Annotated in this window: 50 protein-coding genes (1 of these 50 cut by a window edge); 23 read left to right on the forward strand and 27 right to left on the reverse strand. The window is 54.4% G+C overall.

Annotated elements, in window-relative coordinates:
* Positions 1-680: the 3' portion of an ABC transporter substrate-binding protein gene (locus tag F3J40_RS10440; RefSeq protein ID WP_167014328.1), read on the forward strand. The gene continues 265 nt to the left of window position 1, outside the view; only the last 680 of its 945 coding nucleotides appear in the window; the start codon falls outside the window, past its left edge; its stop codon occupies positions 678-680.
* 3 nt (positions 681-683) lie between these two features.
* Entirely contained in the window at positions 684-1574 is an 891-nt protein-coding gene (locus tag F3J40_RS10445; protein ID WP_167014330.1) for a MurR/RpiR family transcriptional regulator, read from the forward strand.
* Positions 1575-1614: 40 nt separating this feature from the next.
* Here the strand turns inward: F3J40_RS10445 and F3J40_RS10450 are convergent, their stop codons facing one another.
* The 3 genes from F3J40_RS10450 to asr all read right to left on the reverse strand — a co-directional run bounded on the left by F3J40_RS10450 (position 1615) and on the right by asr (position 3274).
* On the reverse strand, positions 1615-2427 hold the full coding sequence (locus F3J40_RS10450; RefSeq protein ID WP_017346186.1) for a trypsin-like serine peptidase: 813 nt from the start codon (positions 2425-2427) through the stop codon (positions 1615-1617).
* Between the two features lie 118 nt (positions 2428-2545).
* Positions 2546-2626: a small membrane protein YdgU gene (ydgU, locus tag F3J40_RS25395; protein ID WP_017346185.1), complete on the reverse strand. Its 81-nt coding sequence runs from the start codon at positions 2624-2626 to the stop codon at positions 2546-2548.
* A 75-nt stretch (positions 2627-2701) separates the two neighbouring features.
* Positions 2702-3274, reverse strand: coding sequence for an acid resistance repetitive basic protein Asr (gene asr, locus F3J40_RS10455; RefSeq protein ID WP_167014332.1), 573 nt, complete (start codon positions 3272-3274; stop codon positions 2702-2704).
* 447 nt (positions 3275-3721) lie between these two features.
* Between asr and F3J40_RS10460 the strand changes: the two genes are divergently transcribed.
* The gene (locus F3J40_RS10460; protein WP_167014334.1) at positions 3722-10924 is read left to right on the forward strand and encodes a hypothetical protein; all 7203 of its coding nucleotides are present in this window, start codon (positions 3722-3724) and stop codon (positions 10922-10924) included.
* A gap of 100 nt (positions 10925-11024) precedes the next feature.
* Here F3J40_RS10460 and F3J40_RS10465 read toward each other — a convergent pair whose 3' ends face one another.
* Genes F3J40_RS10465 through rstA form a run of 3 tightly spaced genes read right to left on the reverse strand, consistent with a single transcriptional unit; the run spans position 11025 to position 14563 of the window.
* Positions 11025-12512, reverse strand: a complete 1488-nt coding sequence (locus F3J40_RS10465) for a carboxypeptidase M32 (protein ID WP_167014337.1) — start codon at positions 12510-12512, stop codon at positions 11025-11027.
* A 21-nt stretch (positions 12513-12533) separates the two neighbouring features.
* Positions 12534-13835 (reverse strand): two-component system sensor histidine kinase RstB, encoded by a 1302-nt coding sequence (gene rstB / locus F3J40_RS10470; RefSeq protein WP_167014339.1) that lies wholly within the window; start codon positions 13833-13835, stop codon positions 12534-12536.
* Positions 13832-14563 (reverse strand): two-component system response regulator RstA, encoded by a 732-nt coding sequence (gene rstA / locus F3J40_RS10475; protein WP_017349445.1) that lies wholly within the window; start codon positions 14561-14563, stop codon positions 13832-13834. The genes rstB and rstA overlap by 4 nt, the downstream gene beginning before the upstream one ends.
* A 163-nt stretch (positions 14564-14726) precedes the next feature.
* On the opposite strand from rstA, the gene F3J40_RS10480 reads away from it, so the two are divergent.
* Positions 14727-15140, forward strand: coding sequence for a hypothetical protein (locus F3J40_RS10480; protein ID WP_167014341.1), 414 nt, complete (start codon positions 14727-14729; stop codon positions 15138-15140).
* A 38-nt stretch (positions 15141-15178) separates the two neighbouring features.
* On the opposite strand, the gene ydgH is transcribed toward F3J40_RS10480, so the two are convergent.
* Positions 15179-16135 (reverse strand): DUF1471 family protein YdgH, encoded by a 957-nt coding sequence (gene ydgH, locus F3J40_RS10485; RefSeq protein WP_167014343.1) that lies wholly within the window; start codon positions 16133-16135, stop codon positions 15179-15181.
* 537 nt (positions 16136-16672) lie between these two features.
* Here ydgH and pntA point away from each other — a divergent pair.
* Entirely contained in the window at positions 16673-18202 is a 1530-nt protein-coding gene (gene pntA / locus F3J40_RS10490) for a Re/Si-specific NAD(P)(+) transhydrogenase subunit alpha (RefSeq protein ID WP_167014345.1), read from the forward strand.
* Between the two features lie 3 nt (positions 18203-18205).
* Positions 18206-19591, forward strand: a complete 1386-nt coding sequence (gene pntB / locus F3J40_RS10495; protein ID WP_017349449.1) for a Re/Si-specific NAD(P)(+) transhydrogenase subunit beta — start codon at positions 18206-18208, stop codon at positions 19589-19591.
* A gap of 66 nt (positions 19592-19657) precedes the next feature.
* On the opposite strand, the gene uspE is transcribed toward pntB, so the two are convergent.
* Both uspE and fnr read right to left on the reverse strand, forming a co-directional pair.
* Positions 19658-20605: a universal stress protein UspE gene (gene uspE, locus F3J40_RS10500; RefSeq protein ID WP_167014347.1), complete on the reverse strand. Its 948-nt coding sequence runs from the start codon at positions 20603-20605 to the stop codon at positions 19658-19660.
* Positions 20606-20724: 119 nt separating this feature from the next.
* On the reverse strand, positions 20725-21477 hold the full coding sequence (gene fnr, locus F3J40_RS10505) for a fumarate/nitrate reduction transcriptional regulator Fnr (RefSeq protein ID WP_167014349.1): 753 nt from the start codon (positions 21475-21477) through the stop codon (positions 20725-20727).
* Positions 21478-21623: 146 nt separating this feature from the next.
* On the opposite strand from fnr, the gene smrA reads away from it, so the two are divergent.
* Positions 21624-22196 carry a DNA endonuclease SmrA gene (gene smrA, locus F3J40_RS10510; RefSeq protein ID WP_017349452.1) on the forward strand — a complete coding sequence of 191 codons (573 nt, stop codon included), beginning with the start codon at positions 21624-21626 and terminating at the stop codon, positions 22194-22196.
* Here smrA and F3J40_RS10515 read toward each other — a convergent pair.
* A complete protein-coding gene (locus tag F3J40_RS10515; RefSeq protein WP_017349453.1) occupies positions 22193-23113 on the reverse strand; it encodes a LysR substrate-binding domain-containing protein in 921 nt (306 codons plus the stop codon). The two genes, smrA and F3J40_RS10515, sit on opposite strands and share 4 nt — an antisense overlap.
* Positions 23114-23435: 322 nt before the next feature.
* Here F3J40_RS10515 and F3J40_RS10520 point away from each other — a divergent pair, with 322 nt between their 5' ends.
* A complete protein-coding gene (locus F3J40_RS10520; protein ID WP_167014351.1) occupies positions 23436-24770 on the forward strand; it encodes an MFS transporter in 1335 nt (444 codons plus the stop codon).
* A gap of 83 nt (positions 24771-24853) precedes the next feature.
* Here the strand turns inward: F3J40_RS10520 and F3J40_RS10525 are convergent, their stop codons facing one another.
* Positions 24854-25288, reverse strand: coding sequence for a DoxX family protein (locus F3J40_RS10525; RefSeq protein WP_167014353.1), 435 nt, complete (start codon positions 25286-25288; stop codon positions 24854-24856).
* Positions 25289-25481: 193 nt separating this feature from the next.
* Between F3J40_RS10525 and F3J40_RS10530 the strand changes: the two genes are divergently transcribed.
* The gene (locus tag F3J40_RS10530) at positions 25482-27014 is read left to right on the forward strand and encodes a carboxylesterase/lipase family protein (RefSeq protein WP_167014355.1); all 1533 of its coding nucleotides are present in this window, start codon (positions 25482-25484) and stop codon (positions 27012-27014) included.
* Here F3J40_RS10530 and F3J40_RS10535 read toward each other — a convergent pair.
* Complete coding sequence (locus tag F3J40_RS10535; protein WP_167014357.1) at positions 26949-27851, reverse strand: LysR substrate-binding domain-containing protein; 903 nt, start codon at positions 27849-27851, stop codon at positions 26949-26951. The genes F3J40_RS10530 and F3J40_RS10535 overlap by 66 nt on opposite strands.
* A 126-nt stretch (positions 27852-27977) precedes the next feature.
* On the opposite strand from F3J40_RS10535, the gene F3J40_RS10540 reads away from it, so the two are divergent.
* Both F3J40_RS10540 and F3J40_RS10545 read left to right on the forward strand, forming a co-directional pair.
* A complete protein-coding gene (locus tag F3J40_RS10540; RefSeq protein ID WP_167014359.1) occupies positions 27978-29144 on the forward strand; it encodes a methionine aminotransferase in 1167 nt (388 codons plus the stop codon).
* A 17-nt stretch (positions 29145-29161) separates the two neighbouring features.
* Positions 29162-29941 carry a transporter substrate-binding domain-containing protein gene (locus F3J40_RS10545; RefSeq protein ID WP_167014360.1) on the forward strand — a complete coding sequence of 260 codons (780 nt, stop codon included), beginning with the start codon at positions 29162-29164 and terminating at the stop codon, positions 29939-29941.
* 7 nt (positions 29942-29948) lie between these two features.
* On the opposite strand, the gene F3J40_RS10550 is transcribed toward F3J40_RS10545, so the two are convergent.
* Positions 29949-30872, reverse strand: a complete 924-nt coding sequence (locus F3J40_RS10550; RefSeq protein WP_167014362.1) for a LysR family transcriptional regulator — start codon at positions 30870-30872, stop codon at positions 29949-29951.
* Between the two features lie 147 nt (positions 30873-31019).
* Between F3J40_RS10550 and F3J40_RS10555 the strand changes: the two genes are divergently transcribed.
* Positions 31020-32438 (forward strand): M20 family metallopeptidase, encoded by a 1419-nt coding sequence (locus F3J40_RS10555; RefSeq protein WP_167014364.1) that lies wholly within the window; start codon positions 31020-31022, stop codon positions 32436-32438.
* The gene (locus F3J40_RS10560) at positions 32438-33703 is read left to right on the forward strand and encodes an MFS transporter (RefSeq protein ID WP_167014366.1); all 1266 of its coding nucleotides are present in this window, start codon (positions 32438-32440) and stop codon (positions 33701-33703) included. Before F3J40_RS10555 ends, F3J40_RS10560 begins: the two co-directional genes overlap by 1 nt.
* A gap of 37 nt (positions 33704-33740) precedes the next feature.
* Here F3J40_RS10560 and aldA read toward each other — a convergent pair whose 3' ends face one another.
* Complete coding sequence (gene aldA, locus F3J40_RS10565) at positions 33741-35177, reverse strand: aldehyde dehydrogenase (RefSeq protein ID WP_167014368.1); 1437 nt, start codon at positions 35175-35177, stop codon at positions 33741-33743.
* 415 nt (positions 35178-35592) lie between these two features.
* Between aldA and rhaT the strand changes: the two genes are divergently transcribed.
* Positions 35593-36627 (forward strand): L-rhamnose/proton symporter RhaT, encoded by a 1035-nt coding sequence (gene rhaT, locus F3J40_RS10570; protein WP_167014370.1) that lies wholly within the window; start codon positions 35593-35595, stop codon positions 36625-36627.
* 65 nt (positions 36628-36692) lie between these two features.
* On the opposite strand, the gene rhaR is transcribed toward rhaT, so the two are convergent.
* Together rhaR and rhaS are read right to left on the reverse strand one after the other, a co-directional pair.
* Complete coding sequence (gene rhaR, locus F3J40_RS10575) at positions 36693-37562, reverse strand: HTH-type transcriptional activator RhaR (RefSeq protein WP_167014371.1); 870 nt, start codon at positions 37560-37562, stop codon at positions 36693-36695.
* A gap of 11 nt (positions 37563-37573) precedes the next feature.
* Complete coding sequence (rhaS, locus tag F3J40_RS10580) at positions 37574-38386, reverse strand: HTH-type transcriptional activator RhaS (RefSeq protein WP_167014373.1); 813 nt, start codon at positions 38384-38386, stop codon at positions 37574-37576.
* A gap of 292 nt (positions 38387-38678) precedes the next feature.
* Here rhaS and rhaB point away from each other — a divergent pair, with 292 nt between their 5' ends.
* The 4 genes from rhaB to rhaM are packed head-to-tail and all read left to right on the forward strand — an operon-like array spanning position 38679 to position 42556.
* Positions 38679-40160, forward strand: a complete 1482-nt coding sequence (gene rhaB / locus F3J40_RS10585) for a rhamnulokinase (protein WP_167014375.1) — start codon at positions 38679-38681, stop codon at positions 40158-40160.
* A complete protein-coding gene (locus F3J40_RS10590; RefSeq protein WP_167014377.1) occupies positions 40144-41400 on the forward strand; it encodes an L-rhamnose isomerase in 1257 nt (418 codons plus the stop codon). The genes rhaB and F3J40_RS10590 overlap by 17 nt, the downstream gene beginning before the upstream one ends.
* 9 nt (positions 41401-41409) lie before the next feature.
* Complete coding sequence (rhaD, locus tag F3J40_RS10595; RefSeq protein WP_167014379.1) at positions 41410-42252, forward strand: rhamnulose-1-phosphate aldolase; 843 nt, start codon at positions 41410-41412, stop codon at positions 42250-42252.
* A complete protein-coding gene (rhaM, locus tag F3J40_RS10600) occupies positions 42242-42556 on the forward strand; it encodes an L-rhamnose mutarotase (RefSeq protein ID WP_167014381.1) in 315 nt (104 codons plus the stop codon). Before rhaD ends, rhaM begins: the two co-directional genes overlap by 11 nt.
* 61 nt (positions 42557-42617) lie before the next feature.
* Here rhaM and F3J40_RS10605 read toward each other — a convergent pair whose 3' ends face one another.
* The 4 genes from F3J40_RS10605 to ynfM form a co-directional block, all read right to left on the reverse strand.
* Complete coding sequence (locus F3J40_RS10605) at positions 42618-43802, reverse strand: sugar transporter (protein ID WP_167014383.1); 1185 nt, start codon at positions 43800-43802, stop codon at positions 42618-42620.
* A gap of 171 nt (positions 43803-43973) precedes the next feature.
* Complete coding sequence (gene cybB, locus F3J40_RS10610; RefSeq protein ID WP_167014385.1) at positions 43974-44516, reverse strand: cytochrome b561; 543 nt, start codon at positions 44514-44516, stop codon at positions 43974-43976.
* A 128-nt stretch (positions 44517-44644) separates the two neighbouring features.
* Positions 44645-44869: a hypothetical protein gene (locus F3J40_RS10615; RefSeq protein WP_167014387.1), complete on the reverse strand. Its 225-nt coding sequence runs from the start codon at positions 44867-44869 to the stop codon at positions 44645-44647.
* 115 nt (positions 44870-44984) lie between these two features.
* The gene (gene ynfM / locus F3J40_RS10620; protein WP_167014389.1) at positions 44985-46241 is read right to left on the reverse strand and encodes a multidrug efflux MFS transporter YnfM/SxtP(Kp); all 1257 of its coding nucleotides are present in this window, start codon (positions 46239-46241) and stop codon (positions 44985-44987) included.
* A gap of 102 nt (positions 46242-46343) precedes the next feature.
* Between ynfM and F3J40_RS10625 the strand changes: the two genes are divergently transcribed.
* The 3 genes from F3J40_RS10625 to F3J40_RS10635 all read left to right on the forward strand — a co-directional run bounded on the left by F3J40_RS10625 (position 46344) and on the right by F3J40_RS10635 (position 50120).
* Positions 46344-47231, forward strand: a complete 888-nt coding sequence (locus F3J40_RS10625) for a LysR family transcriptional regulator (RefSeq protein WP_167014391.1) — start codon at positions 46344-46346, stop codon at positions 47229-47231.
* Between the two features lie 112 nt (positions 47232-47343).
* Entirely contained in the window at positions 47344-48540 is a 1197-nt protein-coding gene (gene mlc, locus F3J40_RS10630; protein ID WP_167014392.1) for a sugar metabolism global transcriptional regulator Mlc, read from the forward strand.
* Between the two features lie 209 nt (positions 48541-48749).
* Positions 48750-50120, forward strand: a complete 1371-nt coding sequence (locus tag F3J40_RS10635; RefSeq protein ID WP_167014394.1) for a nucleobase:cation symporter-2 family protein — start codon at positions 48750-48752, stop codon at positions 50118-50120.
* A gap of 38 nt (positions 50121-50158) precedes the next feature.
* On the opposite strand, the gene osmV is transcribed toward F3J40_RS10635, so the two are convergent.
* From osmV to F3J40_RS10655, 4 genes are read right to left on the reverse strand one after another with little or no spacing between them, the layout of a single operon-like run.
* Positions 50159-51295 carry an osmoprotectant ABC transporter ATP-binding protein OsmV gene (osmV, locus tag F3J40_RS10640; protein WP_167014396.1) on the reverse strand — a complete coding sequence of 379 codons (1137 nt, stop codon included), beginning with the start codon at positions 51293-51295 and terminating at the stop codon, positions 50159-50161.
* The gene (locus F3J40_RS10645; RefSeq protein WP_167014398.1) at positions 51292-51942 is read right to left on the reverse strand and encodes an ABC transporter permease; all 651 of its coding nucleotides are present in this window, start codon (positions 51940-51942) and stop codon (positions 51292-51294) included. Before F3J40_RS10645 ends, osmV begins: the two co-directional genes overlap by 4 nt.
* A gap of 9 nt (positions 51943-51951) precedes the next feature.
* Positions 51952-52857: a glycine betaine ABC transporter substrate-binding protein gene (locus tag F3J40_RS10650; protein WP_167014400.1), complete on the reverse strand. Its 906-nt coding sequence runs from the start codon at positions 52855-52857 to the stop codon at positions 51952-51954.
* Positions 52858-52872: 15 nt separating this feature from the next.
* Positions 52873-53589 carry an ABC transporter permease gene (locus F3J40_RS10655; RefSeq protein ID WP_167014402.1) on the reverse strand — a complete coding sequence of 239 codons (717 nt, stop codon included), beginning with the start codon at positions 53587-53589 and terminating at the stop codon, positions 52873-52875.
* 313 nt (positions 53590-53902) lie between these two features.
* On the opposite strand from F3J40_RS10655, the gene F3J40_RS10660 reads away from it, so the two are divergent.
* On the forward strand, positions 53903-55372 hold the full coding sequence (locus F3J40_RS10660) for an MDR family MFS transporter (RefSeq protein ID WP_167014404.1): 1470 nt from the start codon (positions 53903-53905) through the stop codon (positions 55370-55372).
* Positions 55373-55446: 74 nt separating this feature from the next.
* Here the strand turns inward: F3J40_RS10660 and F3J40_RS10665 are convergent, their stop codons facing one another.
* A complete protein-coding gene (locus F3J40_RS10665) occupies positions 55447-55740 on the reverse strand; it encodes a DUF1161 domain-containing protein (RefSeq protein ID WP_167014406.1) in 294 nt (97 codons plus the stop codon).
* Positions 55741-55790: 50 nt separating this feature from the next.
* Positions 55791-56117: a DUF1283 family protein gene (locus tag F3J40_RS10670; RefSeq protein WP_017349484.1), complete on the reverse strand. Its 327-nt coding sequence runs from the start codon at positions 56115-56117 to the stop codon at positions 55791-55793.
* 122 nt (positions 56118-56239) lie between these two features.
* On the opposite strand from F3J40_RS10670, the gene F3J40_RS10675 reads away from it, so the two are divergent.
* On the forward strand, positions 56240-56566 hold the full coding sequence (locus tag F3J40_RS10675) for a YnfA family protein (RefSeq protein WP_026042827.1): 327 nt from the start codon (positions 56240-56242) through the stop codon (positions 56564-56566).
* 30 nt (positions 56567-56596) lie between these two features.
* Here F3J40_RS10675 and ydfG read toward each other — a convergent pair whose 3' ends face one another.
* Positions 56597-57346 (reverse strand): bifunctional NADP-dependent 3-hydroxy acid dehydrogenase/3-hydroxypropionate dehydrogenase YdfG, encoded by a 750-nt coding sequence (gene ydfG / locus F3J40_RS10680; protein ID WP_167014408.1) that lies wholly within the window; start codon positions 57344-57346, stop codon positions 56597-56599.
* Positions 57347-57671: the final 325 nt, after the last annotated feature.

Consider the following 57671-nt stretch of genomic DNA (forward strand, 5'->3'; position numbering starts at 1 on the left):
CCATTGCCTATTTAGGCACGGCCGATATTGACGTTGAGGCGATTGTCGCGGCAAAACCTGACCTGATTATTACCGAGCCCGGCCGCAGCGTACCGGTGGAACAGCTTGAAAAGATCGCTCCCACCGTCAGCATTGACCACCTGAAAGGCGGTCCTGCGCGTATTTATAGCAAGCTGGCCGCATTAACCGGAACCCAGGCGCGACTGGCGCTGCTGCAAGCCCGCTATCAGGAGCAGATCCATCAGCTACAACAAGCGGTAGATACGCGCCATATCACCGTTGCGGTGATGCAGGCGAATAATGGCAAAATCAACCTGATGCACAGTTACCATGCGCTGGGCCAGGTATTGCGTGATGCCGGGTTTCGCTTCCCGCCGCTGATTGAAAATATTCCCCCCGATGGACGAATGGACGTCGGCGCTGAACGGTTGCCCGAGCTGGATGCCGATTTTATTTTTGATACCTGGCGTGGCGATAACGGCGGGAAGCCGCAGGATGAAATCGCAGCGATGGATGCGGTGTTACCCGGCTGGTGTGATTTCCTGCATGCCTGTAAGCGTGGCCATTACATTTTGGTGACGCGCGAGGAGGCGATTTCCAATGCCTATGCGGCATTAGGACTGATGGCGGCAGTGGTGCAGTCACACCTCAGTGTCCAGCCACAGCCAACGGGAAAGTAAACCATGATTTCACGGCAGCAGCAGAAGAATCGCCCCGATATTCTGGGTGATCGTTATCGCGCGCGGGCGCATCAGCTTTCACCGAGGTTGCAGAGTGTCGCCCGTTATTTACATGAGCAGCGTGAAGCCGTGCTGGAATCCACCGCGCTCGAAATCGCCGCGGCGACCGGCACTTCCGATGCAACGGTGGTGCGCACCGTGCAGGCACTGGGCTTTGCGGGGTTGCGCGATCTCAAGCAAACGCTGGAGAAGTGGTTTGGCCCGGCATTGAGCTCGGAAGAGAAGATGAACACCACGCTAACAGGCATGAGCTGTGATGTTGATGCCTCAATCGATTTTGTGCTCGAAGGGCATAAACGCGCCTGTGAAAATCTGGCTCAGCCGCAGAATCGACTGGCGGTGGCCAAAGCAACGGCATTGTTGATTGAAGCACGACAGGTGGCGGTGTTTGGCATCAGTGCTTCGGGCATTCTGGCGGATTACAGTGCGCGCCAGTTTAGCCGGATTGGCGTGCCGGGGGTGGCGTTGAACCGCACCGGCATCGGCCTGGCCGAGCAGTTGCTCGCGCTACAACGGGGTGATGTGCTGATTATCATGGCGCAAAAGTCAGCGCATCGCGAAGGCGTGACCACTGTAAGAGAAGCGAAGCGGCTGAACATTCCGATTATTTTACTTACACACGCGTCAGATTCCTGGTTTGTCAAAGAGGCGGATGTGGTGATTAACGTCCCGCGCGGCGAGGAGAATGGCATGATGCCGTTGCATGGTTCGGTGCTGGTGTGTCTGGAAATGTTGATCCTTTCAATGGCTTCGGCGGTCGCCCAGCGTACCGTGAAGTCGATGCGGCGTATTCAGGATCTGTATAAGGGGTTGAAACCGGTCAGTAAAAAGTAGGCGATGGGCTGTTGTCGTGATAACAGCCCATAGGTCAGCACTATTTTTGTGCCAGCGCTTCCAGATTGTCATGGAATGAGGTCACCGCGATGGCGCGGTTATCGGCGCGATAACGATCTTTAGCCGCCGGGGCTGAGCTTTGCACGGCGATCAGCTGCCACCCTTTGTCGTTGTTTAACAGCAGAGGTGATCCACTGTCTCCGGGTAGGGTGTCACACTGATGTGACAATACGGCATTTTGTGCCCAGCCGGTGATCAGGCAGTCAGTGTGTGCGTAAAGGTTATCCAGATGGTCTGCCGGATAGCCCGCCTGGGTGATCAACCGTTTTGCTGCCTTGAGGTCGGCTGTTAAGTCATCACGTGTACCGGCATACAGCGGAATCGGTGTGATCGCCGAAGGTGGGTTACGTAAGATGACAATGCCGTAGTCGTAAGGTGCAGCACCTGGCGGCACAATCCAACCTTCACCATCGGCTTTTAGCCTACGGGCGAGACTTGGCTCTACCCGGGCATCGATATCATGCAGTTCATAGCGCCAGCCTTTCGGGCCAGACATGAAGCGCAGTGCGACCGGCGGGTCAAATTTGCCGGGAGGTGCCAGTAGGCAGTGCCCAGCGGTGAGCGCAATGTGTTCAGAGATCAGTGTTGCGGTGCACAGGTTACCGCTTTCCGTTTCCAACTGGCCAATGGCATCCCAGGGTGCAGCACTGACATCGGTAATCGCTTTGCGATGATCCTGACCAAAGAACAGCGCTTTAATTTCCGCGGGCGTCGGTGAATCGTCATCGTCGTCGGCGTGTACCACAGTAGAAAGACTGAACAGACCTAAAAGTAACAGAATAGCCAGACGCATAGTGCTCTCAATGGTGAGAAAGGGAAGAGGTTATTGCCATTATGCTTGAGCGATAACTATAGTCGGTGTGCGGTAAAAAAGGGAGTTTGACATGGGAAATCAGCACGCTACACAACGACTAGAGAAAAAAGCACGCTGCAATAATGCCACAAAGGATCATCACAATCAGAATAATTTCGAAGCGATAGCGACGCACCATTTAGGTCACTCCAGTAAGCAAACACCCGGCAGAACCGGGTGTTTTAACATTAACGCTAAGGACGGTAAGTCGACCTTATTTTTTAGCTGCTTTTTTGTGGTGCTTTTTAGCAGCCTGCGCTTTCTGAGCTACAGCTTTTTTCGCTTTGTGGTGCTTTTTAGCAGCCTGAGCTTTCTGAGCTACCGCTTTTTTCGCTTTGTGGTGTTTTTTAGCAGCCTGAGCTTTCTGAGCTACAGCTTTCTTCGCTTTGTGGTGCTTTTTAGCAGCCTGAGCTTTCTGAGCTACAGCTTTTTTCGCTTTGTGGTGTTTTTTAGCAGCCTGAGCCTTCTGAGCTACAGCTTTTTTCGCTTTGTGGTGCTTTTTAGCAGCCTGCGCTTTCTGAGCTACAGCAGCTTTTTTCGCTTTTTTGTGTTTCTTAGCAGCCTGAGCTTTCTGAGCTACTGCTTTTTTCTTGGCTTTAGCTTTATGGTGAGTCGCTTTAGCTTTGTGAGTTGCTTTAGCAGCTGGAGCAGCAGCGGCCGGAGCAGCAGCAGTTGGCGCAGCAGCAGGGGTAGTGGTGGTAGCTGGAGCCGCAGTGGTGTCAGCTGCGAACGCAACAGAAGACAGACCCATAGCAGCGGCGATCACCAGTGCAAATAATTTTTTCATTGCAAATTCCTCGAGCTTTTATCATCAATTAGCCCACTGCGGGGCCGGTGATAAGACTATATGTAATCGAAAGAAAGCTTTCCGTGGGTCTTTGGTATCGGCGTGTAACCGAATGTACAACGGGAATGTACGAAGGGATAAAGTGCCTGACTCCGGCGTTTCTGACGTGTGCCAGTGGCGGCTCAGCCAAAATCACATATACTTTCGTTCAGCAATCAAAATCTGATGTGAAGTGTGGGACCTAACCCCATGGTCAGCACTCCGTCCCGACACCCTATTCGGCGGTAAGTCTGCTACTCATTCTGTTTTACTGCGCTAGTCACTCCCGTTAATGGCCAGCGTCATCATAGTCAGGCACTAAAAACGCGCTATCCGTCTTATTGTAAATAACCGTCTTCGCAAGATTACTCCCCGTAATTTAACAATTGCAGTTACCCGGAGGTAGTTATGTCTTTAATGGATGTGTCTGGTGTAAGCAGATATAACTCTGATATTTCATCGGCGAGTGATAAAGATCAGGCCATTAAAACCCGTGGTGATAAAGGCTCCGCTACGTCTTCATCTGTTATTAATGCTGGTCCAGTGGATGCCGATATAGGCAGGCATATCGTTGAAGGGCTAGAAGCACAACTTCCTGAATTCATAGAGTTCTCTCTGCTGGGTAAAAACAGAAATTACCTCCAGGTAAATTCTCTCAGGCAACTGCAGGGCGATATACAACAGTCGATTGAAAGTCTGGTAGGGGATAAAGGTTCTCTGCCGGAATCGATATTAGATAACCTTTCTTCATTGAGGAATGGTAAAGATAAAAACAGTGTTTTTAATTATTTCGGCACCTTCATTGAAGAATATATTCATTTCCGCCAGAGGAATTACGACGGCAATACCAGCGGCCAGAAAATCCTGTCGGACAGAAACCGCAAGCAACAGGGCCTTGCTACCGACAAAGATAAGCACAAGCAGCAGACAGATTTGCTGGCATCGCGTCTGAGTGGCTACCTTGCACAGACGTTCACCCTGCTTAGACTGGCGCGGGAGACTGACCTGAGTCCATGGCGTGAAACAGAAAACCGGGCGCGTGAAGACCTGATAAAGCAACTGTTGCTGACGAAGTTTCATGCCTTAAACCTCAGGGGACAGATGACAGAAGACAGCCTGAGCGGAGAAAGCCTGACAGGGCGGAAACTGAATAGCCTTATCCACGCGGCAACCTGGAAAGAACGGCGTGCACGTCAACAGGGTCTGGCAACAACCGCAGGCGTTTCAGACCGGGCTGAACCTGGCGGGTCTGATGTGTTGGGTGCTTTGCTCGAGGACGAGCCAGCAGATCCGAGCGGTGGCCTGAGCGCGGCGTCAATCGCAGGTGAACTGCCGTTGCTGTTGCAGGGCATTGAGCTGACGCGTAAAGCTGCCGTAAAGCTGCAAAAAAACCGGGCAGGGGCTTCACTGTCGGGGCGGGACCTTGAATTCCTCTCCTATATCTCGGGGAGCTGTGAAAAGCTGGCTCCCCTTATCACAGAACTGCACACCACGGTTGAAAATGCGCTACCGGCAGGGGATTTACTGAAGGATTCGCCGAAAAAAAAACGCGCTGAGAAAGTACAAGGCTTCCTGACCAGCGCCGGTCAGGCCATCACCACGCATGCGCCTTTTATTTTACGACCATTCGAGAAGATGGCGTGGCGGGTGGAACGTGTTTTAACGGCGCAGCTGACGAAAAAAACGGATCCGCTCAGGGATGCCCTCGGCAGGCACACGCTCACGGCGGAAGAAAAATCGGTGGTCTTGCAGGCGGGGGGGATCGTTAAGGATCTGCTCCAGCAGGCGATGGCGAATATTAACCGTATCCACCGGGCGGCCCAGCCTTTGCTCGAGGCACGACAACATCAGACTGCGCTGGAAGACCTGCTGGCAGCGGGCGATGGGTCATTGCTTGACAGCGCACTAAGGCACAAGCAGAGCTTCTGGCAGACAACGGTTGCGAAGGAGCAAACCGAGCTGGAGTCGTTCATTGAAAAGACCGCCGTCCTGTCGCGCGGGGGAGGCCATGACAACCTGAAGCGGCTTATCCGCGAGGTGTTGAGTACTGATGCACAGAGCCAGCTTTCAGCCGATACGCTGAAGGAACTCTCTGCCGGGCTGACCGGCTATCTCGTTTATCTCGTCAGCCTGGAAAAACAGGCAGCAGCGCTCCCCGCCAGGCTGGCCGGTCCAGCAGAAGAAAATCTGTCGCTGTCAGCGATATTCACCCCGTGGTTACGAGAGCTGGAAGCCGCCCGCAGCCTGCTGAACGCGCAGATTAGCCAGCTGGCTGGTCGGGAGCCCGCCAGTTTTTCACGCAGCGGAATGCTGGCCAAGGGCATTGCGGTATGGCATCAGGAGCGGAAGGCGCAGTGGCTGCAAAATCAGCCAGCTGAGGGACAGGAAGAGCGCGGAAAGCAGTATGATGCGGCGTTTCAGACCCTGATAAAAAATTATTTGCCGCTGCTGGCGAAGCAACATGACAGGCAGGGGGATGTGCTGCTGCAACGTATCAAAACGGAGATGGTGAACGCGGAGGTCGGTACCACACTTTATCCGACCACGATGGCGGAGATGCTACATACGCAGAAAGGAATGGCCGGGGTGCTGCAAAACTCGGCCATCCGGAGTCTGGTCAGGCTCGGTATTTCAGCAATATTTGGCAGTGTGGGTGTGCTGCCTTCGCTGGCCGCACTGCCGCTGCGCATTGTTGTCCGTTCGCTGTTAACCGGCGCGCAGTTAGCGTATGTGTCCCGTAAAGGCGCGGCGGGAGTCAGACTGGGGGAAGGCAGTACGCGGCTGGAAGCGCGTCAGTACAGGCAAACTGCGGTGAGCCAGGGCGTGGCAAAAACGGCGTTTGGCCTGGTAAAACCGGTGCGTGAAGCAGCAGGCCTGGTCTCTTTGCTATATGAGATTTATCAGGGGGATGCGAAAGGTGCAGCCGGGCGTGTTGCGCGGGAACTGCCGGCTGAGCTGGCGATAAGCAGCGTGACGGGCACCATCAAAGCAGTAGTGCTGGCGCATATTGCTCGTCAAAGTGCTGAGGAGAATGAACAGACGCGAGAGGCGCTGCAACGCCTGTCAGAGGAGATATCCGCCACAGATGACGCGACTGATGCAGACCCCATCGGCACCATGGCGGATGGCGGTGAGGAGGTTGCAATAACGCTTGAGGCCATCGCGAATAACCCCGGCGGGCCTGCGGGATCGCAGCCGCTGGCGGCAACGTTGCTGAAGCGGAACCGGGCGCGGCGGGCGGCGGGAGAGCCGCCGCTGCGGCTGGATAGAGAGCAGATCCTGCTGTTTAACACGGAAAACTTTGCTTCCTTTATAAGAGATGCTGCAAGCTCTGACTTGCAAGAGCAAGAAGATGTCAGGTCTACCGTCACATCTGGCTTGACTGAAAATGAACAGCGTCTGGCTGTCCACCGTGGCGTGAGTGAAAATAGCCCTCACAAAACGGCGCGTAACGGCTGGAGACCGCTGACATCAATCGACCAATCAGATTTTGATCTTCATCCTGGTGAATGCATTGAGTACAGTTTCAACTTTATACGAAATGGTCAAAAAACAACCAAAAGAGGGCGAGTCCGAATACCGGCGGACCAGCGCACTAATCTCAAATGGCACACCTACTTCAGTCAGCAGCTAAACCACATCATATTCGATGATCCTGACCTACTTGGGGTGTTCGATGTTCAATTCAAAGATTATGGAAAAAGAGGGAACAGTAACCTGAGTTATCTTGATCGCGATTCACATTACAATGCTGTTTATGTATCCGAGGCATCGCACACCAGCGGACATCTCTTTACGTGGAATATAGCCACGGAACCCGTTGGGCAGGGTGATGTCCAGAGTGGGGTATGGGATAGAACGACAATGCCAGTGCATGCCGGAATGCAGCGAGAAGACAAAGCCGCAAGTTTTGAGGGCTGGCAACCACTGACCTCCCTAAGTATGTCTGATTATGATCTTCCTACAGCAACTAAAATCGAATACGCGTTTAGTTATGAAGTAATGGAAAATGGTCAGTCCGAGAGCATGTTTCTCGACGGTTCTATCAAGCTGCACACTGGGAAAAACAGAGACTGGCATAGAGAATTGGGGGTAGAACTGAATAAAATCATCCGGTCTTGCCCCGGTCTGAGTGGTCTTTTCGAAGTTGACACACTTAAATATTCCCTTTGGTCTGGTTATGACTGGGGACGCGTGCAATCTTCCCACTATAACAATATGTATGTAAAAGTTGGCGTAAGAGGCGCCACAAACCATCAGTTTTTATGGCGGATAGAACCGAAAGCCGGACAGCTTACTTCGCAACCAATAGAAAGCCATTCATTACAGGAAAGCTCAGATCAAGACAACTTGCTCGCAGCAACTGATACGGCGGAGGCGTGGGAAGAACCGTTAAAAACGTTTATTACGGAACTGCTGGTAACTCACCCGGAAAGAGAGTCTACGGCGACATCCCCTCTTGGTAAGTTGATACAGAGTGAAACCGAATCTTTCCGGTTATTTCTGAAAAAATACCCCCGGTTGGCCAGCTTGTTGGGGATAGAAGCAAATGAGCGCAATGAAGCACGCCTTCTGGCAGCAAGTCGTCAGTGGTACAAGATGCTCTCAGGGCCTCAGCAGGATAAGTTTGACTTCGCTGTTGCCTTTTTCTGGAAGCTGGAAACAGACGCCGGGTTCAGAGAGCAGATTGTGTCGCAGATGAAGGAGCCCGCACCCGCTCAATCATCATTTTTGCGCAGTGTCGTGCATCAATTCGAAAATGCAGTTGCCGATGTAATTAAAACTCGCACTGAGAATGAAGATGCCACTTACCACAGTAGCATGCGCTCGTACAATGAGCTGAATAAAGAGCGCTCGGATTTGAATCTTGCTATCAATTACAAAGTGACATCGTCTCAGGATATGCTGGTGGACTTAGCGACGTCGACGGATGATACGGATGACACTAAAGATGCGATTGCCAGAAGGGACCGTCTGAAGGTAGAGCGGGAAAGCGAACGCCAGAAACAACGTACCGAGAATGGTTTTTTAAGCAAATATGCCTTCCTGCGTAAGAAAGAGGAATCGCAGGCTCCGGCGGGCGATCTGGATGAAGCAGTCACTGCCCCTGTTATATCTCCGTCACTGATATCCTCCTCTGACACTGTAGATAACTGGATAGTGGAGAGTGCAAACAAACTCGCATTGAATATCAATAAAGGCGATTTAGATAAAATCGTCACTATTACCTGGCGCAATGCGTATACCAGTACCGGTGAAGAATATAAATCCGGATCTGAGCCGATGACGCTAAGAGATGTTTTATTGGGGGAATTTGCCCGGAAATCTGACACTACCCCTTTAGGCATTCATATCTTCCAGATCCAATACAGCATGGAAGCTAATCCTGATATCGCGGCATACTTAAACCGCAATCAGGGTTCCAGAGGGGACATGATTGGTTCTCTCGCAATCGCGGACGATGTGCAGGCAAAAGCAATAAGGGAATTTGATCAGTTAACTCGCAAGCCGGGCGTCGCTGCGGCGTTTAAAAAGGCGGCAATAGGCAGCGTGATGTCAACCATTGTGAGAGAGGCAGGCACGCTGGCTGGTCAGGATCCTGTTTTCGAAGAGATAATAATGCATTATCTCTCTCAGGCGGATAGCGAGGGGTCAAACCTGCAAGCTGTAACTTTTGAAGGGAAAACAGTACCGGGGCTTGTTGCCATCGGGCAGGGAGATTTCAGGGTTATTTTCTCCCTGCACACAGGAACAATGTTTTTCTACAACGCGCGTGTTTCCGACAGTAATCTGACAGCACTAATTAGGGAGCACGTAGCTGAAGTGGACCGGGGAGGTGTCACCGATGATGAGGTTCTGCCGTGGTACTCCAACTCGTTTACCACGATCCAGGGCATACAGACTCGTAGTCATCTTAATCCTACCATGGTGGGCTTCTCCCCGCAGGGCACTGCTTTCACAGCACCTGAGGGTGCCACATATACCAACGTGATGGTGGCAAATTTCAATCGTGTCAAATCAGATCTGAACGGTTTGATTTATACCAAAGAAGAATCCAGGCTGAAACAGGCTAGCGACAGGCGTGAGATCGGGCTGGGGGTGCTGAAGTTTACCTTGGGAGCAATAGCGATGATGGCCACAGCACCTGAGGATCTGATATTGCTCGCTGGGCTGACAGCTCTTGCTGACTATGAGCTGATGAAAGAGGAGCAAGAGGCTGCAACTCATGCAGATCGCAGCGCAGATCGCATGAAGGCTGAAAATGCAGCCAGGAGCATGAAATATAATATGTATTTCGATGCGATCACTGGCGGTCTGCTTCCTTTTGCTAGGGATTACGGCAGTGTGGGAGAATTTGCCGAAGCTGCCGAAAAATCTGCTGCGCCGGGAAGTTGGTCAAAACCGGTTGATTTCAGTAAATACACAGCACGTGACGCGTCTTACCTTGATTTACGCAACCAGGTCGCGGACGAAAACGGTGTGTATGCGGTTAGCCAGCCTGGTGCAGTGGGGAGACAGTATTTTATCCAGGAAGATGGCAGGTTCTACCGGGTTAAATTTGATGACCATTTGGGCCGTAAGCAGGGCACAATGCGATTAGTTGATGAGAACAGAAACGTTAACACCGGATATCATGAGCCTATTCGCCGTAACGCCGGGGGGGCGGGGTGGGAATTTCATAATGACACAGGATTACCCGGCGGCGTGGGTGGATGGGGCAGTGCACGCATTCCATTAGGTGATAATAACGGACAACCCATTCGCGGCTCATTGGGCAATCGTCTGTTCGGAGAAGATAATCCGCTGTCGGCACCGCGAACAGATCTGGCAGCGGACGGCACCTGGCCTGGGGAGCGAGGAACGATGGGCGACGGTGATGAGTCGCAGGCAATGGACTCATGGGTGTCGGCAGATCTTGATCCAGGGGCGACTTCTTCCTCGGGCTACTCTTCAGAAAGGAATAGCCCAACCAGTGGGGCATCGCCGACGAATACGCGAGCTGTCAGTCCAGGAGATAACGTTGCGGTTACGGAAGTGCCCGTATTTCCTGGTCGAGAGCCAATAATTCCTGTCGCTTCCAGAGCTGATTTATCTGATGCAGAAACTGCCGTGACGGAAAGTACCAAGGCACTTTTACCCTCAGAGCTGGGTAGTCATTACAACACCTTTCTAATGAGTCCGAGAGACAACTGTGCCGAGGCCGCCAAAGATATCGCTCCAATACTCCGGCGCGCTGGCTATAGTGACGTAGAAATACATGAGCTTGGGTTCTGGCTGGATGCCCGAACAGGTAGAGAAGCTATTCCCACTAATCACTATGTCGTGATGGCAAAAAAAGACGGCGTTGATATTGTCGTTGATCTCACCGCGGGACAGTTTGAAAAGTACGGTTTTACAGGGCCAATTATAAGTACGAAAAATAACTGGCTGTACCGGTGGCAGCAGGCATTGAAAGAAAAACCGCGAACTTTAGTAAAAATGGTCCGAGTAGAAGGGGGAGTAGGCACATCTCCCTTTGCAATCGATATAAATAACTCTTTTGATTGGCAGACAGAAGTGCCAAATGCAACATTGTTACAATCCCCTGCATGGTACAAGCCAGGGGGATAAGGACCCTGTAAGCCATATTGTGTCACTGCCACCGTGTTAAAGGCGATCGCCCATCGCGGAGGAACTCTCAGTAATGGGCGGGTAATCAAACGCTGTCACCTCAAGCCTGCAAATAGCGGCGCTCCAGGTGGCGACGGAAGCAGGACGTATCCAGCGTATTGCCGGTGGCGTTACGTAACAGCTGGTCAGTTGGGAAACGGCTGCCATGCTGCCAGATATTCTGCTGCAGCCAGTCAAATACCGCGCCGAGCTCACCCTGAACCAGCAGGTCGCGCAGCTGTGGGATCGCCAGCTCAACAGACTGGAACAGCTGTGCGGCGTAGATAGCGCCCAGGGTATAAGTCGGGAAATAACCAAAGGCACCGTCGGTCCAGTGAATATCCTGCATCGGGCCGTCGCGATAGTTACCGCGCGTATCCAGCCCCAGTGACTGCTGCATCTTCTCATCCCACAGCGCCGGAATATCCTCGACTTCGATCTCACCTTCAATCAGTGCACGTTCTATCTCATAACGTAAAATTACATGTGCCGGATAACTCAGCTCATCGGCGTCGACGCGAATAAAGCCCGGTTTCACCTGTTGGGTCAGACGAATGAAATTCTCCGCTTCCAGTGCGGGTTGAGCCCCTAAAAGCGTGGTCACCTGCGGCAGAATAAACTGCAGAAACTCGCGGCTGCGCCCCAGTTGCATCTCCATGAACAGACTTTGCGACTCGTGTACGGCCGTGGATCGCGCCAGCGCAACAGGTTGTCCGCGCCATGTCTTAGGTAAATTTTGTTCGTAACGCGCATGGCCGGTTTCATGAATCACGCCCATCATCGCACTCAGGAAGTGGTCATCTTTATAGCGGGTGGTAATGCGGACATCTTCAGGCACGCCGCCGCAGAAGGGATGGGCACTTACGTCCAGACGACCGTGCTGGAAATCAAACCCCAGCGTCTTCATGATACTCAGACCGAGATCGCGCTGCGCACCAATCGCAAAGGGTCCTTGCGGTTGCACCAGCGGATGCTGTGATTGCTTCGCCACCACGCGCTGCAGCAAATCCGGCAGCCAACTCTTCAGCTCGCCAAAAGTGATATCCAGTTTGGCGCTGGTCATGCCGGGTTCAAACAGATCGAGCAGGGCATCGTAACGTGACGTCCCGTTGGCTTCTGCGCGCAACTGGGCTTCTTCACGGCTCAAACGCACCACATCTTTTAGATTGGCGGCAAAACCCTGCCAGTCATTAGCGGGGCGCTGTTGACGCCAGGCGTGCTCGCAGCGAGAGCCAGCAATGGATTTTGCTTCCACCAGGCTGGCGGGTAGCAGCGTTGCCTGCTGCCAGGCACGCTTCATCTCATTGAGGTTAGCGCGCTCAATATCGTTCAGGTCTTCCTGTGCGGCCGCTTCCAGCCACTGACCCAGTTTGCTGTCCGTCAACAGTTCATGTTGAAGCACGCTCAACTCAGCCAGTGCTTCACCGCGTGCCTGACTGCCACCGGGCGCCATCATGGTATGCATATCCCAACCGGCAATAGCACCCAGATGCGAAAAACGAGAAATACGCTGAAAACGTGCAGCAAGTTGCTGATAAGCAGAAGTCACACAACACTCCTTGTAAAACAGTTAACGAGACGGGTCTTCCCGCAAGGGTAAAACAACCGGCCAGCAAAAGCGAACACAGGCACCGCCCAGTGGACTGCCTTCAATCAACACTTCACCGCCCAACGCCTGAGCAATGGAATGGACGATGGCAAGGCCCAGGCCACAGCCGCCGGTCGCGCGATCGCGGCTGGGATCTAAACGGACAAAGGGTTCAAACACCCGCTGGCGCTCTTCCGGCGGAATACCGGGGCCATCATCTTCCACTTGCAGGCTGCCCATGTTGCCATCAAACCACAGGCTTACGCGCAACTGCTGGTTCGCATAGCGCATGGCGTTATTGACCAGATTATCCAGCACGCGCTCCATCAAGCGAATATCCGCCATACCCCGGTTCTGATGTTGTGGAATATGCACATCGAACTGCTTATCAGGATTTAAGGCACGGACATCTTCAAGGTGCACGCGCAACCATTCAGCCAGGTCAAAGGATTGCAAGTTGAGATCGACCCGAGGCCGGTCGAGACGGGCATAAGTGAGCAACTCTTCGATCAGGCTCTCAAGCTGACCGATGTCACGGTTTAAGGCCACCGACTCATCGGGCGTCAGGTTATCACTCATCTCCAGCCGATAGCGAAGGCGTACCAACGGCGTACGTAGCTCATGGGCTATCCCGTCAATCAACTGTTTCTTACTGGCGACCAGCGTATTGATATTGTCGGCCATCTGATTAAACGCTACCCCAAGGCGGAACAGGCTGGAGGTATTGTCAAAATGGGTTCTCACATCTAACTCGCCACGGCCAAAGCGCTGGGCGGCTTTTTCCAGCCGGAGCATCTCTTTCCAGTGCGGTCGCATCCAGATAAACACCGGTAGCGCCAGAGACATGCCAATAAAAGCCAGCAGAGAGATATCCAGAATGCGCATCTGGTGCAGATAAAACAGATAGGGAATGGGGCCCACCGACAGAACATAGTGACTGCGGGGAATACGCTGAAGAAACGTGTACTGATCGTCCAGCGCGACAATACCGCCAGCCGCCAGGCGCCGCATATCCGGCTCGTCCAGTTCATATTTGCTCATGGGCTCGATATGCAGATCAAACGAGAGGTTCAGATCGAGACTCTTGATGGTTTTATTCCAGTCGCGCGGCGGGATCTCGCGCAATTCACTGCGCATTAAAAACAGTGAGCTGGCCATCAAATCGTTCATGGACTGTCGACCCGCGCGCTCGGCGGTGAATTTATACACCAGCCCGACCAGCAGGGTCATCACCAAAAAACAGACGAACAGCAACAGGTAGAACTGGATAAAGAGTTTTCTCATACCGAGCGGGTGTCCCAGGCCTGTGGAGCGAAGAGATAGCCTTTGTTGCGTATCGTTTTGATACGGAACGGCTCCGTGGCACTGTCATGCAGTTTTTTGCGCAGGCGCGAAATGGCCACGTCAATACTGCGGTCCATACCATCATAGCTAACGCCACGCAGGGTTTTCAGCAGTGCGTCACGGTTCAGGATTTGCCCGGCATGGATAGCCAGCTCCCACAGCAGATCAAAATCGGCGGTGGAGAGGGCAATTTGCTCTTCAAACAGCGTGACCTGGCGGTTTAACGCATCAATACTCAGGGAACCGAAACGTAGCATGCGCTGCTGTTGCGGCTGAGAGGTCACTGGCGCATCTTCTGCGCCCCCGCTCTGTGCCTGACGCAAATGCAGGCGTAAGCGTGCCAGCAGCACGGCAGGTGGTGTGGTCTTGAGGATGTAATCATTGGCACCCATTTCCAGCGCCAAAATGTGGTTCATATCGCTGTCCAGCGAGGTCAACAGGACGATGGGACCTTGCCAGTGGCTGCGCAAATCCCGGCACAGTGTCATGCCATCTTTACCCGGCAACATGATATCCAGCATCACTAACTCAGGCTGCACACGGGCGATCACTTCTTCAGCGCGATCGCCACGGGTTTCAACCACGACCTCAATATCATGACGCCCAAGGTATGCAGCAATCAGTTCGCCTACTTCAGGCTCATCTTCTACAAAAACTATTTTATTCATCGTGCCTTTCAGCATGGCTGGGGCGGCGATTGCACAATCAGTGTGCTCACCGCACGAAATATCCTTATGTCACTGGTATCTAACCGGCAAACTGTGCCATCATTACGACTGCGTTTTTCTACGCAGGATTCGGAATCGTAATAACCCCAGGAGGAGTGCGAGGGTGTCTGATAAAGAACTGGCTGCTGCCAGATACAGTGACCGCATTTGCTTCAATTATAGTGATTTTCTCTCCGCATCTTGTAAAAAACGCTGGAGTTTTGTCGATGCCATCTACGGCGTCCTACCCATCTTTGGCATGGTGACGCGCAAATCTGCGAGCAGTGTACAGCCTGGCAACGACCCGCTTAAAGAATTAGCATTACAAATCATTTCAACTCAGGTCAGCGATGAGATCAATATCGCCCGCCTGATCACGCTTGCAGAGCAACAGCAGATTCGCCAGTTTGAAATCCAGTTGCCATATCCCCTGTCCGATCAGCAGCTCACCGCTATTCAGCATGAATACCGCAAACCGGTAGAGTTACAGCAACTCGACGACCTGTTGCAGGTATCACTGCCTTCTGCCGCCCATTGAGCAACAAGTAACAGGGCGACCGAAGCCGCCCCACACGCTTATTTAAACAGGTCAGCCGAAACGGTCAGGTTGCCGCCGCTCTGGTTTTGCCACTGACGGGTGACGTGGTAGAACTTCGCACCTTTATCGGCGGCGCGTTTTGCCACTTCTTCCGAAATCTCTGTTGGCGTACCGAAGTGACCGGTAAAGGTTACGCTATCAAACGGTTGCATCTGTGCTGCGGTGACCGCGCTCACTTCCTGAATTTTCGTACCGTTTGGCAAGGTTACAGTGTAACGCTGGCCATTAGAACTTTGCGTTTCAAAGAAACGGCCCACTTTGTTGCTTGGGGTATCGGAAGAGGCGACGCCAGGGATTTCAACTTTCTTCGCTTCTGCACCACCGGCTGCCAGTGCTGCTTTACCTGCCGCTGAATCTGCGGGGATCAGGTCGGAATTCTGCACCACACGCTGTTTCGCGTCGGCTTTGTACACGTAAGCCGTAACATACTGGTTGCCGCCGTTGTTGGCATCAATCTGACGGACGATGAAGAACATGTCTGCGCCTTTATCTTTGGCGGCTTTAGAGATGGCATCGGTCACGTCTGGCTGGCTAGAGAAGAACCCGCTAACAGAAACGGTATCAAACGGTTCCAGACGATAAGCCTGGGCTTTTGGTAGCTCTTTCACGCCGTTGAAGCTGCGCAGGGTGGTGTCTGGCGTTGCTTTCGGCGCATCTGCTTTATAGATATCCGCAGTCACACGCCAGTTGCCGCTGTTACCGTTGCTGTCGTTAATGCCCTGAATATAGAAAGAAGCGGCACCTTGTGCATCAGCTTGTTTAGATACGGCATCAGCAGCATCGGCAATCGAGTTAAAACGACCGGTGATATTAATACGTTGGAATGGTTGTAACTCGGCCGCTCTTTGTGGCGTCAGTTCCTGTGCAGCAAACGCATGTGCTGAAAGCAGGGATAAGAGGGTAGTCGACGCCAAAAGGGTGTTCTTGAGCTTCATAAAAATAATCCTTCGCCTTGCGCAAAATGGAGTACGAATACGTGCCGAACTCTGGTTGTATGAACGGTCAGCCGCCGATTATTGCATGTAATAAACCAACTGTCTCAGGCAATTTATGCGATACAGGACAGCAATTTAGCGCAATTTTTCATGCTGCTGTCATGTGTGTCTGTTATGGCTTTTTTTTAAACTAATTACCACTAATTCCGGTAACGCTTATTAATTAATCGGTTAACATATTGTTAAATAAAGGTTTTTAATGGTACTAAATGCTCGGTGACACGATTTTGCATAGTGAATTATTCCCTTTACCCTTAAAAATGCAGTGGCAAAGTGCGCTATTTGACATTTGTGCGTGAATAATGGCGCGAATGTCATAAGTAGAGCCTATGTATGTAGATCCAGCCACATATTTTCAGTAGGTTATAAATACTTCGAAACAAGTGCACTACGCGCCAGTTAGCCTGAATCTGAATTCGGGCCGGGCGCGTCTTGCGATCTAATGGCCATCATCCTTAACCGATGAAAGGGAACACTATGTTAATTGGAATACCCAAAGAGCGGCTGGGCAACGAGTCTCGCGTGGCAGCCACGCCAAAGACCGTTGAACAGCTGATCAAGCTGGGGTTCAGCGTCACTATCGAGCATGACGCCGGACAGCGCGCCAGCTTTGATGATGCAAGCTATGTTGCAGCGGGTGCCACGCTGAGCGAGCGCCAGCAGGTTTGGCAGTCTGATATTGTCATGAAAGTGAATGCACCGGATGACGAAGAAGTAGAACTGACCCGTGCAGGCTCCACCGTAGTCAGCTTTATCTGGCCTGCGCAGAATCCTCAGTTATTAGAAAAACTGGCGGCACGCAACGTCACGGTCATGGCGATGGACGCTGTACCGCGTATTTCCCGTGCGCAGTCGCTGGATGCCCTGAGTTCGATGGCAAACATCGCGGGTTACCGTGCAATTGTGGAAGCGGCCCACGAGTTCGGACGCTTCTTTACCGGACAGATCACTGCGGCAGGCAAAGTACCACCGGCAAAAGTTGTGATTATTGGGGCCGGTGTTGCAGGCCTTGCGGCCATCGGTGCTGCGGGTAGCCTGGGTGCTATCGTGCGTGCGTTCGATACCCGTCCTGAAGTGAAAGAGCAGGTGCAGAGTATGGGCGCCGAGTTCCTTGAACTGGACTTCGAAGAAGAAGCAGGCAGCGGCGACGGCTATGCCAAAGTGATGTCACCTGCCTTTATCAAGGCAGAAATGGAACTGTTTGCCGCCCAGGCAAAAGAAGTGGACATCATCGTCACCACGGCTTTGATCCCAGGTAAACCCGCACCGAAACTGATCACGGCCGAAATGGTCGCCAGCATGAAACCCGGCAGCGTGATTGTTGACCTGGCAGCGGCAACCGGCGGTAACTGTGAACTGACCGTGGCCGATCAGGTAACACTGACCGACAACGGCGTAAAAATCATCGGCTATACCGACCTGCCAAGCCGCCTGGCAACGCAGTCTTCTCAGCTCTACGGCACCAACCTCGTCAACCTGATGAAGCTGCTGTGCAAAGAGAAGAACGGTGAGATCGTGGTGGACTTTGAAGATGTGGTGGTACGCGGTGTTACCGTCATTCGTGAAGGTGAAGTGACCTGGCCTGCGCCACCGATTCAGGTTTCTGCTGCGCCAAAAGCCGCTGCTGCGGCCCAGCCGGTGAAAAAGGAAGAGGCTAAGCCGACTTCCCCATGGCGCAAATACCTGCTGTTGGCGCTGGCTGTGGTGCTGTTTGCTTGTCTGGCGAATGTTGCGCCGCCTGAGTTCCTGTCGCACTTTACCGTGTTCGCGCTCTCCTGCGTGGTGGGTTACTACGTGGTGTGGAACGTCAGCCATGCTCTGCATACCCCGCTGATGTCGGTCACCAATGCTATTTCCGGCATTATTGTGGTCGGGGCGGTATTGCAAATGGGGCACGGTGGCTGGGTTACGGTACTGGCTTTCTTCGCTGTGCTGATCGCCAGCATCAATATCTTTGGTGGCTTCACCGTCACGCAGCGTATGCTGAAAATGTTTCGTAAGGGGTAACACATGTCTGGCGGATTAGTGACTGCAGCATACATTGTTGCCGCAATTCTGTTTATTTTTAGCCTTGCGGGTCTCTCTAAGCATGAGACCTCCAAGCAGGGCAATATTTTTGGTGTCAGCGGAATGGCAATTGCGCTGCTGGCAACCATTTTTGGCCCGCACAGCAGTAACGTTGCCTGGATTCTGCTGGCGATGGTGATTGGTGGTGCGATTGGTGTCCGCCTGGCAAAGAAAGTCGAAATGACCGAAATGCCAGAGCTGGTGGCGATCCTGCACAGCTTTGTGGGTCTGGCGGCGGTACTGGTTGGCTTCAACAGCTACATTGACCACGCGCCGGGTCTTGCGCCGGTGATGGAAAACATCCATCTGACAGAAGTGTTCCTTGGCATCTTCATTGGTGCAGTGACCTTCAGTGGTTCACTGGTCGCTTACGGCAAACTGTGTGGCAAAATCTCTTCAAAAGCACTGATGCTGCCACATCGCCACAAGCTGAACCTGCTGGCGCTGGTTGTCTCTTTCCTGCTGTTGCTGTGGTTCGTGAACACGGCGAGCACCGGTGCGCAGGTCTTTGCACTGCTGTTGATGACGGTGATTGCGCTGGCATTTGGCTGGCATCTGGTGGCCTCTATCGGCGGTGCTGATATGCCGGTTGTGGTTTCCATGCTGAACTCCTACTCGGGTTGGGCAGCGGCGGCCGCAGGCTTTATGCTGAACAACGATCTGCTGATCGTAACCGGTGCATTAGTCGGTTCCAGCGGTGCGATCCTCTCTTACATCATGTGTAAAGCGATGAACCGCTCGTTCATCAGCGTTATTGCCGGTGGTTTTGGTACTGACGTGAGCGTGGGTGGTGAAGAAGAGACCGGTGAACACCGTGAGATCACCGCTGAAGAGACCGCAGAGATGCTGAAGAACTCCACGTCGGTCATCATCACCCCAGGCTACGGTATGGCGGTAGCGCAGGCGCAGTATCCGGTGGCCGAAATCACCGACAAACTGCGCGCACGTGGGATCAAAGTTCGCTTTGGTATCCACCCGGTGGCGGGTCGTTTACCGGGTCACATGAACGTCCTGCTGGCGGAAGCGAAAGTGCCTTATGACGTGGTGCTGGAGATGGATGAAATCAACGACGATTTCACCGATACCGACACCGTGCTGGTTATCGGCGCGAACGACACCGTGAACCCGGCAGCTCAGGAAGATCCTCGCAGCCCAATCGCCGGTATGCCGGTGCTGGAAGTGTGGAAAGCGCAGAACGTGATTGTCTTCAAACGTTCAATGAACACCGGCTACGCTGGGGTACAGAACCCGCTGTTCTTTAAAGAGAACACCCAGATGCTGTTTGGCGATGCCAAAGCCAGCGTTGAAGGGATTTTGAAAGCGCTGTAATCCTTCTGTGAATAAAAAACCCGAGCACATGACGTACTCGGGTTTTTTTTAACTTGCAGCCAGGCGTTACTCGTCCTGTGCCGGCAATGTCACCGGCGAAACAAAATCATCCGGTTTAATCGCCAGTAGGTCACAACGCAGGTGATCAATCACCTGTTCTGCGGTATTCCCCAGGAAAGCGGCAGAGAGGCCGGTTCTACCAATAGTACCCAGCACTACCACCCCGGCATCAAGGTGTGAGGCCAGATCGGGAATCACCTCTTCAGGTAACCCTTTTGCCACATGGGTAAACTCTTCCCCAATCCCGAACTTTTGTCGCAGGGCTTTCATCGCCACCAGATGCTGGCCGCGAATGGCATCGTTATACACCGAAGGATCAAAGTCGGGTAATTCAATGGCGATATTAATCGGGGTGATAGGATAAGCGCCGACCAGATGCACTTCAGTGTGATTAACCATCTCAGCGAGCACGCTGGTTTCCTGGATCAGTTTTTGATTCAACGCGTTATGGTGGGGCTCTTCACTGGCTAAGTTAACCGCCACCAGGGCTTTACCGCCCTGTGGCCAGGGCTGGTCTTTCACCATCCAGACCGGGCAGGGGCATTTACGCAGCAAATGCCAGTCAGTCGGGGTAAATATCACCGCTTCCAGCCGGTCGTGCTGGTGAGCCATCTTCAGGACTAAATCGTGATTGTTCTGGAGCACCTCATGAATAATCGCTTCATAGGGGCGATTGTGCCAGACCACTTTGATCTCAATTTCCACACCGGCTTCAATATAGGCGTGCGCCTGTTGGCGGATCCACTCGGTGCGTTGGCTAATGACACCCTGGCGCATTGAGGTGCGCTCATCAGGGGAAAGCAGGGTGGTCATTTCATAAGAGAAGTCATAGACCGGAAGATAGGCCTTAATCTTGCCGCCGATGCGCTGATTAAGATAAACCGCACGGCGCAAGGCCGGTTGATCATCCTGCTGGGCGTCAATGACGACCAGGATATTTTGGTAACGGGACATCTGAGACTCTCCTTAAACCAAAGCGGATTTGGTTTAAAGATAGCGCAGGAAATGCCACGGCAGAAGCAAAAAGATATTGCCGGATCAATAAAATATGGGTTTTTTGATCCGGATAAAGCTTACACAGCGCAGTGATGTTGACCAGCTAGCTCAGACAGGCCCGCCGGATCTTCCACGGTGATGTATTTGCCTTTTACCGCCAGCAACCCGCTCTTCTGGAAGCGGCCCAGCAGTCGGCTAATGGTTTCTACGGTCAAACCGAGATAGTTACCGATGTCACCACGGGTCATGGTCAGACGGAACTCACGCTGTGAGAAACCCCGTTGGCCATGGCGACGAGCAAGGTTCCAGATAAAGGCCGCAAGGCGCTCTTCCGCGTTTTTGCGCGAGAGCAGCAACATCATTTCCTGGTCGCTTTTAATTTCACCGCTCATCAAACGTAAAATTTGCTGACGCAGTGCAGGCATTTTACCGGCCAGTTCATCCAGCGTTTCAAACGGAATTTCGCACACCATGGCGGTTTCCAGCGCCTGGGCAAACCCTGGGTGGGTGCGATCGACAATGGCATCAAAGCCGACTAAATCGCCTGCGAGGTGGAAACCCGTAATCTGCTCATCACCTTGCTCAGTAATGGTATAACTTTTAATGGTACCGGCACGAATGGCAAACAGCGATTTCAGCTCATCACCGGCCTGAAATAAGGTATGGCCTTTCTGAATCGGTTTTTTACGCTCAATGATATTATCCAGCTGATCCAATTCGCTGTTATTAAGCGTGAAAGGAATACATAACTGGCTGATGCTGCAATCCTGACAGTGGATGGTGCAGCTACCGCCGGTAGAATTACGGTTAACGGAGGTTTTAAGGATCATAATTTAGGGGTCCAGTAGGCAAAACTGACTTAGAGAATTTTATCATTTTCGGGGGTGGGGAACAAACGACTATAGGTTAACATTGACACATTTAATCAATATCCAGTCATATATCCCATTAATTGGCTATAAAAGCGGGGAAAAGCATGAATGAGTTTGATGAAGACGCACTGTTTCGCGAGGCAATGAATGATGTTAGCCCGCTAAAAGATGCGACCACCACGTTGTGGCTCAAAGCTCCCTCGACCCGTCCGCCTAAACAGCAAGATGCTGATCAACCAGACGAAAATTTTCTTACGCGCGGATTTCTTGACGTCATTCCCTTGACGACAAAACTGGAATGGAAAGCAGAAGGTATTCAGCAGGGCGTGTTGGACAAGCTGCGCAAAGGGGAGTATCGCCTTGATGCCAGCCTGAATCTGTTACGTCAACCGGTAGAAACCTGTCGTCAGGCTTTATTCAGTTTTATCCGTGAATCTCAGCGACAAGGATTACGAAATTTACTGATTATTCATGGCAAAGGGCGTGAAAATGAGTCACATGCCAATATTGTGCGCAGTTATCTGGCGCGCTGGTTAGCGGAATTTAGCGAGGTGCAAACCTTTGCCACCGCACAGCGGCAGCATGGTGGCGAGGGCGCGTTGTATGTTGGATTGCGAAAAAGTGAAGCGGCACGGGTCGAAAACTGGGAACGCCATGCTCGCCGCCAGCAGCGTTAACTGCTGGATTTACGGATAGTGGAAATGAGCATCTCGGCGGTCAGGCTCAGGGTATTGCCATGACGGGTAATAATGCCGATGGGCTCACCGGGGCCTGGCGATGTGATCGGCAGGGCGCACAGCGCGTTGTGGTCAAGATCCTCTTTTATTGAGCCGGAAGGGACGAACCACACATAGTCATAGCGCAGTGCCAACTGGCGTGCGAGGGACGTGGACGACGTTTCCACACAGTTGCGTGGCAGCCGACACTCTTGCTCATCCAGCATTTGTTGGGCAATGCGACGTGGGGCAGTGCCCTCAGGGGAGATAACCACGGGCCATTGCATGGCGCGTGAAAGCGTGACGTTGTCACTGAGTAACGGGTGTTCAGGCCGCACCACCAGCTTAAGTGATTCCAGATAGAGCAATTCGTAGTTCAGGCCTGCCATCATTTCGCTGTCGGCCATGCGGCCAATACAGAGATCAAATTCCCCCGCCTTTAGCCCTGCCAGCAGGACGTTGTTGTGTAACGTGGCGACCTGAATGGTGGTGTTCGGTTGCTGTTCGTGAAAGCGATCAAGGATTTGCGGCAGCATCCCCATGGCGGCAGTAGTCAGCGCGCCAAGGCGGATGACCAATGGGCGATCGTTGACGGGCAGCGCAAGGCTTTGTCCGGCGTGGTTTAACGCATCCAGGACTTTTACCGCATGAATCAGAAACTGCTCACCCAGGGTGGTCAGTTGAGCACCTAACCGGCCACGTTCAAACAGGCGCGCACCGGCCAGATCTTCCAGCTCATTAAGGGTTTTAGACAGCGCCGGTTGGCTGAGATTCAGGGTCTCTGCCGCACGACCTAACGTACCTTGCTGCGCCACTGCAACGAAGGTATGAAGATGACGCAAGCGAATGCGCTGATTGAAAAGGATATTTTTATTCATAGTTCCAGGTTACGGCGAATCAGTCAGTGAGGCAAACAGATTTAAAGGATTGTGTTAACTTGATTGCAAAACCTCATTAACATAGTCATCCCGGTGCTAGTCTGGCAACTAACTTAATGAAAAAAAAGAAAATGGCCCAAAAAATGCAGTGTAGTCAGTGGATTATAACCTTATGTCCATTATGGACTTAGCGCGATGCTTACGCACTACAGGTAATATCCAGCAAAAAATCCCACCCATATTGTTAACGATCGGCTATCATAGCAGCCGTTTTTTTTACAAAAACTGATATCTCTGTAGAGCCAGTTTAAGGAGTTCCGTAGTGACCAGCGCCGAGGCGATAGATGTACGCCAGTTAATCAACCAGGGCTCGTTGAGCCTCTGGCAAAAAAGGCTCATCTTTCTGGGTTTTGTGGTGGTGGCGCTGGACGGTATGGATATTGCCCTGATGGGCTTTATTGCACCGACACTGCGTGCGACCTGGGGAGCAAGTACCCATCAACTCGGCATGATCATGAGTGCTGCATTGGTTGGACTGGCGCTGGGTGCGATGGTCGCAGGCCCGCTGGCAGACCGCTATGGTCGCCGCGTGATGATTCTCCTGAGTGTCCTGTTTTTCGGCTTCTGGACCCTGGTCACCTCAATGGCGCAAACGCCAGAACAGATGATGGTCCTGCGTTTCCTGACCGGACTAGGGCTAGGGGCGGCCATGCCAAATGTGGGGACGCTGGTGTCGGAATATGCGCCCGAACGGCGGCGTGCGTTTATCATTACCGTGGTATTCTGCGGCTTCACCTTTGGGGCGGCAACGGGGGGGCTGACCGCCTCCTGGCTGCTCTCAAAATACTCCTGGCACGCCGTGATGCTCATGGGCGGGGGCTTGTCCCTGAGTATGCTGCCGTTTCTCATTCTTGGATTGCCAGAGTCCGTACGTTTCCTGATTCATCGCCGTGCGCCCGCGCAGCGTATCCACGCTATTTTTGAACGTATGCAGCCCGGTGCCACACAACCCGACTCGGCCTTTCACCAGGACGATCCTGCGGTGCAGCCGCAAGGGGCGATAAGCACCGTACTCTCGCCGCGCTATCTGTTTGGCAGCCTGATGTTATGGGGCAGCTATTTCATGGCGCTGTTTTTAGTCTATCTGATTGGCAGTTGGTTGCCTTCACTGATGCATAACCTCGGTATGACGGTGGTAGAAGCGGCGATCATCACCGCCATGTATCAGGCGGGCGGCACTTTCGGCTCGTTGTTTGCGGGCTGGCTGATGGACCGTATCAATGAAAATCTGGCGCTGGCGATGATTTACCTCAGTGGTGCGGTGGGGATTATCATCCTGGGCTTTAGCCCGCCGGAGGTCATGACGATGAGTATTATCGCCTTCTGTTGCGGCTTCTGCTTTAACGGTGCCAATACCGGAATGAATGCACTCTCCGCCAGTTTCTACCCGACACACGCCAGGGCAACCGGTTCGAGTTGGATGCACGGTATCGGGCGCATTGGCGCCATTCTTAGTGCCCTGGTCGGCGCGGAGATGCTCTCTCTGGGCTGGTCGATCAGCACCATTTTCCTGCTGCTGTCGATCCCTGCCTTACTGACGAGCGCGATGTTGATGCTGAAAAGCCATTTTGGCGGGAAGCGCGAGACTCAGCCTTAAGCCCTGGGGCGGTAGTTAGGCATAAAAAAGCCGGTCTGATGACGCGCCACCTGAGCAGCGTTTCATCAAGACCGGCTTTGCATTTATTGCAGGCGCATATCGCGCACTAAAGTGTATTTTCCTGCTCCAAGCAGCAGGATGGTCAGCGCACCTAACAGGTAAAACGCTTCCGTTTCCAGCGCCCATGCTCCGACATCAGTGCGATCCCAGAAGGCGCCAGTTTTTACCAGCAACGTAGCCACGACCAGATTGATGGCGATAATCAGCGCCGCAGGGCGCGTCATCAATCCGACAATAACCATTACCGGCGCTACAACTTCCCCGATGTAAGCACCGTATGCGATGAAACCCGGTAACCCTCTAACCGCCAGTAAATGCGCTATCCAGCCAACACCATGAATGATTTTGGCCTCGCCATGGAACAGCAACAGTCCACCGACGGTCAACCTCAGCAGCAATTTGCCCAGGTCGGGGTGATCGCCGAGGCGAACAAAAAGCTGATTAATGCCGCTAAACATAACCACAGCTCCTCATACCGAGTTGGTAAGGTAAATTTAAGTAAAAATCACCCAAATGAATATTCAAAATATTTGATGTAATCGTTCAACCCTATTGCAGCAAATTTGATGGCCCTTTTTACCCTGTACAATAAATGGACATTCCGATTTTTCCGGGTGAATAATGCAGTGAGCATAAAGCAGGGAGCCTGCAATGAAAAATCAACAGCGTCTGAATATCACCACTGTCGAAGGTGAGTTGTCTGGAGTGATTGAAGGTGGCAGCTTTGTTTTTCGCGGCATTCCCTACGCCGCGCCTCCCGTTGGGCCATTGCGCTGGCGCGCACCGCAACGCCTTGCACCCTGGGCGGAACCCCGTGACGCCACGCGGTTCGCGCCGGGTGCTTTGCAAAGTCGTCAAATGTGTATTGATGCGGCTGGCGGCGATCCAGGCACGCTGAGCGAAGATTGTTTGTATCTCAACGTCTGGACGCCGGACCCTGAACCCATGCGGCCACTGCCGGTAATGGTGTGGTTACACGGCGGAGGTTTTCGCATTGGTGCCGGGCATCTCCCGCCTTATGACGGCCAGGCGCTGGCGCAACGGGGTGCGGTGGTGGTCACGCTTAATTATCGCCTTGGTCATCTGGGGTTTTTTGCTCACCCGGCACTGGATGCGGAACAGGGAGAGGTGCCCGTTACCAATTTTGCGCTGCTGGATCAGCTGGCAGCCTTGCAATGGGTACAGCGCAATATTCAGGCTTTCGGTGGCGATCGCGACAACGTGACGCTCTTTGGCGAGTCCGCCGGGGCGCAGAGTACGCTGGCCTTGTGCTGTTCACCGCTGGCGACAGGGCTGTTTCACAAAGCAATTGTGCAGAGCGCTTATGCGCTGCCTGAGGCCAGCGGTGACAAATTACGCAGCATCGGCCTGAAAGTGGCCCAGCACCTTGGCTTAAGTGCGGATGCCAGCATGGACCAGTTACGTGCAATCCCGGCGGAGGCTTTTTGGCCGCTGGACCGGCGCTATACGCACGGCCCGGTGCCGGTGTGGGGTGACAGCGTGCTGCCGCAGCCGATTCTGAAAACGTTTCTACGCGGTAAGCAGTTGCGCATTCCGTTAATGATTGGCAGCACCAGCGATGAAGCCAGCGTGCTGGACTTCTTTGGCACGTCACCCCATAAGATGCTGAGCAGCCTGATCCCCGAAAAGCACCTTGGCTGGCGCGTATTACGCTGGATGTACGATATCCATGACACGATACGCCTGTCCCGCGAAGCAACGCGCGATATCGCATTTACCCTGATGCCGTGGATGCTGGCCCACGCCCAGCACAGCATTGGTATGCCGTGCTGGCGCTACTGGTTTGATTATGTTTCGGAGAATACGCGGGATATCAGCCCGAATGGCACCTGGCACGGCAGTGATGTGCCTTACGTCTTTCACACGCTGGGGGTTTTGAGCTGGCTGGATGCCGCCCGCCCAGCCACGGCAGAAGACGCTGAATTTGCCGATCGGGTGTGTGACTACTGGTTTAACTTTGCCCGCTACACCAGCGAATATAGCCATGTCATTGAGGGAAGCTGCCCCTGGCCGCTGTGGCGTCCGGGGCAGGACATCACGCTGTCGTTAGGCTGCAAGGGGCAAGGGCAGATCCTGCTGAAGCACAATTTTATGCGTTCAAGGCTGCGGGTGTTTCGTCTGGTGGCTGCCCATCTCGCTCGCAAACCCCGGCGGCGGCGCTGACTGCGCCAGCCAGGCAACCACCTCTGCCAGTGCCGGATGCGCGCTGGCGTCTGCCCGTTGCAACAAGCTGTAGCTGGCACCGGTTTTCACCACCAACGGAAACGGTGCAACCAGGCGGCCACTGCGTAGCTCTGATGCCGCGAGCGTGGTATCGGCTACCGTGATGCCAAAGCCCTGCAACGCCGCGCCGATGGCTAAATCCATGGTGGCAAAGTGCTGGTTACGCGTCATGGTCAGTGAGAGATGCTGCTCAGCCAACCACAGTTGCCAGTCACGTTTGTCCTGGGTGGGATGCAAAAAAGTCATACGTCCTAACGCTTCTGGCTGCGTTGGGAGGGGCAAGTCAGGCGACATGACTGGGGTGATCTGCTCTTCGAACAGCACCGTTGCCTGCGACTGCGCTTTGCCATACACCATGGCGGCGTCAAAATTTTCCAGCTGAGAAACATGTTCCAGAGTGGTGGTGAGTTCAACGTGAATATCGGGCCGCTGCTGTTCTAATGCCACCAGGCAGGGTAGCAGCCAGCGCAGCGCGCAGGTGGGGGCCTTCAGGCGCACGGCGTCCTGACGGCGGCTGGCTTTTTGCGCCGCGCTGAGCAGTAAATCATAGCCCTGTTGCCATTCCGGGAGTAGTGCTTTGCCTTGTGGCGTCAGCCGCAGGCCGCGCGCGTGGCGTTCAAACAGCGCAAACCCCAGCCACGCTTCCAGCGCGGCAATTTTCCGGCTTACCGCCCCTTGAGTGATATGCAGCTCAAGGGCCGCGTGGGTCAGATTCAGATGACGGGCCGTCACAAGAAAAGCATGAATGCCATTGAGTGGCAGGGCGCTTCGGGACATCACAACCTCAAGCTATGCGTTTTAGTCATGGCTATTATGACAACAATTCGCTTGTGGACTCAAGGCTGGCTGCGTTGAATAGAAACCTGTTATCGCTGAGTTGTTATGCGCTTTTCTGGAGAACCTATGTCCCTGATTACCCCTGTACACGTTACCTCAAAGTTGCCGGATGTCGGCACCACGATTTTCAGTGTGATCGGACAGCTTTCGGCGCAGCACCGCGCGATTAACCTGTCACAAGGCGCGCCAAATTTCCCCTGCGATCCACAACTGGTCGCCAGCGTTGCCGAGGCGATGCAACAGGGGCATAACCAGTACGCACCGATGACCGGCCTTCCTGCACTCAAGCAGGCGCTGGCTGACAAAGTGCAGCAACTTTATGGCCGCCGCTATGATGTCGATAGCGAAGTGCTGATCTCCGGCAGTGCCAGCCAGGGTCTCTACATGGCGATTGCCGCACTGGTTCATCAGGGCGATGAGGTGATTTTCTTCGAACCCTCTTTTGACAGCTACGCACCGATAGTGCGACTGCACGGCGGTGTGCCGGTGGGTTTGAAGCTGGAACAGCCAGACTTTGCCATTAACTGGGATCAGGTGCAGGCAGCTATCACCCCACGTACGCGCATGATCATCATCAATACCCCACACAACCCCAGCGGGCAAATATTGAGCCAGGCAGATCTCGACCAGCTGGCGCGTCTGACGCGCAGCACCAACATTGTGGTGTTGTCAGATGAAGTTTATGAACACATTGTGTTTGATGGTCATACCCACTGTGGTATGGCGGGGCATGAGGAGCTGGCGCAGCGTAGCGTGATCGTCTCCTCATTCGGTAAAACCTTCCATGTCACGGGCTGGCGTGTCGGCTATTGCCTGGCACCGGCTGAACTGATGAGCGAGCTGGTCAAAGTTCACCAGTTTATGATGTTCTCCGCCGATACCCCGATGCAGGTGGGCTTTGCGCAGTATCTGCAAAATCCACAACACTATCTCGGCCTGTCGGCGTTTTATCAGCAAAAGCGCGATCGCCTGCGTGAAATGCTGCAAAATTCACCGTTTAAATTGCTGCCCAGCGCTGGTGCTTTCTTTCTGTTGGCCAGTTATGCACACTTCAGCGACGAGAGTGACAGTGACATGGTTAAACGCCTGATTGTTGATCACGGGGTTGCCACCATCCCACTCTCCGCTTTTTATACAGACGGTACTGACAATAAATTAATACGTCTCTCATTTGCTAAAGACGACGCCACTCTGCAAGCCGGTGCGGAAGCACTGTGTAAAGTGACAGGTTAAAACTCAGGGGTAAACGAATGAAAAAACTGAATGCTCTGCTGATCGGATTGGGTCTGTTAACGTCGGTTCAGGCGTTGGCAGAAGGCACGCTGCGTTATGGTCTGGAATCACAGTATGCGCCGTTTGAAAGCCGCAACGCCCATGGCGACCTCGAAGGATTTGATATCGATGTGGGTAACGCAATTTGTAAGGCTGCGCAGTTGCAGTGTAGCTGGGTTGAGAGCAGCTTTGATGCCCTGATCCCGGCGTTGCAGGCGAAAAAATTCGATGCGATTAACTCGGCGATGAACATCACCGAAGCGCGTGCGAAAAATATTCTGTTCACGAAGCCCATTTATGCCATCCCAACCATGTTAGTGGCGAAGCAGGGTGAAAACTTGCAGCCAACGGCCGCCGCGCTGAAAGGGAAAAACATCGGTGTCCTGCAAGGCTCGATCCAGGAAACCTATGCGAAAAAGCATTGGGAACCGCAGGGTGTGACCATCACCTCTTATCAGGATCAAAACCAGGTCTACAACGATCTCGTCGCGGGGCGTCTGGATGCCACGTTGGTGATGTCGGCTTCTGGACAGGAAGGTTTCCTGAATAAGCCACAGGGCAAAGGCTTTGCTTTCGCCGGTGGCCCGTTGAATGATGATCCTGAGGTACTGGGCGTGGGTATCGGTTTTGGTCTGCGTAAAGGCGATACCGAGCTGAAACAAAAGCTGGATACGGCCATTAACCAAATCCAGCAGGATGGCACAGTGACTAAACTGGCAGCGAAATACTTCCCTGGCATCAATGTCGGCGTGAAATAAGCCTTAGCTACGCCAGCCAGCGCTGGCGTAGTTCATTTTCGGTTGCGGATAAACGTTGCTGTAAAAAAGCCAGCAACAGCGTCAGCGCCGCACTCTGCTTCCTTCCTGATAGCGTCTGCAGTTGCAGCGTGCGATGACTCAGCTGTTCAATCCCCATTGGGCGCATAGTCAGCGCGTAATCGCGAGTCTCTTGCGCTACGGTGAACGCACTGCAAATCGTTACCGCTTCTGGTGTGTGCAACAGGAAATGGAACAGTGTAGAGAAGTTTTCGCAGGTAAACACCGGCTCCAGCGTACAGCCTCGCATTTGACAAGAGAGATCAAATAGCTGGCGCACAGTCGTAAACTGCTCGGGCAGCGCCAGGGGATAACGGCTGAGTGCTTCCAGTGAGAACTCGCCCTGGGCCAGGGGATGGTGCTGATGCATCAAGAGCAAGACGGGAGCCTGCCAGGCACCGGCCACTTCAACGCCCCGTTCGGGATTCAGGCTAAACTGTAACGCCAAATCACACTCACCGGTACGAATCCGCTCAGCCACGCCCTGTGGATTACTGACTTTGACGACAATCTGTACCGACGGGTTCTGCTGACGAAACTCGGCCAGCAGGGTAGGCAGCAGGCTAAACGCTAAGCCATCGGTGCAGGCGATGCGGATCACGCTACGCCGTACGGCGGTCAGGCCTTTAATCTCTGCCAGCGCATACTCCATATCCATCTGACTTTTCCGCACCTGATGCGCAAAAATCTCGCCGGCTTCATTCAGCACCATACCGCGCGCGTGACGATCAAACAGTGGCATCCCCACCTGGGCTTCCAGCCGCTGGATCTGGCGGCTAATGGCGGAAACGGCGACAAACAGCTGTTCACTGGCCGCGCTCAGCGAGCCCGCATTTGCCACGGCCAGAAAATAGCGGATTTCACTGCTTAACATCGGACTGCCTCATTTTAGTGCATGCCTCGTTTATGGGCAGCTTAGATTTGCTTTTAAAGCAAATGACCAGAGATAAATTGATAATTGTAGCAAAGCCATAATGCAGCAATAGTAGGGGGACAACAACACTAAATAAGATCCGCAAACATGACTGAACAACAAGCCGTAGCTCAGGCGATTGAGTACTTTGACAGTGGGGAATTTCAACAGCAGTTGGCGCGTCGCGTCGCCTGCGTCACTGAAAGCCAACGTCAGGATCGTGATGCTGAACTGCATCACTATCTGCAACAGGAGATCGCCCCACAGCTGGAGGCAATGGGTTTTAACCTGCATTACATCGAAAATACGGTTGCTGCCAATCGCCCATTCCTGGTCGCTACCCGTATCGAAGAAAGTCATTATCCCACCATGCTGTGCTACGGCCACGGCGATGTGGTCTTTGGTGATGATGAAAACTGGCGTGCAGACCTCAATCCGTGGCAGTTAAAGGAAGAGGGTGATCGCTGGTACGGCCGTGGTGCCGCCGATAACAAAGGCCAGCACTGCGTCAACCTTGCTGCGCTGGAACAGGTGTTTAAGGCTCGCGGCGGCAAGCTCGGTTTTAACTGCAAAATTCTGTTCGAGATGGGGGAAGAGATAAGCTCCCCGGGTCTGGCTGAAGTGTGCCAGCAGCAGCAGGAATTGCTGCGTGCGGATCTGTTTATCGCCTCCGATGGCCCGCGCCTGAACGCTGAACGTCCAACGCTGTTCCTGGGATCTCGCGGTGCAGCGAATTTCCGTCTGCGCATTCGTGCGCGTGACAATGCCTATCACTCAGGTAACTGGGGCGGGTTGCTGAGCAATCCGGGGACGCAGCTCGCCAATGCCATTGCCTGTCTGGTGAATCAGCACGGCGTGATGCAGGTTGAGGCCCTTAAGCCAACGTCATTGACGCCAGCGGTCCGCGAAATTCTTGGTGATGTGGAGCCAGGCGGAATGCCGGGCGATCCCACCATTGATTTTAACTGGGGTGAGCCAGGACTCACCATCGCTGAGCGCCTGTATGGCTGGAACACCATGGAAGTGCTGGCGTATGAAACCGGCAATCCACAGCGCCCAATGAATGCCATTCCGGCAGAGGCGATGGCGGTGTGCCAGCTGCGTTTTGTGGTTGGGACTGACTGGAAAAACCTGGCGACACACGTCGAGGCGCATCTGCGTGCGCATGGCTTTGATAACGTCGAGGTGGAGTTTATGCGTGGATCGCCCGCTACCCGCCTCGATCCTACCGATCCGCTGGTGCACTGGGTGTTAGGCACGCTGGCGGAAAGCAGCGGCAAGAAACCGGCGTTGTTACCGAACCTCGGGGGCTCGCTGCCTAATGAAGTGTTTTCCGATATTCTGGGGCTACCGACGCTGTGGGTGCCGCACTCCTATCCCGCCTGTGGTCAGCACGGCGTGAATGAGCATATGTTGAAGTCGATTGCGCGCGAAGGCTTACAAATCATGACGCGCCTGTTCTGGCAGTTGGGCGAGCAGGGTGAAGCGCTGATCGCTGCACACCGTGCACACAAGGAGGCGCGCTGATGAGCACGTTAACGCAACCTTTGGCACCGACGCGGCCCAGTTTATACAAAACGCTGTTTGCCACCTGCGTGGGTAACGCGCTGGAGTGGTTTGATATTGCGGTTTATGCCTTCTTTGCCAGCTATATTGCCCGCACGTTTTTCCCGACGACCGATCCTTCGGTTTCGCTGCTGCTGGCGTTTGGTAGCTTTGGGGTTTCATTCCTGATCCGCCCACTGGGCGCGATTGTTCTCGGGCATTACGCCGACAAACACGGGCGTAAAAAAGCCCTGCTGCTCTCCATCAACCTGATGATGCTGGGCGGCGCGATGATCACCCTGATGCCGGGCTACGCCACGCTTGGCCTGGCCGCGCCGCTGCTGATTCTGGTCGCACGTCTGATTCAGGGCTTTTCGGCCGGTGGTGAGTTTGGTAGCTCAACGGCATTCCTGGTCGAACACTTCCCGGAGCGTCGCGCCTTTATTGCCAGTTGGCAGTTCGCGACGCAGGGGGCCAGTACCTTAATGGCTTCCGCCTTTGGCTTTGGCTTATTGCAGGTGATGAGTGATGCGGATCTGCTGGCATGGGGCTGGCGCATTCCGTTTGCCTTTGGCCTGCTGATTGGCCCGCTGGGGCTCTATATTCGTCGCCATGTCCATGAGTCTGAGACTTATAAAAGTGAAGTGAAAGAGAGCGCACCGCTGAAGACGCTGTTTGGCCGACAGAAAGCGCTGGTGTTCATTGCCATCGGGCTGATGGTGATCTCGACAGCGGTGAACTACATGCTCAACTATGTTCCGACGTATGCCACCAAAAGCCTGCATTTATCAGGCTCCGTTGGGTTTGGTGCCACCCTGCTAGGGGGCGTCATTCTGACCGTGGTCACGCCGATCATGGGGCTGTGTGCGGAGCGCGTGGGCCGCCTGCCGCTGATGTGGGGCTCACTGCTGCTGTTGCTGGTCTCTATCTATCCGGCGTTTCACTGGGTGGTGAGTAACCCTTCAGCATTTTCTCTGATGGTACTGGTGGGGTGGCTAGCGTTGTTGAAGTCCATTTACTTCGCCACGGTGCCTTCGGTGATGGCGGATTTGTTCCCGGTCGAGACGCGCGCGAGTGGCATGGCCATCAGCTATAACGTTGCCGTGACGGTGTTTGGTGGCTTTGCGCCGCTGATCTGTACCTTGCTGATTCAGGCGACCGGCACCAGCCTGGCACCGGGTTACTACCTGATGGCAGTAGCGCTGTTGAGTGGGATCGCCCTGTTGCGCAGCCGTAAGTACCTGTAAATCAGTGGCTGCCGCCGAGCCAGGCGGCAGCACTGTGTTAACCGAATTGCAGATAGGCAACGTGGGTTTGCAGATACTCTTCCAGCCCATGACGGCCATCTGCGCCGCCAATCCCGGATTTACGCCAGCCTGCGTGGAAGCCCTGCATGGCTTCAAAGTTCTCACGGTTGACGTAAGTTTCGCCAAATTTGAGCTGACGTAGCGCAATCATCGCACTGTTGAGATTTTGCGTGTAAACAGAAGACGTCAGACCATATTCGCAGTCATTAGCCAGAGCAATCGCCTCCTCTAACGAATCCACCGCCATTACGGGCAGTACCGGGCCGAAGATCTCCTCCTGCATGATGTCCATCTCCTGACGCACATCGGTCAGCACTGTGGGTTCAAAGAAGAACCCCTGTGTGCCGACGCGTTTGCCGCCGAGAATCACCCTGGCACCTTGTGCCTGCGCCGCAGCGACTTTCTGTTCCACCCGTTGCAGCGCGGCCGCGCTGATCAGTGGCCCCATATCAATCTCACTCTCTTTGGCCGGGTTGCCAAAACGGACCTGCTGCATGGCCGCGGAAAGGGCGCTGATAAAGCGTGGGTAGATGCCGCGTTGGACATACACCCGTTCTGCACAGTTACACACCTGCCCGGTATTGATGACGCGCGAGCTGACTATGGCCTTTACCGCCAGGTCAAGATCGGCATCATCCAACACGATAGCGGGCGCTTTCCCCCCCAGTTCCAGCGAAACTTTGGTGACGTTTTGTGCCGCCGCGGCCATGGTGGCCTGACCGGCTCCGACGCTGCCGGTCAGGCTGACCATCCCCACTTTCGGGTTTGCGGCCAGCTCATGGCCCACTTCGGCACCATAGCCATAGACGAAGTTGATCACCCCGGCCGGTAAACCAATCTGTTGAATCACTTCAGCAAACAGCTGAGCGTTGTTTGGCGTCAGTTCGCTGGGTTTGATCACAATGGTATTGCCGGTCACCAGTGCCGGTGCAGCCTTACGGGCGATGAGAAAGAACGGGAAGTTCCAGGGCAAAATGCCGGTGGTGACGCCAATGGCTTTCTTAAACACAAAGATATTTTCATTCGGGCGGTCGCTGTTAATGATTTCGCCTTCATAGCGGCGTGCCCAACCCGCCATATAGTCGAGATAGTCGGCGGTAAACAGCACCTCGGTCTGGGCCAGCGCCTGCGTTTTTCCGCCTTCTGCAACGATAGTGGTGCTGATTTCGCTGGCACGCTGACGGATCCCCGCCGCAATTTTTTGCAGCCAGACGCCGCGTTGCTGGGCGGGCAAGGCTTCCCATGCAGGCTGCGCCTGTTCCGCCGCTGAGATCGCAACCTGGGCCTGATATGCGCTGCCCTGAGGGATACGCGAAATCAGCGCTTCCGTTGCGGGGTTGATGACTTCAATCCATTTGTCATTTTCGCCACTGACAAACTGGCCGTTAATGTAGTGCTGCAGGTGCTGGGTCATGGCAAATCTCCACGGTACTGGGTTTGTTAATCCGGTCTAGCGTGGCGCAGCGGGTGCTTTGCTGCCTTTGTCTGGATGCCAGTGCGCTGGGCAGTTTGGCAGCTATGCGTCATTTGACGTGATGGGCTTTGCATTCAGCAGGTTTTGTCGTGAATACCGCCATCGGCTTTGTGCGAGCGCACACAGTAGGCGTGATAAAAACATGAATAATAAGGCACTTATCTGCGCTAATGCCCCATGCGCCTGAGATAGTTGAATTTGTGATCGCGCAGCAGGCGAGTCACCTGATTTTGCCACAGCAACCGCGTTCCCGGCAGCCATTCAAAGGCTGAACGATTCCTGAGCAACGTAGACTGCCTGCGATATCGGGAGAGCTGCACTCTCCTGTGGGCCGCAATCAGACGAAGGAATAACAATGAACAGTGCCATTCTTGCAGGTATCTTCTGGCATTTGGTGGGGGCGGCCAGTGCCGCCTGTTTTTATGCCCCTTTTAAACAGGTCAAACGCTGGTCATGGGAAACCATGTGGTCGGTGGGCGGTGTTATGTCGTGGCTGATTTTACCCTGGGCGGTCAGTGCCACGCTGTTACCGGATTTTTGGGCCTACTACAGCAGCTTTAGTCTTTCGCAGCTGTTACCGGTGTTCCTGTTTGGCGCGATGTGGGGTGTCGGCAATATTAACTACGGTTTGACCATGCGCTACCTCGGCATGTCGATGGGGATTGGTATTGCTATCGGCGTGACGCTGGTGGTCGGGACGCTAATGACGCCGCTGTTACAGGGGCGTTTTGCCGAGCTGTTTGCTTCAACCGGCGGACGTTTAACCCTGTTGGGTGTACTGGTCGCACTGATTGGCGTCGGTATCGTGACCCGTGCCGGGCTGTTAAAAGAGCGCGCGCTGGGGATCAATGCGCAGGAGTTTAACCTGAAGAAGGGGCTGGTGCTGGCGGTGGTCTGCGGCATTTTCTCCGCCGGCATGTCATTTGCCATGGATGCGGCAAAGCCGATGCATGAGGCGGCTGCGCAATTAGGCATTAATCCGCTGTATGTGGCGCTGCCTAGTTATGTGGTGATTATGGGCGGCGGAGCCTTGGTGAATCTGGCGTACTGTTTCTTCCGCCTCGCCACCCGGCCTGAGCTTTCGGTACGTCAGGACTTCTCCGTTGCTCGTCCGCTGTTGCTGGCCAACATGGCGTTTGCCGTGCTGGGTGGCACCATGTGGTATCTGCAGTTCTTCTTCTATGCCTGGGGCCACGCCAAAATCCCGGCGCAGTACGATTTTGTCAGTTGGATGCTGCACATGAGCCTGTATGTGCTGTGCGGCGGCCTGGTCGGCTTAGTGATGAAAGAGTGGAAAGCGGTGGGACGCCGTCCCGTGGGCGTGCTGTCAATTGGCTGCGTGGTCATTATCATCGCGGCCAATATTGTGGGCCTGGGAATGGCGAACTGATCGACCTGACAACAGCGTGCCAGCCGCAGGGGCAGAATGCAGGGCTGGCCGATGTAAAGTAGGTTTCAGGTGAGACGGCAAGGCAACCCCGCAGGGCGAGCAGAAGCGATAAACTGCTGCCGCCAGGCGCTGGGTGACAGGCCGGTTTCGCGCACAAATACCGCAGAGAAGTAGTTGCTGTCATCAAAGCCGCAGCGGGCAGCGATTTCACTGATCAAACACTCTCGCGTCCGCAGCAGATACTTCGCCTGGCACAGTTGCAGTTGACGCAGATAATGGCTGGGTGTCATCCCGGTATGCTGGCGAAACAGCTGTTTCAGCGCACGCTCGCTGAGCTGGTTTTGTTGACAAAAACCCGCCAGATCGAAAGGGCGATCAATGGATCCCTGGAGTGCCGACATCAGCAAATCCAGCTGCTCGCCTTCGGGCAGTGCCCAGGGGCGGTCGGCGGCGTAGACGTGGCGGCGTAAAATCAGCGCCAACTGCAAAAACAGTGCCTCCGCGAGCTGAATGGAGAGAGGATCGTTCTTACGGCATTCCCGTTCTAACTGGGTGACAACACCACGCGCTAATGCCAGCCCGCGCGTGGTAAGACGCCAGCACACCGGGCTTTCCGCTGTGCGCGCCGGGATCAGTTGCGCCCAGTCAATGCCGAGGGAAAACCGATCACGGCAGTAGAGGATATTATCCAGTACCAGATCGTGTACGCTGTCGTAACTGTGGCAGTCATCATCCTGGATAAAAAACACATCCCCGCAGGTGACCAGCCATGGACGATCGTTATGCACATGTAAGCCGTTACCGCGCCAGACAATAACAATTTCGCTGAACGTGTGGCGATGTGCCGGAAAAGAGGGCTGAGGCAGGCGCTCAGCCACCGTAACCGGCAGCGTATCACCAGGAAAATAATCCTCACGCTGTAGGATCAGCGACATTCACAGGCTCCTTATGCCATTTGCTGACGCTCGGTGCGCGGTGCGCAACCAAATTCGCGGCGAAACAGGGTCGAAAAATGATTACTGTCGCCAAAACCGCAGTGAAAAGCGATATCCGTGATACGCATTTCACTGTGGCGCAGCAGATGACGCGCTTGTAACAGGCGTAAACGATTCAAATACCGTTGTGGGGTATGGCCGGTCTGCTGTTTCATCTGGCGGTGCAGCGTGCGCAGCGACAGAGAAAAACGGTCAGCCAGCGCCTCCCAACAGACCTCCTCACTGTAATGTTCTGCCAACCACTCCAGCAAGCGATGCAGACGCGCTTCCTGATCATCCCCGTGTAAATTGCGAGCTGCATCACGTAACAGCAGGAGCAACTGCAAAAAAAGCTGTTCCTGCTGCGCCTGGCGCTCAAGTGACCAGCAGCCTTCAGGTTTCATCGCCGACACCAGCGCCAGTCCTTGCTGCATCACTCGTTGATTGACACGCCACTGTGCGCTGGCATCGCTGTCAGGCAGCAGATCCTGTAGGCCGGAGAGAAAGCGGAAAGCATTTGCCCCGCGATACAACACATTGGTCAGACAGAGGTTGCTGGTTTGCTCATATAAGTGCCGGTCGTGGTCACGAATAAAGCAGACCGATCCTGCGCTCAACGTCTGCGGCTGACCGTTGAAAACGTGGATGCCGGAACCCTGTTCGACCAGCACAATCTCGCAGAAATCATGGTGATGCTCAGGAAAAGCCTGCTGGGGGACGCGGGGTTCAACCGCAATAGAAAAATTACCCGCCGGAAAAAAATCAGCGCTATGTAACACGGTCATTATCGCCTCCATGGTGATTAACACCTGTGTAACCGAGTCTAAACAACGGCCTGTGGGCTGACCTTGAAAATTTCACCGTAAAACGCAGGAAAACTGCGCGTAATTCAAGAATCTCGCGTTGGCTGTTAAAACTGCGGTGGCAGTCACATCATCGCCTTTCCTCAGTTTGTGATCTGTTTCACGAACACCTTTGTGCATCTGCCACCTTTAAAGGGCGTCTGGCAGATGGCGGAAGGTGGCTGGAGGCCGCGCTCCGTAGGCTAACCCCATGACTACAGAGGGTGAAGCCGTTATGAGTACGCGCAATATCGTGGCGATTGATTTAGGTGCTTCCAGCGGGCGAGTGATGCTGGCGCAATGGCAGCCGACGGAGCAGTGCATGGTGCTGCGTGAAGTTCGACGTTTTGTGAATCAGCGACGCTATCAGGCCGGTTATGACTGCTGGGATCTGGACAGCCTGGAAGATGAAATCCGGGCAGGGTTGGCGCAGTTGGAAACCGAAGGCGTGGCCATCGACAGCATCGGTATTGACACCTGGGGCGTGGACCTGGTGCTGCTGGATGCGCAAGGTGAACGCGTGGGTGCCGCCGTGAGCTATCGCGATCCGCGCACACAGGGTTTGATGCAACAGGCGATAGAGCAATGGGGAGCCGCGGCCCTGTATCGTAAAACCGGCATTCAGTTTCTACCGTTCAACACGTTATATCAGCTGCGCGCACTGCATCAGCAGCAACCAGACTGGGTAGCGCAGGTGAAACATGCGCTGCTGATACCCGACTATTTCCACTACCGTCTGACCGGCAACCTTCACTGGGAATACACCAACGCCACCACCACCCAACTGCTCAACCTCGACAGTGGCGAGTGGGACAGAGAGCTACTGGCGTGGGCGGGCGTTAACGCCAGTTGGTTTGGCAACATTCAGCCACCGGGTCAGGCAGTTGGCCACTGGCGTAGTCCGCTGGGACGTGACGTGCCGGTGATTGCCGTCGCCACGCACGATACCGCCAGCGCGGTTCTGGCAACGCCCCTTGAGCATGACCACGCGGCGTATCTCTGCTCAGGAACCTGGTCACTGATGGGCTTTGAAAGTCTCCAGCCTTACACCGATGCCACCGCACTGCGCGCCAACGTAACCAACGAGGGCGGGGCGGAGGGGTATCGTGTACTGAAAAACATCATGGGGCTGTGGCTGTTACAGCGGGTGTGCGCGGAACTGGCGATTGATGATCTGCCCACGCTGGTGGCTGAGGCGCAGCAACAGCCCGCCTGCCGTTGGCTGATCAATCCCAACGCGAGCCGTTTTATCAACCCCGACAACATGGTCGCTGAAATTCAGAATGCCTGTGCCGAACAGGGGATGCCGGTGCCACAGTCAGCGGCCATGCTGGCACGCTGTATCTTTGACAGCCTGGCGCTGCTCTACCGTCACACCTTACAGGAACTGGGCCAGCTACGCGGCTCGGCCTTCAGCCAACTGCATGTGGTGGGAGGAGGGTGTCAGAACCGCTTTCTCAATCAACTGACCGCCGATGCCTGTGGCGTGCCGGTGCTGGCCGGTCCCGTTGAGGCCTCCACGCTGGGCAATGTCGGCTGCCAACTGATGGCCACCGCCGCCCTGGCCGATGTGCCAGCGTTACGCCGGGCAATTCGGCAAAACTTTCCGTTAGAAACCTTTACCCCGCAATCGGGCAGCACCTTTGATGCCTGCCAGGTGCGCTTTGCCGCACTGTGCCAACCCATGAAGGAACTCGCTTATGACAAAGCTGATTGAACAGGCTTATGAACTGGCGCGCGAGCGCTTTGCCGCCGTTGGCGTTGATACCGAACAGGCGCTGGCGCGTCTGGATACCCTTCCCGTCTCGATGCACTGCTGGCAGGGTGATGATGTGCGTGGTTTTGAAAACCCGCAGGGAGCTTTAACCGGCGGGATTCAGGCGACCGGCAACTACCCAGGCAGAGCGCGTAACGCAACCGAACTGCGTGCCGATCTGGATAAAGCCATGTCACTGATCCCCGGCCCTAAGCGCCTTAACTTGCATGCTATCTATCTGGAAAGCGATCGCCCGGTGGCGCGGGATGCCATCGAACCCCAGCATTTTGCTCACTGGGTCGAGTGGGCAAAGCAGCATCAGCTGGGGCTGGATTTCAATCCCACCTGTTTCTCTCATCCCCTAAGTGAAGACGGGTTTACCCTGGCACACCGTGATAAGGCCATTCGCCAGTTCTGGATCGACCACTGCAAGGCCAGTCGTCATATCTCTGCCTCTTTTGGCAAGCAGTTGGGCTCGCCCTCCGTCATGAATGTCTGGGTGCCTGATGGTATGAAAGATCTGACTGTTGATCGCTTTGCACCACGTCAGCGATTAATGGCGGCGCTGGATGACATCTTCAGCGAAAAACTGGATCCGCAGCATCATCTGGATGCGGTAGAGAGCAAGCTGTTTGGTATTGGAGCAGAGAGTTACACCGTGGGATCCGGCGAGTTTTGTCTGGGCTATGCCACCAGCCGCCAGGTGGGGCTGACGCTGGATGCAGGACATTTCCATCCCACTGAAGTGATCTCCGACAAAATCTCGGCTGCCGCGTTGTATGTACCGCGTTTGCTGCTGCACATTAGCCGTCCGGTACGTTGGGATAGCGACCATGTGGTGCTGCTGGACGATGAAACCCAGGCGATTGCCCATGAAATCGTGCGTCAGCAGCTGTTCGACAAAGTGCACATCGGTCTCGACTTCTTCGATGCTTCGATCAATCGCATTGCAGCCTGGGTTATTGGCACGCGCAACGCGAAAAAAGCGCTGCTGCGCGCCCTGTTGGAGCCGACGGATCAGCTGCGCCAACTGGAAAATCAGTCTGATTACACCTCGCGGCTGGCCCTGCTGGAAGAGCAAAAATCGTTGCCGTGGCAGGCGGTGTGGGAATCCTGGTGCTTGCGTAATGATGTCCCGGCGGACGCCCGCTGGCTGAACGAAGTACAGCACTATCAACAACATATTCTGAGCCAACGTTAAGGACATATTATGCACGCAATTCTTTCTTCCTGGTTTGTGCAGGGAATGGTCAAAGCCACCAGCGATATGTGGCTGAAAGGCTGGGATGAGCGCAACGGGGGTAACATCAGTCTGCGCCTGCTGGACGAAGAGGTTCAGCCGTTCTCGGCGGATTTCTACGACGAACCGCGCTGCGTTGAACTGTCTCAACCGGCCCCCGCCCTGGCCAACTGCTGGTTTCTGGTGACCGGGTCGGGCAAATTCTTCCGTAATGTGCAGTGCGATCCGGCGGATAGCCTGGTGCTGTTACAGGTGGACGATCGTGGGCTGTCTTATAAAATCCACTGGGGATTAAGCAACGGCGGCCTGCCGACCTCAGAGCTGGCTTCACACTTCCAGTCGCACAGCGTGCGTAAAGTGAACTCACAGGGGCAGGATCGGGTGATCATGCACTGTCATGCGACCCACTTTATGGCCCTGAGTTATGTGGTGGAGCTGGACTCCGCACGCTTTACGCGTTTGCTGTGGGAGGGCAGTACCGAATGTCTGGTGGTGTTCCCGGATGGCGTCGGCATTCTGCCGTGGATGGTACCGGGCACCGATGAAATTGGTCGCGCTACGGCAGAAAAAATGGCGCAGCACAGCCTGGTCATGTGGCCTTTCCACGGCATTTTTGCCGCAGGACCGACGCTGGATGAAACCTTTGGCCTGATTGATACGGCGGAGAAATCCTCGCAGGTGATAGCCAATGTTCTGGCGATGGGGGGAATACGTCAGAGCATTACCACCGAACAGTTGATTGCACTCGGCAAACGTTTTGGCGTACAGCCGTGGCAGGCAGCGATTGAGGTCGGGCCAGCCCGTGTTGCGTAAGGCGTTTGTGATGCAGGTCAACCCGGACTGCCATGATGAGTACGCGCGTCGGCATAACCCCATCTGGCCGGAGCTGGCGCAGACGTTGAAAAGCCACGGGGCGCACCACTATGCAATTTGGCTGGATGCACAGCGTAACCTGCTGTTTGCCACGGTGGAGATTGAGTCGGAAGCGCGCTGGCAGGCGATTGCGGCAACGGAGGTGTGCCAGCGATGGTGGGCTTCGATGGCCGCATTAATGCCCTCGAATGCGGATAACAGCCCGCAAAGCAGTGAGTTAACGCAGGTGTTTTGGCTGGAATAGCCGCAGGGCACCCATAAAAAAAGCACCCCGGTGGGTGCTTTTTTTTGCGCGGGTCAAAGGCTTAACCGTTGGTACGCAGCTGCGGGTAGCGGCGGAAACTCCATACACACCAGAGCAGTGCCACCAGCGCAATCGCTGATCCGACATAACCCACTTCAGTCATGTCCAGATGCTCGCTCACCTGGTTACCCAACAGTGCGCCCGCGCCGATGCCGATATTGTAAATCCCGGACATCAGTGACATCGCGACGTCCGTGGCATCGGGAGCCAGTGACAGCACGCGGACCTGCATGGCAAGGTTGATCATCATCATCGCCATACCCCAGAAAATGCACAGCGCAATAATCGCCACCGGGTGCACGGCGGCAAACAACAACAGCCCCATACTCAGCATGACAATGGTCAGGGTACCGATCAGCAACAGGGTCGGGAATTTATTGCCTAACGAGCTGAACAGTACGCTACCGATGATCCCCGCCGAGCCAAACAGCAGCAACAGCAGGGTGGTAAAGTTCTCACCGCTGTTCGCCACCATCTGCATAAACGGCTCAATGTAGCTGTAGGCAGTGTAGTGGCCGGTCACGATCAGCGTGACGAGCAGATACATGCTCACCAGCGCCGGGCGACGGAACAGCAGCGGCACACTGCTCAACGAACCCGTATGCTCACTCGGTAAGCGTGGCAGGATTTTGATCGCCATCACCAGCAGCACCAGCGCGGAGACGCCAATCATGCCAAAGGTGGTACGCCAGCCGAGATACTGTCCAACCAGGCGGCCAATGGGCACACCCAATACCATTGCCAGTGCGGTGCCGGTTGCCAGCATACTCAAGGCCTGGGTCTTTTTCCCGGCCGGGGCAACGCGAATCGCTAATGAGGCGGTAATTGACCAGAACACCGCATGGGAGAGCGCAATACCAATACGTGACAGCACCAGCGAAGAGAAGCTCCACGCCACACTGGACAGCACATGGCTGGCAATAAACACCAGGAACAGAATGCTCAGCAGCAAACGACGTTCCACGTTGCGCGTCAGCAGCATCATGGGCAGGGAGAGCAGTGCCACCACCCACGCATAGATGGTCAGCATAATGCCGACGTCTGCCGTCTTCATCGAAAAGCTGCTGGCGATATCAGACAACAGGCCAACAGGGACAAATTCAGTGGTATTAAATACAAAAGCGGCTACAGCCAGCAGTAAAACTCGTAGCCATGCCGTCTTACGGGATACAGTAGTTGGTTGCATGAAGTTCAGGTTCGCCAGGAAGAAATTCGATGCCGAAGCACAGTGTTAGAGTGACAAGGATCACAAAACGCGCTTATTGTGGACGATATTTCCGGGTATGCAAACCCTAAAACCGCAATTTATACCTGAATATTTTTTATCGCCCCAGGACGAGGCGATAGCTGGAGGTTATTACCCTTTACGTTTTGATGGCATCATTCGTAACAACACATTATCTTTCATAACATAGTGATGGAATAACGCGGCAGCGGCATGTAAACCAATCAACCAGTATCCGGCCGTGGCGAGGGTTTCATGCCAACTTACCAGGCTATCGACTAATTCAAAATTCGGTTCACTGGCGACCGGCATTTGAATGCCGAACAGCCACCAATCGCGTCCGCGTAAATAGCGTGAAGACAGCCCCAGCACCGGCAGGATAATAAACAGCAGGTAAATGGCTAGATGGGTCAGGTGTGCCATGCCGGTTTGCCAGGCGGGTGGCTTAGGCTCGATGGCTGGCGTGCGGTGGCGCAGGCGTTGCACCAGACGCAGCAACATCAACACCAGCACCGTGGTACCTGCGCTGAAATGGGTAATAATCAACGTAAAGCCGAGTGTTGAACCGCGTTGGGCAAAACCACGAAACTCCATGGTGTAATACGCCACAACAACCAGTAGAAATGTCAACCAATGTAAAGTTATCTGTGAGCTGGCATATTTATTCGTGCGCATGGTGATAATTTCCAGAGTATTGTTTGCGCCTAAGATAGCGCATCGCAAAATGCAAACTTAACAAACTGATGCAGAATGACTGAGTCTATTTAAAATGAATGCGAAAAAAGATAAATCTTAATAAAACCTTAATTTTCTACAACATGACGTCGCATTGGGAGTGGGCAACAGGTCGCGCAACCCACGGCGTTGGGGAAATATTTTTGTGCCTGATGGATGGCATCATTAGGCGCGTAAAAGGTACCTAAAAATTGCCGGTCATTACTGTCAGGTAAAAATCGACAGTCAGCCGCATGAACCACATGATGGTCTGCATAATCAGCCTGTTTAGAGACGTAATAAAAAGCCGCCATAGCGCATCCTTATTGCCTGGGAACGATTAATTTGGATGAGTATAACGAGGAACCAGGGAATATGTTATAGCGGAGAGAAGCTTAAAGGGCGCTGGCGCGCCCAAGACTACAGAAGTTACAACTTTTTACCCGCCAGATGTGCGCCTACCGCCAGCGCGCCCAGCAGCAGTGTGGCGATAAACAGCGTGATGCCCAGCCAGCCAAAATTGTGCCAGAACACACCCCCCAGGGTACCGGCAATGCTGGAGCCCGCATAATAGCTAAACAGATATTGTGACGAAGCCTGGCCTTTCGCGCGTCGCGCGCGTGGTCCAATCCAGCCGCTGGCAACGGAGTGGGCGGCGAAAAAGCCGGCGGCAAACAGCATCATGCCGGGGAAAATTACCCACAGCGAATTTACCAACGTCAGCAACAGACCTGCCAGCATAACGGCAGTGGAAAACAGCATTACCGGGCCACGTCCAAAGCGCGCGGTTGCCGCCCCAGCCCGTGGCGAACTCCATGAACCGGTAAGATACACCACCGATAACAAGCCTACCGAGGCCTGGCTCAGTGACCAGGGTGCCGCCAGCAGACGATAACCGATATAGTTAAACAGCGTGACGAAAGCGCCCATCAGCAGAAAACCTTCGGCAAACAGCCACGGCAGACCGGCATCACGCCAGTGCAGACGGAAATTAATCAGCAAATTGCGCGGGCGCAGTGGCACCGGACGAAAATGACGAGATGCCGGTAAAATTTTCCAGAACATCACTGCGGAAGCAAAGGCGAAGCAGCCGATCAGGGCGATAGCGATACGCCAGTTAAACATGTCGGTCAGTACGCCGGTAATCAGGCGTCCGCTCATCCCACCAATCGAATTACCGCTGATATAAAGCCCCATGGAAAAGGCGATCACGCTGGGGTGAATCTCTTCGCTCAGATAGGTCATTCCAACGGCGGCAACCCCGCTCAGTGAAACGCCAATCAGTGCCCGCATCAGCAGAATGCCGTGCCAACTGGTCATCGTAGCGGAGAGCAGCGTACAAATAGCGGCCAGCATCAGTGCCACCACCATGATCGCCTTGCGCCCCACAGCATCAGAAAGCGGGCCGGTAATCAGCAGTGTGAGCGCCATCAGGCCGGTAGAAATTGACAAAGAAATACTGCTGGCGGCTGGTGACACGCCAAATTGCTGTGACAATACCGGGAGAATCGGCTGCACACAGTAGAGCAGGGCAAAGGTCGCAAGTCCGGCGGTAAACAGTGCCAGCGTCACACGCATAAATTGTGGCGTACCACGGGTGATCCAGCTATCTGATGCGAGAGAGGTTGAAACAGGCGCTTGCGTAATCTCGTCGTCGAGGATCACTGCCTGAGAGGAGCGGTTCACACTATATCCTTGGTTGGGAAAGCAATTTAATGTGGGTTAATCGTAGGAAAGTGAGATTATGTTGTCTAATATATTAATAATCTCAAATAAGACGTTTAAAATATGAATATCGAGCTACGTCATCTGCGCTACTTTATTGCGGTGGCTGAAGAGCTACATTTTGGCCGCGCCGCGCAACGGCTCAACATCTCGCAACCGCCGTTAAGCCAGCAAATCATGCAGTTAGAACAAGAAACCGGTGCCCGATTGTTCGCTCGCACCAATCGCAGCGTGCAACTCACTGCGGCGGGACATCAACTGTTACTGGATGCGCGCGCGATCTTGCAACAGGTTGAACTGGCCGCCGCCCGCGCTGCACGTCTGCACCGGGGCGAAGAGGGCACATTGCGTATTGGCTTTACCTCTTCTGCGCCCTTTACCCGTGAAGTTTCCGATGCGCTGTTTCAGTTTCGTCAGGCCTGGTCGCAGGTACACATTGAGATGCAGGAGATAAACACCCGCCAGCAGTTGGACCCGCTGCACGACGGGCGACTGGATCTCGGCGTGATGCGTAACACGCCGCTGCCAGCGGATTTGAATCATCAGCTACTGTTGCGGGAACCGCTGTATGCGTTGGTACACTGGGCGCATCCTCTGGCCGATGAGGAGTCCATCTCAATTCGGGCATTGGCGCAGGAACCGTTTGTGTTTTTCGACCCGCAGGGTGGCACGGCGCTCTACAGTGAAGTGCTGGCGCTGTTGCATCGCTACCAGATAAAACCGTACATCACGCAGGAAGTGGGCGAAGCCATGACCATTCTTGGCCTGGTCGCCACGGGGTTAGGGGTGTCAATTTTACCGGCCTCATTCCGCCGTGCTAGGCTTACCGATGTGGTTTGGTTACCGTTGCAGGAAGAGGATGCGTTATCCGAGTTGTGGCTGGTGTGGTCAGCGACGCGTGAACCCACCGCGCAGATGAAACATATGATGCAGCTGTTACAGAGAAAGTAACGGATTTGTGCGGTAAATCACAAAGTTAATCAATAATTTGACGCTGAACGGCAATCTCCCGCACCATGACCCTAGAATTATTTAGCAGCGCGAAATTACTCAGGAGCAGTTGGTGAACTCGGACAGTCAGCCTGGTCACGTGGACCAGATAAAACAGACGAATGCTGGCGTGGTGTATCGACTTATCGATCATTATGGCCCGGTTTCGCGCATTGAACTGGCGAGACTGGCGCAACTGGCCCCTGCCAGTATCACAAAAATTATCCGCGAAATGGTCGATGCCCATCTGGTCAAAGAAGCACAGTATGCCGAGCCAGGTAGCCGTGGCCGTCCGGCGACGGGGCTGGTACTGGATACCGCAGGTTGGCATTTTCTCGCATTACGTTTGCATCAGAACACCGTTACCATCACCCTGCGCGATCTCAGTACGCAAACGCTGGTAGAAGAGCAGCACGGGTTACCACATGATGGGCAACAGCCATTGTTAGCCCCGTTAACCGAGTTGATTGAGGCATTCTTCACCCGCCATCAACAACGACTTGAAAGGTTGACTGCGATTGCGATAACCCTGCCAGGGTTGAGTGACAACACGCCAGAGAGTGCAGCGCATGAACTGCCGTTAGCGCAGGCGTTGACGCAGCACACCGGGTTACCGGTGTTTATCCAGCAAGAGGTTTCCGCCTGGACGCTGGCTGAATCCCTGTTTGGCGCAGCCTTTGGTGCGACAGAGGTGATTCAACTGGTGGTGGATGACACCGTGGGCGCAGGCATCATTTGCGACGGGCAGTTGCTGCACAAGAAAGGTCGCGCGCGGGTAGAGATTGGACACATCCAGGTTGAGGCGCAGGGGGCTCTTTGCTCTTGCGGCAATCGTGGCTGCCTGGAAACCGTCGTCAGCCGCGCCAGCCTGTTGCGTTTGCTCAGCCAGCGCCTGCCGTTTCACCCGGAAAGTCTGTTAAACACTGAAACGCTGAGCATAGAAGCATTATGCAACGCGGCGCTGCAAGGTGATGGGCTGGCAACCGAATTGATCACGCAAACCGGCGAGCATCTTGGGCGTATGCTGGCCACGCTGGTTAATATTTTCCACCCCCAGCACATCCTGCTGGGTTCCCCTCTGAATGCGGCGGCGACGCTGCTCTATCCCGCCATCGGCCAGGCCTTACGTCAGCACGCGCTACCGGCTTACCATCAACAGTTGCAGCTCTCACCGACCGCCTTTCCCGAACCCGGCACTCTGGGCGCAGCGGCATTAATTAAAGATGCCATGTATAACGGCTCGCTGCTGGTTCGGTTGTTACAAGGATAGCGCCGCATGCACCCTGGCTGTGCACGCAATGCCACCGTGTGAAACAATTCGCTGCACCTTTATGATCCATGAATCATAAGTTTCATTGTGCGGATGAAAATTAACAGCTTTAAAATCAGGTGATTGCGGAAAATATTGCGTGACAGTACGTTGCCTGGCGCAAAAAATGCAACAGACAGGGCAGAGAGTTACTTTAAGGAAGCCCTGTTATGTCGCACTCATCGGAAAAAGGATTGCTGTATGGCCTGGAAGCGCGCATTGCGCCGCTTCCGGCGTTCATTGCCGCACTACAACATGTGCTTGCCAGCATGGTGGGGATTATTACGCCACCCCTGATTATTGGTGGCGTTCTCGGGCTACAGGCCTGGGTGCCTTACTTGATCAGTATGTCACTGCTGGTTTCGGGCCTTGGCACCTTCTTGCAGGCGCGCCGTATTGGCGGTATCGGTGCCGGGATGATCTGTCTGCAAGGCACCAGCTTTGCTTTTCTCGGCATCATTCTGTCCACCGGGTTAATGTTAAAAGCGCAGGGGGCCTCGCCCCAGCAAATGCTGGCGATGATCTTTGGCTGCAACCTGGCCGCCGCGCTGGTGCCGATTGTGGTCAGCCGCTGTATGGGCGTGCTGCATAAAATCCTGACGCCGGTGGTCACCGGTACGGTGATTACTTTGATCGGCATCAGCCTGATTAAAGTCAGCATGACGGACTGGGCCGGAGGCAATCATGCGGCCGATTTTGGCGCGCCAGCCAATCTTGCCCTGGGGGCGTTAACCCTGCTGGTGATTGTTGCACTTAACCGCAGCCGTCTGCGTTGGGCGCGTCTGGTGGCGGTGGTCGCAGGGATTGGCGTGGGGTGTGCAGTGGCGGCCATCACCGGGCATGCTGCGTTTAAATCGGTGGCCGAGGTGCCGTGGCTGGCGTTGCCTGGCTTCTTCCACTTTGGCTTCGCCTTTAGCTGGTCGCTGTGTTTGCCTATTGCCCTGGTCTCTTTGATCAGTGTCATCGAAGCGGTGGGGGATTTAACCGCCAACTGCATGATTTCTCAGCAACCGATCAGCGGCGAATCGTTTGAGCGTCGGTTGCGTGGTGGCATCATGGCCGATGGGGTGAGCTGTATTCTGGCCGCTGTTTTTTCTGCCTTTCCTAACACCACCTTTGCGCAAAATAACGGTGTGATTCAAATGACCGGTGTTGCCAGTCGCTATGTGGGCATGGTGATTGGGCTACTCCTGGCGTTACTGGGGCTGTTCCCGGTGATTGGGGCCGTGGTGCAGCAGATCCCGCCGCCGGTATTGGGTGGGGCAACGTTGGTGATGTTCGGTAGCGTGGTGGCGGCAGGGATTCGCGTCATGACGCAGCGGCCATTAGGACGCCGGGAAATGCTGATTATCGCCATTGCCTTTGGTGTTGGACTGGGTGTGGAAGCGGTCCCTGATGCGTTGAAGCAGTTGCCACCGATGATCGCTAATCTGTTTGGTCATGCCGTGACCACGGGCGGGGTGCTGGCGATGGTGCTTAATTTACTGTTGCCAGGGGAAGAGCGTCCGGTCACTGTCCCGCAGGGCGAGACTCAAGGGTAAGGATCTGCGCCGTAGCAGAGAAGCTACGGCGCACCTTTTCAGGCACCAATGCGGCGGCGAGTACGTCCGGAGCTGAGGTAATCGGCGATGTAATCCTGCGAAATCTCACCGGTATAGCGGCCCTCTTCATCGACGATGGGCATCCACACCAGGTTGTGTTCATACAGTTTTGACAGCACGATACGCAAGTTTTCCTCCGCACGTCCCGTGACTTTGAAAGGGTGCAGCAGGCTGGCACACTCTCCGCTGGCATGACGTGCCTCGCGGCGTTTAACGAACCCTAGCGGCTTGCCAGCGCTATCAACCACGGTCACCGAACGCATATCATGTTCATCCATCGTGGCAAACGCTTCACTTAACGGCGTGCTGCCCTGCACCGTAATGGTAGGTTGCTGATCGGTCACGTCACCGGCCTGAACCAGCAACAACCGCTTCAGCGTTCGGTCCTGGCCGACAAACGATCCAACAAAGTCATTCGCGGGTTTTGCCAATAGCTCGTCAGGGCTGGCGCACTGAATGATTTTGCCCTGACCAAACACCGCGATGCGGTCACCCAGCTTCAGCGCTTCATCAATATCGTGGCTGACCAGCAGCACGGTCTTTTTCAACTGACGCTGCATCTCCAGAAACTCATTCTGGATCACTTCACGGTTGATCGGGTCTACCGCGCCAAAGGGTTCATCCATCAGCAGCACCGGGGGATCGGCAGCCAGTGCGCGCACCACGCCAATGCGCTGCTGTTGACCACCGGAAAGCTCTCGTGGGTAGCGCTGTAAAAATTTATCCGCGTCCAGCGCCACCATTGACATCAGTTCTCGCGCACGCTCACGACAGCGTTTTTTATCCCAATCCAGCATACGCGGCACCACACTGATATTCTCCTCAATGGTCATGTTGGGAAACAGGCCGATTTGCTGGATCACGTAGCCGATGTTGCGGCGCAGCGTAACGGTATCTTGCTCGCTGGTATCTTCTCCATTAATCAAAATTTTGCCGCTGGTGGCGGGGATCAATCGGTTAATCATCTTCAGCGTGGTGGTTTTTCCACACCCGGAAGGGCCGAGCAGGACGCAAATCTCCCCGGCAGGAACGTCCAGCGACACATTATCTACCGCTTTTACCGCCGGTCCCTTTTTCTGCGCAAAGCTTTTGGTCAGATTTTCTAATTTAATCATTCGCGAATCCCCTTGGGTGTTAACGCCGACTGAAGTCGGTTCAGCAGCCAGTCCAGCACCATTGCCAGCAAACAAATCATCAACGCACCGGCAATCAGTAAACGAATATCACTGCCACTGATGCCATCCAGCAGCAGTCCGCCCAGTCCGCCCGCACCAATGATGGCGGCAACCGCCATGACGCCAACATTCATCACCACAGCGGTCCGAATACCGCCGAAAATCACCGGCAGCGCCATGGGAATCTCTACCCAACGCAGGCGTTGCCAAAAGGTCATGCCGATGCCACGCCCGGCTTCACGGAGCCCATCAGGCAAATTTTCCAGCGCGGTATGGGTATTGCGTACCACGGGTAGCAGTGAATAGAGAAAAACGGCAGTGATGGCTGGCACGGCACCGATGCCCTGACCAATCAGCGAGAACAGCGGAATCATCAGACCGAACAGCGCAATGGTGGGAATGGTGAGGACCACGGTGGCTAATCCCAGCACGATCGGCGCCAGCCACTTGACCCGCACAATGATGATGCCCAACGGCACACCGGCAATAATGGCGAAACCTACCGCCACCAGCACCATCCACGTGTGTTGCCAGGTCATGGCGAGCAGGTTCGACGCGTTATTCACGATATAGTGCAGCGTTTCCATAGCATCTCCTTACAGCAGGTGTTGAGCCTGAAGAAAATCACGTGCCACCTGCTGTGGTGACTGATGATCGATATCCACGCGTTTGTTCAACTCGGTAATGGCCTCGTTGGTAAGCAGTGGGCTAAGGCGATTCAGGGCCTGCGCCAGACCCGGATGGCTTTCCAGCACGTCTTTACGCACCACGGGCGTCACGTTGTAGCTGGGGAAGAAGTGCTTATCATCTTCCAGTACCTGCAGGTCGAAGCCTTTGACCCGGCCATCGGTGGTGTAAATCAATCCGGCATCGACAAAACCATCACGAATCGCGTTGTACACCAAACCCGGGTCCATCTGGCGGATTTGCGGACGGTCGAGCGGCATCTGATAGAGCTTTTGCAGTGGTTTCAGGCCGTCAGAACGACCGGCAAACTCCAGATCAAGTCCTAACAACCAGTTATGTTTTTTATCCTGTTCTCTCACCTGTTCCAGCTTTGCCACCAGCTGCGACATGGTCGTAATGCCTTCCTGCTGCGCACGCTTACGCGTCATCGCGAAGGCGTAGGTGTTATTCATTGGCGCAGGGTCGAGCCAAATCAGACCGTGTTTACCATCCAGTCGTTTCACCGTTTCATACGCATCATGGGAAGACATCGGCTGGCTGATATGGTTGAAAATAATCAACGACGTTCCGGTGTATTCCCACGTCATATCGATTTGCTTGTTCAGCATGGCGTTGCGGGCGATGGTGGTTGAGAGATTGGTTTTGGGCTCCACCTGAAAACCTTGCTTGTTGAGCCACAGGACCGTCATGGCGGAAAGGATGTTCTGTTCGGTGAAGCTTTTGGTCGCCAGCGTAATCGGGCTGGCTGCGCGAGCCAGTGGGCTCATTAAGAGCAGCACACAGGCCGCGCTACTGAGTAAACGGGATAATGTCATTGCAGATTCTCCAGATCAGGCTTCCAGATGCGGGCTAAGCAGACGCCCTCCAGCAGCCAGCAGCATATCGAGCACCCACGCCACCAGTGCAGTCGCTACCGCACCGAGGATCAGCATCGGGAAGTCATTGAGGTAAATGCCTGGGAAAATCAGTTCACCAAAACTTGGTGCGCCAATCAGAAAGGCGAGAGGAGCCGTACCGACATTGATTGCCGTGGCGATGCGCACACCGGTCATGATCACCGGCAACGCATTGGGGAGTTCCACATGCAGCAGGCGTTGTAGGCGGGTCATCCCAATGCCATTCGCCGCTTCCAGCAGAGAGGGGGGAACAGCAATTAATCCCGCCCAGGTGTTACGGACTATCGGCAACAGCGAGGCGAGAAACAGCGCAACCAGCGCCGGACGATCGCCGATGCCAATCACCACCATCGCCAGTGCCAGAACCGCCATCGGGGGCAAGGTGTTGCCCACGTTAAAAATTTGCATCACCGATTCAGACCAGCGGCGCGCGAAAGGACGGCTAAGGATAATGCCACTGGGCACCCCAACCAACAGCGCAGCCCCCATTGAAACGGCCACCAGCATCAGATGTTGTTGACCAAGATAAATCAGATCCACTTTGTGTGCCGCGAGGGTTTGCGCCCCCAGTCCCCAGTACAGGGCAGCCAAAACGGCAACTAATGCCACGAGTACCCCAAGGGCATTTCTGCCCAGTGTTGCCTTTCTCATCGGTTTGTCTCCCTGGAGAATGTCGAGTCAGTCCGCAAAGGTTAAGAAAATTCGTTTTAATCAGTTGTTCTATAGTCAGATCTGGACAGATACTAAGTGGCTATAGCAGCGCCCTCAGCGTTGCGCCAGTTTTGACGGGAAAATCAGTAAGATAGAAAAAGTGATATCGGCAGGTATACCGCGCCAGTATTGGCCTTAAGATTAATCAGGAAAATGCCCGTCCATTAGTGACACCGTCACATATTGCGTGCGGCGAAGGGCGATGTAATACGAGCTTGTTGCGTCGCATGGGCAGAAAAGGGAGTCGTTTTGCATGAGTGAAAATGCGCAAATTCAAACCGGGCATCGTCACTGGGTGTTAATTGCCTGCATGTTAGCCATGTTTATGGCCGCAATTGAAGTCACCATTGTGGCGACCGCAATGCCTACCATCATGAGTGAACTGGGTGGGTTTAACCTGCTGGGATGGGTCTTTTCCATCTACTTGCTGACCCAGGCTGTCACGGTGCCGCTCTATGGTCGACTGGCAGATATGTGGGGGCGTCGTCGGGTGTTCTTTATCGGGACCTCCCTGTTCCTGATCGGCTCTCTGATGTGCGGTTTTGCGCACAACATGTGGGTATTGATTCTGTTTCGCGCCATACAGGGGTTGGGTGCCGCGGCGATTGTGCCCATCAGTGCGACCATTGTGGCCGATGTCTACACGCCGCGTGAACGTGCCAGCGTGCAGGGCTGGCTCTCTAGCGTCTGGGGCGTTGCGGCTATTGTTGGGCCGTTGAGCGGAGCCTGGCTGGTACAGCACTTCTCCTGGGCGGTGGTGTTTTGGGTAAACCTGCCGATTGGCCTGTTCAGTATGTTACTGCTGGCGCGTTATTTACCCGCGTTGCCATCCTCTGAACCGGCAAAAACCTTGAATATCCGTGGCTGTATCTGGCTGATGATCACCATTACGTTGCTGCTGGTGGCGCTGTTGCAAGCGGAGGTGCTGGGCTGGTGGCTGGCCGGAGTGGCGTTATTGGCGGTATTCGCAGGGTGGATCTTAAAGCGCAACGAACAACGCACCCCTGCGCCGCTGTTTCCGCCGGTTATCTGGCAGAGCCGGATCCAGATTGCAGGTAATCTGGGTAATGTGATTATTGGTGCGGCGATGATGGGCATCAGTGCCTTTCTGCCCACCTGGATTCAGGGGATTACAGGCGGCTCGCCTTTACAGGCGGGCAGCGCGCTGGCCATGATGTCACTCGGCTGGCCGCTCGCCAGTACCCTGAGTGGCCGACTGATGCTGATCACCTCCTATCGTTTCACCGCCGTTACCGGGGCGTTTCTGCTGACACTGGGTTCAGCGTTGTTGCTGCTACTGCATATTCACAGTCCGGTGTGGCAGGCAGGGGCCACCGCATTTGTCATCGGCACTGGCATGGGGATGACCAGTACCACCTTCCTGGTATCGGTACAGAACCACGCAGAGTACTCGGTACGCGGCATCTGTACCGCCTCAATCATGTTTAGTCGCATGATCGGCTCGGCTGTGGGAACCGCACTGATGGGCGCGGTATTGAACTTTGGCCTGGCGCAACACTTGCCCCACGCACAGGATCCCGTGCAGCAAATTATGTCGCCTGAACGCCGTGAGCAGTTATCACAAACGGTGCTGGAACAGCTCACCCAGGGCATCGCCACGTCGTTGCACGGCGTATTTCTGCTGGCGCTGTTGATTGCACTGTTAACGCTCTGGGTCGGCTGGATGTTGCCACGCCAGCGGCCAGCGGGACAGGGCAGCTAAGGGGCATAACAACATTCGGAATGAGAGGTCAGGCGGGGAAACGATCCCCGCCGTAGGCAACGGCAGGGAAAGGACTACTGTGAACTGTCCTGAGAACTGCCTGCGCTGTCAGGAACGGTGTTGCTGTCGTCCTGACCGACTTTTTTATAGACAATTTTCTGGCTGTCGTTTTCGCAGTGGCCTACTACCTGGCCGCCCGCCTGATCAACCTGATCGTTAGGCACGATATCCAGCGTGAAACCAGACTCGGGCAGGCCATTGGCCACGATTTTCTTACTGATATCGGCTTTGACCGTTTCACAGGAGGCAAGCGCCTGACCTGAAAGCGCCAGTAGTACGGCCAGTAACACTCCGCTGTGTATTTTCATGGTGCGTTCCTTATGTTGACGAGGGTCCTGACGAGAGCAGGACCGAGACCTTAAGGGGTGACATCGCGCCCGGTACGACGATCGAGGCAGCGCAGTGTATTTGGCTCCCAATAGGCGTTGGTGTTATAGCTTTTTTCACAGGCATCGCGTTTATCAAAAGCGCGGTCTGCTTTATCAAACTCTTTTTCTACCCGGTTGTTCACCTTATTCCGCAGATTGCGGGTGTCATTCCACTGTTCGTGGCTCTGGCGTGCACCTTCGGTGTCATACGCATTGTTACCGCTGTCAATCACCACATGTTGGGTGGCAGCGTAAGTCAGTGGTGCAGTCCCTGCTACCAGCAGAGCAGCGATTAACGTCAGTTTGACGAGTTTCATTCTCTATTCCTCATGCTATCCATCAGTCAGCCTTTTCGCAGGCTGAACGCTGAGTATATCATTGACTGCCTGGGTGGCTTATCAATCACCGCTTTTGTTTAACTCTTTGAGAATAAGTTATGTTGCTGAAGACCACCTTACTGTTTTTCCTGACGGCGTTGGCAGAAATTATTGGCTGCTTTTTACCCTGGCTGTGGCTGAAGCGGGGCGCATCGGTGTGGTTGCTGCTTCCTGCAAGCTTAAGTCTCGCGCTGTTTGTCTGGCTTTTGACGCTGCATCCCGCCGCTAGTGGGCGAGTCTATGCCGCTTACGGTGGCGTTTATGTGATGACCGCACTGCTGTGGTTACGCTGGGTTGATGGCGTAAAACTGAGTCACTGGGACTGGGCGGGCGCACTGTTGGCGCTGAGTGGGATGCTGATTATCGTGGCGGGATGGGGAAGAAGCTAACAGCGCCAGCGATGGCTGGCGCTGGAGGTATCACTCAGATTTGAACACTTTCAATCCCGCGGTGGTCTGCGACACAGGCATGATTTCCAGCGTATTGATGTTCACGTGCTTCGGCAGTGTGGCAACCCACCATACGGCCTCAGTGACATCTTCCGGTGTCAGGGCGGTGGTGCCTTCGTAGACTTTATCGGCGCGGCCATCATCGCCTTTGAACCGCACGTTGGAGAATTCAGTGCCGCCGACCAAGCCCGGTTCGATATCCGTCACGCGCAGGGCGGTGCCGTGCAAATCGGTACGCAGGTTCAGGCTGAACTGGCGCACAAACGCTTTGGTTGCGCCATACACGTTGCCACCGGCATAAGGCCAGTTCCCGGCAATAGAACCTATATTGATAATATGCCCAACGTTACGCTCAACCATGCCCGGTAACAGCGCGCGGGTCATGTACACCAGGCCTTTGTTATTGGTGTCGATCATATCTTCCCAGTCTTCAATGCTGGCACGATGTGCGGGTTCGATACCCAGCGCCAGTCCGGCATTGTTAACCAGAATGTCGATGTTGCGCCAGGCTTCTGGCAGGCTGGCAATTGCCGTATCAATCGCGGCACGATCGCGCACATCGAACTGTACGGTATACAGATTTTCCCCGAGCTCCTGTTGCAGTGCCTGCAAACGCTCTGCACGGCGTCCACTGGCGATCACTTTATGGCCAGCAGCAATAAAACGGCGGGTGATACTCTGACCAAAGCCGGCGGTAGCACCGGTTACAAAAATAATCATCACACTCTTCCTTTCATGGGATTTCGGCTCTTCAGACTCACCATAACACAACCCACCCGCAGCCAGGGGTCAAACCACCTTGCGCACCAGAATGGGGTAAGGTTGCACTGATGAGGTGCAAAAGAGGGCGCGCTCGTAGGGTTGTACGTGCAACGTAAAACAGTACCAATGGCTAACCTTGACAAGCAACCGGTTGCGTTACGACAAAGGGCTTATTTTTTCATATAAAAGGGATGTTACATAGCTAAATTACTGATAAGTAAACTATAACTAGTTATATGCGCTGGCACGCGCTTTGCAAAAGTTGAGTCAGAGTATTGTCGGT

It is taken from the genome of Candidatus Pantoea multigeneris (genome assembly GCF_011752615.1).
In the GTDB taxonomy this organism is placed as follows: domain Bacteria; phylum Pseudomonadota; class Gammaproteobacteria; order Enterobacterales; family Enterobacteriaceae; genus Pantoea; species Pantoea multigeneris.

Excerpts from the sequence above, each read along its gene's own strand:
- rhaS (WP_167014373.1), bottom strand. The coding sequence starts at position 38,386 with ATGACCGTGTTACATAGCGCTGATTTTTTTCCGGCGGGTAATTTTTCT.
- F3J40_RS10535 (WP_167014357.1), bottom strand. The coding sequence starts at position 27,851 with ATGTCCCGAAGCGCCCTGCCACTCAATGGCATTCATGCTTTTCTTGTG.
- rstB (WP_167014339.1), bottom strand. The coding sequence starts at position 13,835 with ATGAGAAAACTCTTTATCCAGTTCTACCTGTTGCTGTTCGTCTGTTTT.
- ydfG (WP_167014408.1), bottom strand. The coding sequence starts at position 57,346 with ATGATTATTTTTGTAACCGGTGCTACCGCCGGCTTTGGTCAGAGTATC.
- asr (WP_167014332.1), bottom strand. The coding sequence starts at position 3,274 with ATGAAAAAATTATTTGCACTGGTGATCGCCGCTGCTATGGGTCTGTCT.
- F3J40_RS10625 (WP_167014391.1), top strand. The coding sequence starts at position 46,344 with ATGAATATCGAGCTACGTCATCTGCGCTACTTTATTGCGGTGGCTGAA.
- F3J40_RS10555 (WP_167014364.1), top strand. The coding sequence starts at position 31,020 with ATGACTGAACAACAAGCCGTAGCTCAGGCGATTGAGTACTTTGACAGT.
- F3J40_RS10445 (WP_167014330.1), top strand. The coding sequence starts at position 684 with ATGATTTCACGGCAGCAGCAGAAGAATCGCCCCGATATTCTGGGTGAT.
- F3J40_RS10460 (WP_167014334.1), top strand. The coding sequence starts at position 3,722 with ATGTCTTTAATGGATGTGTCTGGTGTAAGCAGATATAACTCTGATATT.
- F3J40_RS10515 (WP_017349453.1), bottom strand. The coding sequence starts at position 23,113 with ATGAATAAAAATATCCTTTTCAATCAGCGCATTCGCTTGCGTCATCTT.
- smrA (WP_017349452.1), top strand. The coding sequence starts at position 21,624 with ATGAATGAGTTTGATGAAGACGCACTGTTTCGCGAGGCAATGAATGAT.
- rhaT (WP_167014370.1), top strand. The coding sequence starts at position 35,593 with ATGAACAGTGCCATTCTTGCAGGTATCTTCTGGCATTTGGTGGGGGCG.
- cybB (WP_167014385.1), bottom strand. The coding sequence starts at position 44,516 with ATGCGCACGAATAAATATGCCAGCTCACAGATAACTTTACATTGGTTG.
- rhaD (WP_167014379.1), top strand. The coding sequence starts at position 41,410 with ATGCACGCAATTCTTTCTTCCTGGTTTGTGCAGGGAATGGTCAAAGCC.
- F3J40_RS10525 (WP_167014353.1), bottom strand. The coding sequence starts at position 25,288 with ATGTTTAGCGGCATTAATCAGCTTTTTGTTCGCCTCGGCGATCACCCC.
- F3J40_RS10530 (WP_167014355.1), top strand. The coding sequence starts at position 25,482 with ATGAAAAATCAACAGCGTCTGAATATCACCACTGTCGAAGGTGAGTTG.
- ydgH (WP_167014343.1), bottom strand. The coding sequence starts at position 16,135 with ATGAAGCTCAAGAACACCCTTTTGGCGTCGACTACCCTCTTATCCCTG.
- F3J40_RS10655 (WP_167014402.1), bottom strand. The coding sequence starts at position 53,589 with ATGAGAAAGGCAACACTGGGCAGAAATGCCCTTGGGGTACTCGTGGCA.
- pntB (WP_017349449.1), top strand. The coding sequence starts at position 18,206 with ATGTCTGGCGGATTAGTGACTGCAGCATACATTGTTGCCGCAATTCTG.
- F3J40_RS10560 (WP_167014366.1), top strand. The coding sequence starts at position 32,438 with ATGAGCACGTTAACGCAACCTTTGGCACCGACGCGGCCCAGTTTATAC.
- F3J40_RS10545 (WP_167014360.1), top strand. The coding sequence starts at position 29,162 with ATGAAAAAACTGAATGCTCTGCTGATCGGATTGGGTCTGTTAACGTCG.
- F3J40_RS10645 (WP_167014398.1), bottom strand. The coding sequence starts at position 51,942 with ATGGAAACGCTGCACTATATCGTGAATAACGCGTCGAACCTGCTCGCC.
- F3J40_RS10590 (WP_167014377.1), top strand. The coding sequence starts at position 40,144 with ATGACAAAGCTGATTGAACAGGCTTATGAACTGGCGCGCGAGCGCTTT.
- F3J40_RS10450 (WP_017346186.1), bottom strand. The coding sequence starts at position 2,427 with ATGCGTCTGGCTATTCTGTTACTTTTAGGTCTGTTCAGTCTTTCTACT.
- F3J40_RS10650 (WP_167014400.1), bottom strand. The coding sequence starts at position 52,857 with ATGACATTATCCCGTTTACTCAGTAGCGCGGCCTGTGTGCTGCTCTTA.
- uspE (WP_167014347.1), bottom strand. The coding sequence starts at position 20,605 with ATGTCCCGTTACCAAAATATCCTGGTCGTCATTGACGCCCAGCAGGAT.
- pntA (WP_167014345.1), top strand. The coding sequence starts at position 16,673 with ATGTTAATTGGAATACCCAAAGAGCGGCTGGGCAACGAGTCTCGCGTG.
- F3J40_RS10540 (WP_167014359.1), top strand. The coding sequence starts at position 27,978 with ATGTCCCTGATTACCCCTGTACACGTTACCTCAAAGTTGCCGGATGTC.
- rstA (WP_017349445.1), bottom strand. The coding sequence starts at position 14,563 with ATGAATAAAATAGTTTTTGTAGAAGATGAGCCTGAAGTAGGCGAACTG.
- F3J40_RS10615 (WP_167014387.1), bottom strand. The coding sequence starts at position 44,869 with ATGGCGGCTTTTTATTACGTCTCTAAACAGGCTGATTATGCAGACCAT.
- F3J40_RS10550 (WP_167014362.1), bottom strand. The coding sequence starts at position 30,872 with ATGTTAAGCAGTGAAATCCGCTATTTTCTGGCCGTGGCAAATGCGGGC.
- ydgU (WP_017346185.1), bottom strand. The coding sequence starts at position 2,626 with ATGGTGCGTCGCTATCGCTTCGAAATTATTCTGATTGTGATGATCCTT.
- rhaB (WP_167014375.1), top strand. The coding sequence starts at position 38,679 with ATGAGTACGCGCAATATCGTGGCGATTGATTTAGGTGCTTCCAGCGGG.
- fnr (WP_167014349.1), bottom strand. The coding sequence starts at position 21,477 with ATGATCCTTAAAACCTCCGTTAACCGTAATTCTACCGGCGGTAGCTGC.
- F3J40_RS10665 (WP_167014406.1), bottom strand. The coding sequence starts at position 55,740 with ATGAAAATACACAGCGGAGTGTTACTGGCCGTACTACTGGCGCTTTCA.
- F3J40_RS10605 (WP_167014383.1), bottom strand. The coding sequence starts at position 43,802 with ATGCAACCAACTACTGTATCCCGTAAGACGGCATGGCTACGAGTTTTA.
- F3J40_RS10670 (WP_017349484.1), bottom strand. The coding sequence starts at position 56,117 with ATGAAACTCGTCAAACTGACGTTAATCGCTGCTCTGCTGGTAGCAGGG.
- aldA (WP_167014368.1), bottom strand. The coding sequence starts at position 35,177 with ATGACCCAGCACCTGCAGCACTACATTAACGGCCAGTTTGTCAGTGGC.
- osmV (WP_167014396.1), bottom strand. The coding sequence starts at position 51,295 with ATGATTAAATTAGAAAATCTGACCAAAAGCTTTGCGCAGAAAAAGGGA.
- rhaR (WP_167014371.1), bottom strand. The coding sequence starts at position 37,562 with ATGTCGCTGATCCTACAGCGTGAGGATTATTTTCCTGGTGATACGCTG.
- F3J40_RS10635 (WP_167014394.1), top strand. The coding sequence starts at position 48,750 with ATGTCGCACTCATCGGAAAAAGGATTGCTGTATGGCCTGGAAGCGCGC.
- F3J40_RS10660 (WP_167014404.1), top strand. The coding sequence starts at position 53,903 with ATGAGTGAAAATGCGCAAATTCAAACCGGGCATCGTCACTGGGTGTTA.